Consider the following 54,695-nt stretch of genomic DNA (forward strand, 5'->3'; position numbering starts at 1 on the left):
CGACCTCGCCGACGAACTCGCCGCGTTCGACGAGGCGCTGTCGCTCAAGGAACGGCTCGACGCGGTCGCGGGCACCATGGCCTGCCACGGCTCGGTCCGCGCCGGCCGCATCCTCTCGGTCCCCGAGATGAACGCGCTCCTCCGCGAGATGGAGATCACCCCCCATTCGGGCCAATGCAACCACGGCCGCCCCACCTGGGTAAAGCTCGCGCACGGCGACATCGAGAAACTGTTCGGCCGCAAGTAAACCGTGCGGCGTGGGGGTGGGCGCCGTCTCCCGCAGCCCCCCACACTCCCGTTCGTGATTATCGTAAATACAAGAGCTTTGACCAACGATGGTGTTCGACAGGCACTGCTCACGGTACCCCCCCCCCAGCAGAACCGCCTGCCGAACGCATCGGCATGTAATAAAGCAGGCTGCTCAGGACTATTATTAAGTTTGATCCGAGGATCGACAATTAACTATTGATACTACGATTTATGGAAAATACGCCTTTCAGGTGTACTTCAAGGCTTATGCGGACATGGATAAAGCGCATAATGCATAACATAGGTTATGTTTTAGGATCGACTTCTTTGTGCTTCTGCATATTCTGATTCGACGAGATACTTCAACACCTTCGTGTCAGGAGTGCTATCTACTGCGAGCGTCGTCCATGGCCATTGCGAACGTTGTTCGCAACAGGTTAACTTGGCAGGTGGATTAAGCTGACACTTACACCTTCGCACAATTGCAGACATTCGAAGCTTAGCGGGGTTGGAAGCAAAGGAGCGTTCATGCCGACGGCAAAACATCCGGCAATTACCGTGACGCGTATGCTTCCGCTCGCGGCATCGCTGCTGTCTGGCACTCTATTGGGTCGAGCGGCAATGCTCGCGTTAGTTTCGCCGATGGCGATGGACGGTGGACAGTCTGTCGGCGCGTGGGCGCTGGTATTGTTCTTGCTCGCTCAGCCTATCATGCTCGTCGCTGCTATGACGGCGGGCTTTCTCTGCTATCGCCGACTGACAAAATGGCGCTTCGTCACTGCGCTCGCACTGCCGGCTTTGCACCTTCTCGGCATGAGGATTCTCATGCTCGCTTTATAGGCTGAAAGTCGAGTTTCCACCAAGTTGAGCCGTTGACACCGGCTGCCCGGTGCCCGGCGATAACGCCCTCACATCCGCGTCACAAAAAAAAAAGCCCCCACCGTCAGGTGAGGGCTCGTGACGTCAGGCGAAGTCTTACTTCTCGCCATTGTCCTTGACGCCCACGGTGGGCACGTCGACCGTTTCGGTCTCGGTCTTGACCTTGGGGACCTCGACTTCGGTCTTCTTCGTGCCGACGACGACCGCCTTCGAGTCGAGATCGACATTCGGCATGTCGCCGCCCTTGACGGAGACCTCCGGAAGCGAACCTTCCTTCACGTTGGCGCTCCAGAACCCGGTCGCAAAGAGGACACCGACGATGGCCGCAATGACGACAAGGACGATGACGATCGTCTTGCCTGCGCCGCTCTTCTGACGAATTGGCTCGCCACCCCGATAATCTGACATTTAACTCTCCCTGTACTTACAACAGGTTCGAACACTCTCGACGCAGTCTTGTTCCGTTTGCGTCATGACGTCGGAATCGCCGGTGCGCGGTACGCGGATCTTAACGCGTCTTAAGGGCGGAGCGTCGGGTGGACGTCGCCGGCGCGCTTCCCAAAAAAAAGGGGGCCCGTCGCGAACGACGAGCCCCCCGATACGCCCCGGTTCGATCAGAACCGCACGGTCGCCCCGACCGCGAGGTTGCGGCCCAGCGCGTCGTAGCGCGCGGGGATCGTGTTGCTGCGCGCCAGGCTGATGTCGTAGGAATTCGCCAGGATCGGCGGCGTCTTGTCGAGCAGGTTGTTCGCGATCAGCCGGAGCGAGAAATCGCGCGACACGGCGAAGGTCAGCGCCAGGTCGAAATAATTCACCGGCGCGATCCTGTAGAAGGTCGTCCGCGCGCGGTCGGGCGTGCCGCCGATCGCCGGATCGCCCGAATTGTCCGCACTCGTCAGCGACCCGACATAGCGCCAGTTGAACGAGGTGCTGAAGATGCCGTCGCTCGTCGTATAGGTCGTCCGCAGCCCGTGCGACCATTTCGGCAGCAGCTGGCCGCAGCCATTGCCATAATAGCCCGCACAATTGCGCTTGGGCTGGAGCGGCGAGTCCTGCCCGCCGGCAAAGGTGGTCAGCGAGCCGTTGAAGTTCCAGTCGATCTTGCCGGCCCCGCCGAGACCCAGCGTATACTGGCTCTGGAAGTCCCAGCCGCGCGCGATCGAGAAGTAATAATTGGTCGTGCCCGCGCGGATGAAGCCGCTGGTCGGGTTGTTCGCGGCGGCGGCGTAGAGGATGCCGGTGCCGGGCTGGCGGACGATCCCCGAGCAGAAGAACGGGTCGCCGTTCGAACGCTGGCAGCCATCGGTGTAGTAGCTGTCGTCGTTATAGCCGAGCGAGTTGTTGATCTTGATCCGGTAGCGATCGACCGAGAAGACCAGCCCGCGCAGGAAGCTCGGCTTCACGACCAGGCCATAGGTCTGGGTATAGGCGGTTTCCGGATCCGCGGTGAACCCGCCCGATCGCACCGTGCACTGGTCGTTGGGGCACAGCAGGGTCGCGCTGCCATAGAGTGCGTCGGACAGCCCGGTCGCCGCGCACACCTCGCGCGAGGCGATCGGCGTGGTCGTGGTGATCGTCCGGCCGGGATTGGCCGGGTCCGCGATCTGGCGCGGCACGGGGGCGCAAAAGTCGTTCTGCGATCCGCCCTGCCGGCTATAGTTGATCGCGGTCGCCTGGCGGATCTCGAACACCGTCGGTGCACGCTGCGCCTTGTTGAACGATGCGCGGAACGTCAGGTCGCTGACCGGGGCATAGGTGCCCTCCAGCTTCCACGTGTTGAAGGTCTTGGGATTGCTGCTGTATTTCGACACACGATAGCCGCCCGTGACCTGCAGCAGATGCGCGAAGCGGCGCTCCTCGATCAGCGGCGCCTGGACCTCGATGTTCGATTCCCACACGTCCTGGCTCAGGTTGAAATCCTCGCCACCATTCTGCTCGCGGTAGATCGCATCCGCGGACGAGGCATAGCTGTCCTTGCGATATTCGCCGCCCAGCGCGATCGCGACGCCCTGGTTCGCAAAGGGCGAGGTGACCCCGTATTTGCCGAGGTCGCCGGTCACCGACGACACGATGTCCCACAATTTGGCGACGCCGGTCGAGGTGCCGCTGCGGGCGGTGAACAGGTAATCGGCCAGCGGTCCGCCGAGCGTGCCCGCGCTGAACGCGTTGAACGGGACACACGCCGGGTCGACCCCCGACACGGTCGCCGCGCAGGTCGGCGTGCCGTTGACGCTGACGACGTTGAGCGAGCGGTTTACCCGGTCGAAATCGGCGAAATTGCCGAAGGTGATGTCCTGCTGGTTGCGCGAGAACACGCCGCCCAGATCATAGGTCCACGCGTCGCCGACGGTGCCGCGGATCCCCGCGGTCGCGCGGATCCCCTTGTTCAGATAGACGTCGGGCGAGAAGGGCAGGTCGTTGAAGCGATAGCGCACGTCGAGCGGCGCGAGCGCCGACGTCCCCGCCTGCGCACCGCAGATCGTGCTGGCCTGCGACGTCGACAGGAACGGGTTGTTGCAGTTCACCTGGTACGGCGTGTCGCCATAGTTGGTGTAGCTGTAGACGCGCGTCGGATAGGGGTTCACCGACCTGTCGCGGAACCAGATCCCCGAACCATAGAGCTCGAGCTCGGGCGCGATCTTCGCGCTGACGAAGCCGCCGGCGGTATAGCGTTCGAATTCGCGCTGGTAGGAATAGCCGTCATAGGGGTTGGCCGCGTTGCCCGCGCCCGCGCCATACGGCACGAAGCTGCGCGTGCCGGCGGGATCGTTGACATAGCCGACGCCGCTGTTCGCCCCGCTGCGCGGCGAGATATAGCCGCTCGGCGAATAGGTCGACAGCGAGCAGGACAGCGGGCCGTCCTTGCCGGTCTGGACCAGCTGGCATGCCGAGCTCGACCGCGCGTCATAGGGGACGTCATTGGCCTGGCGGTAATTGACGAAGCCCGACACGCGCAGCGCGCCGTCGAACAGCTTGGTGCCCGCGGTCAGCGTGACGTCGGACCGGCCGCCGTCATTCGTCAGCCCGCGCGGCGCCTCGAACGCGTTCGCGCGCGCCAGCGGCGACACGATCGTGTCCTTGTTCTCGTGATTGTAGAAGCTGTAATTGCCGTCGAGCTGGATCCCCTCGAAATCCTTCTTCAGGATGAAGTTCACCACGCCCGCGACCGCGTCCGATCCATAGACCGACGACGCGCCGCCGGTCAGCACGTCGACGCGTTCGAGCAGCGAGGGCGGGATGATGCCGACGTCCTGGCCATTCTGCGTGCCCAGCCGCTTGCCGTCGACCAGCACCAGCGTCCGCTCGAAGCCGAGGCTGCGCAGCTTGATCCGCTGGCGGCCGTCCGAATCCTGATAGGTCTGCTGGCTGTCGGGCGACACCTGCGGCAGGCGGTTGAGCACGTCCTCGACGGTGATCGCCGCCTGTGCGCGGATGTCCTGCGCGGTGACCGAGGTGATCGGCGCGGCCGATGTCATGTTGGGCCGCTGGATCCGCGATCCGGTGACGACGATCATGTCGTCGGACACGGTCTTGGCCGTATCGCCCGCGGCGAACGCGGTCTGCGCATCGGCCTCGACCTTGGCCTGGGCCGGCGTCGCCGGGCTGTCCGTCGCGGTCTGCGCCACAGCGGGGATCGCCGTCAGCAACAGCGATCCGGCAAGTGCAATATAGGACGTGGTATGTCTGAAGTTCATGAAGGCCCCCTTGTCCGGCTGCGCGATCGCGCTTGGTCCGGTTCCGGGGACATGAATTCTCCATTATGACTTATATGACAATACCCAAATATGACCTCTTCATACGAATGTTGCGAGGATGTTCAGAATAGGCACTATTTCGGTTATCGAAAGCCGTCGCCGTTCACCGTGGCGTCGCCCATTGCTAGACCGCCCGCCAACGAATCGTCGCGGGTGGCATTTCGGCGGATTGTGAGAGGGCCGTACCGCTACCGGTACGGCGGGCGGGCTAGCGTTTGGCGTTCCGCTTGCACGCAAAGGACCGGCGCAGCGCGTCGCGGACCACGAAGATGGGCGCGGCCTTGGCCTTCTTGCCCTTGGTGCGCAGATATTTGCGCGTCGTCGCCACCGCGTCGATCGTCGACCCCTTGGTCGCCGAGGGGCAAATCTCGCGCGCCATCGACAGCGTGTCGAACGCGCCGAGGATATAGCCCGTGCAGAAGCTCGGCGCCGGGTCTGCATCCTTGCCGCGGCACTGCGCGATCAGCTCCTCGGTCTTCAGCGCGCTCACCACCACGGGGCGGTCGGCGCGAGCGGGGGTGCGGGGAGTGGGGGCAGCGGCCACCGCGGCGAGCCAGAGCAGGATCATGTCGGTTCGCTTTCCGCACCAGGGGTCGCCGCGACCGGCGTCGGCTTCAGATAGGGCAGCAGCCGCGCCCGCGGAAACACGTCGTCGAGCGTCCGGCTCTCGGGCAGGATATACACAACGCCGCCCTTGCGGCGGAACAGCGGGCTCAGCTGGCCGGTATAGAATTTGCTGCCGACATTGATGCAGCCAAAGCTGATCCGGTTGTCCTCCGGGCTCGGCGACACCAGCCGCTCGACCCGGCGTTCCTTCTTGTGCGTCGTGATCACCGCATGGATCGCGACCGAATTGGCATAGTCGACCCACAGCACAGACTGGCGTCCGAACGCGCGCCCGAACTTCGTGACGAACCGGCCCGCGGGGGTGGTCCGCTCGGCGGGCCCGATCTCGGCCAGATCCTTCGCGCCGACGCCGGGCGACGAATCGTCACCGATCCCGACGCCGAGCAGCACCGGCGTCTGCCCGAGATACGCGCCCTTCGCATCGAACAGCAGCAGCGACGCCGCCTGCTTGTCGATCACCGCATAGGGCAGACCGGCATTGTCCTTCGCCGCCGCGACCCAGGCGACGATCTGGTCCGCGGCCGGCGACAGCAGCGGCAGCGCGAGCGGCACGACCGGGGCGGCCACCGCCACCCCGCGCCGCGGCTTCGCGCGCGTCTTGCCAGCGGCCTTGGCACTAGACTTGCCACCCGTCTTGGCAGCGACCTTGGCGCCGGCAGCGGCCGCCAGCGGCACCGGCGCGGCGACGAGCGCCAGCGCCAGGCCGGCAAGCGCCGCCGCCCGGTACCGTCCTGGTAACGGCCCTCTCACGCGCAAGATCCTCTCACGATGGCGATCCTGCGCGGCGAAAGCCGTCCCGGGTATTGGCATGGAGCAGGGTCAGGCTCAGCCGCGCGGCTTGCGCTGGCGCTGCTGCATCTGCTGCTGCATCTTCTGCTCCATGCCGTCGACGCGACCGTTGATCTGGTCGATCCGCTGGCCGTTCTGCTGCGCCTGGCCGGCTGCGGCCTGGGCCTGGGTCAGCGCCTCGCCCGACGTGCCCTCGACGGTCCGCAGGCGGCCGTCCATGCCGTCGATGCGCGTGTTGACGGTCGCGATCTGCTCGCGGACAAAGCCCTTGGTGGCGCAACCGCCCAGCCCGATCGACCCGATCAGCAGGAGGGCAACCGTCGGATATTTCTGGAGACTCGTACGCATTTTCTTAACCTTTCCAAAAACTGGAACCTGCACTCAGCGATCACAATCGCGTGCTGACAATCGATTTTGGCCAGAATGTGCGTCTTCTGCGGTGGAGCAGGGGGTGCGGCAAACGCCGACGCTGCGCGATGCCGCGCGGTTCATCTGCCCGCAACCTTTCGCCGGCCTTGGGCATTATCGCCGCGTCCCATCTCAAAGAGTTCGCCGGCCATGAAACAGATCCTCCCCGTCATCTTCGCGCTCGTGCCCCTCGCCGCGATGGTCGGTGCCTGCGTCACCTGCCCCTGAGCCGCTGACGTTCCTGCCGCAGACATGAAAAAGGCCCGCCCGGATCGCTCCGGACGGGCCTTTTTCGATTTGGCCAGGAAAGGCGAGGGGGTTAGCCCTGTGCCTCTTCCTCCTGGTCGCGCGGGGCTTCGGCGGTGGCGCCGGGCTCTGCGTTCGGATCGTAATCCTCGACGAAGCCAGCCTCGTCACGCTCGAACATCGACAACATGACGTCGACGCCCTGAGCCTGCATCTCGGCTTCTTCCGGCGACCGGGCGACGTTGACCTTGACGGACACCGACACCTCGGGGTGGAGTGCAACCTTGACGGTGTACACGCCGATCGCCTTGATCGGCTTGTCGAGCACGATCGCCGACTTGCCGACCTTGTGACCATCGGCCACTAGCGCGTCGACCAGATCGCGGACTGCGACCGAGCCGTAGAGCTGACCGGTGTTCGACGCCTGACGGATCAGGGTCACGCTCGCGTCGGTGAAGGTCTTCGCTTCGGTCTCGGCATCGGCACGGCGCGATGCGTTGTCCGACTCGATCCGCGCACGGTTCGCTTCGAAAACCTTGCGGTTGGCTTCGTTCGAACGAAGCGCCTTCTTGTTCGGGAGAAGGAAGTTACGGGCATAGCCGTCCTTGACCTTCACCACGTCGCCGATGGCGCCGAGCTTTTCGACGCGCTCAAGCAGAATGACGTCCATGGGGGCGCTCCTTACTTAACGATGTAGGGCAGCAGGCCCAGATGACGCGCACGCTTGATGGCCTGGGCCAGTTCGCGCTGCTTCTTTGCGGCCACCGAAGTGATACGCGACGGGACGATCTTGCCACGCTCGGACACGAAGCCCTGCAGCAACCGGACGTCCTTATAGTCAATCCGGGGAGCGTCTTTGGCAGAGAACGGGCAGCTCTTGCGGCGGCGGAAGAATGGACGTGCCATGATTATTCAGCTCCCTCTTCGCGGTCACGACGGGGACCACGGTCCGGACGATCGCCGCGGTCAGGACGGCCTTCACGGCCACCTTCGCGGTCGCCACGACGCTCACGGTCGCGGTCCGACTTGCGCATCATCACGGTCGGGCCCTCTTCGAGCGTGTCGACCTTGACCGTCATGTAACGGATGATGTCTTCGTTGATCTGCGTCTGGCGCTCCAGCTCTGCGATCACGTTGCCCGGGGCATCGATCTCGAGCATCACATAGTGCGCCTTGCGGTTCTTGGCGATCTTGTACGCCAGCGAACGCAGGCCCCAGTTCTCGGTCTTTACGACCCGACCTTCGTTGTCGTTCACGATCTTGGTGGCGATTTCCGCCAGAGCGTCCACCTGCGCCTGTGCCAGATCCTGGCGCGCAAGGAACACGTGCTCGTAAAGAGCCATGTCTTGTCCTTCGTCTTGGCCGATCGCTGATACACGCCCCATGCGTGCACCCCTCCGGCTGTCGTCTAGAATGCAAACCGGGGCAAGGGACGCGAATCCCTCACCCCGGTTGCGATGGCCCTTACCCGATTATCGGGGAAAGGCAAGGTTGATTACGACCCTGGCGGCGCGATTACCGGAACGCGCCACCGCGCACCTGGACCACATTGCCGCGGCCGTTGACCAGCAGCGCGTCACGACCCGAACGGACCCACTGGCTGCCACGCGGCGGGGCGGCGAGGCGATAGTTGCGGTAGGTCGTGATCACCCGGTAGTTCTGCGCATAGCGGCGGTCGAACCGCTGGCCGGTGCGGAAATTGCGATACTGGTTCGGGCGGACGGTGGTCCGCTTGGTGACGACGGTGCGGCCATTATTGTTCTGGCGCACGGTGGTCACTTCGCGGCGCTGCTGCGCCTCGGCCGGAGCGGCGGCCAGCAGCGGGCTGGCGACGAGGGTGGCGGCAAGCGCGCTGAGGATGAACTTTTTCATGATACTCTCCCGTTGAAACACGGCGCCGATGCTGCGGCGTCCTCCATAATCTGGGGGCCGCTTGTCGCAGGCGCTTGTCGCAGGGGTCGCGAATTGGTCGCATTTTGTCGCAAACCCGGCGGGTCCGTTCAGGTTCGCGCGGTTGCAACTCGGGCCACACCTTTCTAGTCCGCCCGCTTCAAAGAGGAGAGGTCATGCGCGCGTTCATCTTCCCCGGCCAGGGGAGCCAGTCTGTCGGCATGGGCAAGGCGCTCGCCGACGCCAGCGCCACCGCGCGCGAGGTCTTCGCCGAAGTCGACGAGGCGCTCGGCCAGAATCTGTTCCGGCTGATGAGCGAGGGGCCCGCCGACGACCTCCTCCTCACCGAGAATGCGCAGCCCGCGATCATGGCGAACGCGATCGCCACGCTGCGCGTCGCCGAGAAGGAGGGCGGCCTGCGCCTTGCCGACAAGGCCGATTATGTCGCCGGGCACAGCCTCGGCGAATATACCGCGCTGTGCGCCGCGGGTGCGCTCGACCTGTCGACCACCGCTCGGCTGCTGAAGCTGCGCGGCCGGGCGATGCAGGCGGCGGTGCCGGTGGGCGAGGGCGCGATGGCCGCGCTGCTCGGCACCGATCTCGAAAAGGCGCAGCTGATCGCGGGCGCCGCGGTCGATTCGATCCTCGCCGAGGGCGGGGCCGAACTCATCTGCACCGTCGCCAACGACAATGACCCGTCGCAGGTCGTGATCTCGGGCCACCGCCTCGCGATCGAGAAGGCGATCGCGCTCGCCAAGGATCTCGGCGCCAAGCGCGCGGTCCTGCTCCCGGTCTCCGCGCCGTTCCACTGCCCGCTGATGCAACCCGCCGCCGAAGCGATGGAAGCCGCGCTCCTCGACGCCGACCTCCGCGCGCCGCTGGTCCCCGTCTTCGCCAATGTCGACGCGGTCGCCGTCGCCAACCCCGGCGCGATCCGCCACCTGCTCGTCCAGCAGGTCACCGGCATGGTCCGCTGGCGCGAATCGGTCCTAGCGATGCACGCAGCCGGCGTCGGCCACTTCGTCGAATTCGGCGGCAAGGTCCTCGCCCCCATGGTAAAACGCACCGCCCCCGACGCCGAAACCACCAGCGTCATCACGATGGACGACATCGAGGATTTCGTGAAGAAGATGTGATCACGCGGAGACGCGGAGCCGCGGAGAGAAGATTTGAGAGAGATCGACCAGATCAGCGGCGATGTGCTCGATCTCTCCGTTCGGATTCACCGTGCTCTGGGTCCGGGTCTTCTCGAAAGCGTCTACGAACTCGTGCTGGCGGGTAAGCTCGCCAGTCTGGGTTACCAAGTGGCGCGGCAGCGACCGGTAGACATCGAATTCGACGGGACCCACTTCGAAGCGGCCTTTCGCATCGACCTTCTCGTCGACGAGCGCCTCTTGGTGGAAATCAAATCGGTAGAGCAACTGAACGCAGTCCACGGCAAGCAATTGCTCACCTATCTACGCCTCACCAAACAGCCCGTCGGGCTGCTTATCAACTTCGGTGGCGCGACGCTCAAGGAAGGGGTGCGACGGATCGTCAATGACCATCGCCCCTCCGCGTCTCCGCGTGAACCAAATTATTGGAGACTAGAATGTTCGACCTCACAGGCATGACCGCCCTCGTCACCGGCGCATCGGGCGGGATCGGGTCCGAGATCGCCCGAGCCCTCGCCGCACAGGGCGCGCGCCTCGCCATATCCGGCTCCAACGCCGCCAAGCTCGACGCCTTCCTCGCCACCCTCGGCGGCGATCACGTTGCGCTGCCCTGCGACCTGTCCGACCCCGCCGCGGTCGACGCGCTCGTCCCCCAGGCGGTCGAGAAGCTCGGCAAGATCGACATCCTCGTCAACAATGCCGGCGTCACCCGCGACAATCTCGCGATGCGGATGAAGGACGACGAGTGGGACAGCGTCATCCGCGTCAATCTCGAAGCCGCGTTCCGCCTGATGCGCGCCGCCGCCAAGCCGATGATGAAGGCGCGTTTCGGCCGGATGATCTCGGTCACCTCGATCGTCGGCGTCACCGGCAATCCCGGCCAGGCGAACTATGCCGCGTCGAAGGCGGGGCTGATCGGCATGTCGAAGTCGATGGCGCAGGAGCTCGCCAGCCGCGGCATCACCGTCAACTGCGTCGCCCCCGGCTTCATCACCTCGCCGATGACCGACGCGCTTCCCGACGCACAGAAGACCGCGCTGACGACGAAGATTCCGGCCGGCCGGCTGGGCGAGGGTGCGGACATCGGCGCCGCGATCGTCTATCTCGCCAGCCGCGAGGCGGGCTATGTCACCGGGCAGACGCTGCACGTGAACGGCGGGATGGCGATGATCTGACGTCACGGATCTGTGGCATGAGCCGGGCTAACACCCGGTTTTCGCCCGCAATCGCGCAAAGCGACCCGGCAAGGCGATGAACTGACCCTTGCCACGAAACGGACCCCGTTCTACGGGCGTTCAGGAACTGGTAAAAACCCCCAAAGATAGAGGGAACGAACATGAGCGAGACCGCAGACCGCGTGAAGAAGATCGTCGTCGAGCATCTCGGCGTCGAAGCCGACAAGGTGACCGAAGATGCGAGCTTCATCGACGATCTGGGTGCCGACAGCCTCGACATCGTCGAGCTGGTCATGGCGTTCGAAGAAGAATTCGGCGTCGAGATCCCTGACGACGCGGCTGAGAAGATCGCGACCGTCAAGGACGCGATCACCTATATCGACGAGCACAAGGCCTGATCAGGGCTTGAGGTCCGATCCGTCGGGCTTGCCCTGGTGGCTATGATCTGAGCGGCTCCCCGTCCTTGGGCTAAGAGGGCGGGGAGCCGTTTCGTTTTGGAAGCATGTGGAGTTTGAGGTCATGCGGCGTGTCGTCGTAACCGGGCTAGGCCTGGTCACCCCCCTGGGGGCCGATGTTGAAACGGCTTGGGCGAACATTCTCGCCGGCAAGTCGGGGGCGGGCCCGATCACCCGGTTCGATGCGTCGGACCAGGTCTGTCGCATCGCCTGCGAGGTGAAGCCCGCAGACCATGAATATGGCTTCGATCCCGCCAAGCGCGTCGACCACAAGGTCCAGCGCCAGGTCGATCCCTTCATCATCTACGGCATCGACGCCGCGGGCCAGGCGCTCGAAGACGCCGGCCTGACCGAGATGACGGTCGAGGAAAGCTGGCGCGCGGGCGTGTCGATCGGCTCGGGCATCGGCGGCCTGCCGGGCATCGAGAGCGAATCGATCGTCCTCCACACCAAGGGGCCGCGCCGCGTCTCGCCGCACTTCGTCCACGGCCGTCTGATCAACCTGATCTCGGGTCAGGTCTCGATCAAATATGGTCTGCGCGGGCCGAACCATGCGGTCGTCACTGCCTGCTCGACCGGCGCGCATGCGATCGGCGACGCCGCGCGGATGATCGCGATGGACGATGCCGACGTCATGCTCGCGGGCGGCGCGGAGGGCACCGTCTGCCCGCTCGGCATCGCCGGCTTCGCGCAGGCGCGCGCGCTGTCGACCAACTTCAACGATTCGCCCGAAAAGGCCTCGCGTCCCTATGACAAGGACCGCGACGGCTTCGTGATGGGCGAGGGCGCGGGCGTGCTCGTGCTCGAGGAATATGAACACGCCAAGGCGCGCGGCGCGAAGATCTATGCCGAGGTGATCGGCTATGGCCTGTCGGGCGACGCCTATCACGTCACCGCACCGCATCCCGAAGGCGACGGTGCGTTCCGTTCGATGCAGATGGCGATCAGGAAGTCGGGCCTCCAGCTCGAGGACATCGACTACATCAACGCGCACGGCACCTCGACGCCGATGGGCGACGAGCTTGAACTTGGCGCGGTCCGCCGGCTGTTCGGCGATGCGATCTCGGGCCTGTCGATGTCGTCGACCAAGTCGGCGATCGGGCATTTGCTCGGCGGCGCCGGCGCGGTCGAGAGCATCTTCTGCATCCTCGCGCTGCGCGACCAGATCGTGCCGCCGACGCTCAACCTCGACAATCCGAGCGACAGCTGCATCGGCGTCGACCTGGTGCCGCACGTCGCCAAGAAGCGCGAAGTCCGCGCGGTGCTGAACAACTCGTTCGGCTTCGGCGGCACCAACGCCTCGCTGGTGATGACGCTGGTCAAGTAACCTGTTCCCCGGCGAAGGCCGGGGTCCAGTTGGGTGAATGGTGCTTTTATCGGAGGGCCTGCCCAACTGGGCCCCGGCCTCCGCCGGGGAACTTTAATGCGCAAGGTCGGCTGTTTCGGAGTGATCCTCGCCCTCGTGGCGGTCGTCGCGCTGTTCCTCGTCGTCCAGGGCTGGGGCGGCGCCGGCCCGGCCGCGCGCACGCTCACCGTCCAGGTCGCGCAAGGGTCGAGCCTCGCCGCCGCCGCGACCGAACTCGAAAAGGCCGGCGCGATCCGCTCCGCCAGCCGCTTCCGGCTCTACACGCGCATCTTCGGCTCGGGCGATCCGATCAAGGCGGGCGAATACCGCATCCCCGCACAGGCCAGCCCGTCCGACATCCTCAAGCTGATGCAGGGCGGCAAGGTCGTCCAGCGGCTGGTCGCGGTCCCCGAAGGCTATCCCTCGGTCCTCGTCCACGACGCGCTGATGAAGGCCGACGGCCTGACCGGCACCGTGCCCGTCCCCGCCGAAGGCTCGATCCTGCCCGACAGCTATGCGTTCGAACGCGGCGACACGCGCGCCAAAGTCGTCGCGCAGATGCAGTCGGCGTTGACGGCCTATCTCGCCAAGGCCTGGGCGGCGCGCAAGCCGGGCATCGCGGTGGCGACCCCCGAACAGGCGATCATCCTCGCCTCGATCGTCGAGAAGGAAACCGGCAAGCCGTCCGAGCGTCGCATGGTCGCCGCGGTCTATGGCAACCGTCTGCGCGTCGGCATGCCGCTCCAGGCGGATCCGACCGTCATCTACCCGATCACCAAGGGGCGCCCGCTCGGCCGCCGCATCCTGCGCTCCGAACTGCAGGCGAAGAACGGCTACAACACCTATGCCAGCCCCGGCCTGCCGCTGGGCCCGATCGCCAATCCCGGCCGCGCCTCGATCGACGCGGTGCTCGACCCGGCGCAGACCCAGGCGCTGTATTTCGTCGCGGACGGCACCGGCGGCCATGTGTTCGCCGACACGCTCGACCAGCACAACGCCAACGTCCGCAAATGGTACGCGATCCGCAAGGCCCGCGGCGAGATGTAACCCGATCGTCACCCCGGCTTCTGCCGGGGTGACGATCCGCACGCTTACCCCCGCAGCGCGTTGGCCGCGCGCGCCTTCATTTCGATCTCGGCCATCGTGCCGCCGGTCACCCAGCTGCCGCCGACGCACAGCACCGGCTTGAACGCCAGCCACTCGGGCGCCGACGCCTCGGTGATCCCGCCGGTCGGGCAGAACCGCGCCTGATAGAACGGCGCCGCCAGCGCCTTTAGCGCCTTCAGTCCACCGCTCGCCTCCGCCGGGAAGAACTTGAAATGCGTGAGGCCGAGGTCGAGCCCGGTCATGATGTCCGCCGCATTGGCGATGCCCGGCAGGAACGGCACGCCGCTCTCGATGATCGGCGTCGCGAGCCGCTCGGTCAGGCCGGGCGAGACGATGAACTCGGCGCCCGCGTCCATCACCTCGGCGAACTGGCGCGTGTTGACGACGGTGCCCGCACCGACGATCGCGCCCTCGACCTTCTTCATCTCGGCGATCGCCTCGAGCGCGGCACCGGTGCGCAGCGTCACCTCGAGCACGCGCAGGCCGCCCGCGACCAGTGCCTCGGCGAGCGGACGGGCGAGCGCCGCGTCCTCGATCACCAGCACCGGGATGACGGCGCTGGTCTGCATGATGTCTGCGATGGTCGCGGTCATTGCGTGTGTTCCTGTGCGAAGGCCGCCGCGGCACCGAACAGGCCGGGCTGGGGATGGGTGATCAGCTTGACGGGCATCGCCGCCATCATCGTCTGGAACCGGCCCTTGGCGACGAAGCGCTGGTCGAAGCCCGAGCGGACCAGGCGGTCCTTGATCCGGAAGCCGAGCCCGCCCGCGATTACCACCGCCTTGGCGCCCTGCGCGAGCGCGAGATCGCCCGCGACCGCGCCAAGCGCGAGGCAGAAGCGGTCGAGCGCTGCGAGCGCGATCGAATCGGTGCCGTCGATCGCCTCGGTCCAGATCGTCCGGTCGTCGCGGCTGGGCACCGAACGCCCCTCCATCTCGGCCAGCGTCTCGTAGATCGCGACGATCCCCGGCCCGGCGACGACGCGCTCGGCGGAGACGCGCGTGAAGGTCTTGCGCAGCCGCTTGAGCAGCGCATCCTCGATCCCGTCGAGCGGCGCGAAGTCCATGTGACCGCCCTCGGTCTCCAGCACCTGGTACCGGTCGCGGTTGCGCAGCAGCTGCGCGACGCCCAAGCCGGTGCCCGGCCCGCAGATCGTCGTGATCCCCTCGGACGGCAGCGGCGTGTCGGGGCCGCATAGATGGATGAAGTCGCTGTCGGGGACCTGCGCGACGGCATGGCCGACCGCGCCGAAATCATTGACGACGACCCACTGGTCCGCGTTCAGCCGCTCGGTGATCAGCGACTTGCGGATGATCCACGGATTGTTGGTCAGCCGGATCACGTCGTTGGCGACCGGCGAGGCGACCGCGATGCCCAGCGCGCGGGGCAGGGGCCGTCCCAGCCCCGCCTCGAACGCCTGATAGGCGGTCTGCAGCGACGCGTGGTCGGCGGTCTTCATCGTCACCGGCTCGCCCAGCTTGACGACGCGGCCATTCTCGACCTCGGCAATCGCAAAGCGCGCATGCGTCCCGCCGATATCTGCCGCTACGATTTCCATTGGTCTCTCCCGATCCTTGATCTCTTATCGCCGTTCGTCCTGGGCGACGTCGAAGGACATCGCCCGGAACGAACGGTTCGCGCGGGCTCTAGAGCCCCGCGCCCGCCAGCATCGCCGACGCGCCCTTTTCGGCCTCGTCGGCCAGCCCGCGGAACATGCCGAACAGCTCGCGACCCATGCCGCTGACCGCGGGTGGCAGCGTCACCATCTCGCGCGTCGCCCACACATCCGCATCGACCAGCGCCTCGAGCGTGCCGTTGACTGCATCGACGCGGATCATGTCGCCGTCGCGGATCAGCCCGATCGCGCCGTCGAGCAGCGCTTCGGGCGAGCAATGGATCGCGCACGGCACCTTGCCGCTCGCGCCCGACATGCGGCCATCGGTGACCAGCGCCACCTTGAACCCGCGATTCTGCAGCACGCCCAGCGGCGGGGTCAGCTTGTGCAGCTCGGGCATGCCGTTGGCGCGCGGTCCCTGGAAGCGGACGACGACGACGACGTCCTTTTCCAGCTCGCCGCGCTTGAACGCCTCGATCACGTCGAGCTGGTCGTCGAACACCATGGCGGGCGCCTCGACGATCCAGCGATCGCGCTCGACCGCGGACACCTTGATGCAGGCGCGGCCGATATTGCCCGCGAGGATCCGCATGCCGCCATCCGCCGAGAACGGCGCGGTGGCCGGACGCAGGATCGTCTCGTCACCGCTGTCGGGCGTGTCGCGCCATTCGAGCGCACCGTCCGCGACCACCGCGGTCTTGGCATAGGCCGACAGGTCCTGCCCGCCGATCGTCATGATGTCGCCGTGGAGCAGCCCTTCGCCCAGCAGTTCGCGGATCACATAGGGCATGCCGCCCGCCGCCTCGAACGCGTTCACGTCCGCCGAACCGTTGGGATAGACGCGCGCGATCAGCGGTACCGCCGCCGACAGGCGATCGAAATCCTCCCAGTCGATCACGATCCCCGCCGCACGCGCGATCGCGGGGACGTGGAGCAGATGGTTGGTCGACCCGCCCGTCGCGAGCAGGCCGACCGCCGCATTCACGATCGCGCGCTCGTCGACGCAGCGGCCGAGCGGCCGGTAATCGTCGCCGCGCGCGCCGATCTTCGCGAGCCGGTGAACCGCCGCGCGCGTCAGTTCCTGGCGCAGTTTGGTGCCCGGATTGACGAACGCCGCGCCCGGCATGTGGAGGCCCATGACCTCCATCATCATCTGGTTGGTGTTGGCGGTGCCGTAGAAGGTGCAGGTGCCCTTCGAATGATAGGCGCCGATCTCCGCCTCGAGCAGTTCGTCGCGGCCGACCAGTCCTTCGGCGAACTTCTCGCGCACCGCGGCCTTGGCCTTGTTGGGCAGCCCGGTCGGCATCGGCCCGCCCGGGATCAGCACCATCGGCAGATGCCCGAAGCGCAGCGCGCCCATCAGCAGTCCCGGCACGATCTTGTCGCAGATGCCGAGCAGCGCCGCGCCCTCGAACGTGCCGTGGCTCAGCGCGATCGCCGTGCTCAGCGCGATCGTGTCGCGGCTGAACAGCGACAGCTCCATCCCCGGATAGCCCTGCGTCACGCCGTCGCACATCGCCGGCACGCCGCCCGCGACCTGCGCGGTGGCACCGGCCTCGCGCGCCCAGACCTTCATCAGTTCGGGATAGCGGTAATAGACCGCATGCGCCGACAGCATGTCGTTATACGCCGTCACGATGCCGATGTTCATGCCGGCATCGGCCTTCATCGCATCGCGGTCCTCCTCGGTCCCCGCATAGGCGTGCGCGAGGTTCGCGCAGCCCAGCGACGGCCGGCGCACCTGCGCCTCGCCCTCGCGGTCGATCAGCGCAAGATAGGCGGCGCGGCTGTCGCGCGACCGTTCGATGATCCGGTCGGTGACCGCGGAGACGACGGCGTTCAGCATCTCAGGCGGCCCAGTGGATGTCGACGGGCAGCTCGACCTCGGCCAGCACGCGCCCGATCGGATATTTGGACGACGGACCCTGCTCGATCGCCTGTTCAAGCAGCGTCTTCTTCTCCTCGCCGGTGATCATGATCATCAGCGCCTTGGATGAAGCGATCGCCGCCGCGGACAGGGTGACGCGCGCGACCGGTGCCTCGGGGGGCAGCGGCTCGGGCATCACGCCCACCGCGCGGCGTTCCTTGGGACCGCTCAGCGCCTCGTCGAAATCGGGGCCGGGGAAGATCGACGCGGTATGGCCGTCGGTACCCATGCCCAGCAGGCAGAAGTCGAGCGGCCAGTGCAGGTCCTGCATCAGCGCATCCGCCGAACGACCCGCCGCCTTGTAGTCGGAGATCGCATCGGGAACGATCGGCTTCACCCGCGCACCCTTGGGCAGGAAGATCTTGGCGAGCGCGGTGACGTTCGACATCGGATCGCCCAGCTTCACGATCCGCTCGTCGCCGGGGATGATCGTGACCTTCTTCCAGTCGAGCTTGGCCTGGGCGAGCTTTTCATACGCCGCCATCGGCGTCTTGCCGCCCGCCAGCGCGATCACCGCCGAGCCGCGCGCGTCCAGCGCGCTCTCGATGACGAACTGGATGTCGCCGGCAACCGCGGCTGCGAGCTCCTCGGTGTCCTCGTAATCCCACCATTCGATCTCGGTCATTCGATCTTTCCTTGAAAACGCATTTTCCGTTCGTCCTGAGCGAAGTCGAAGGACATTGCCACAAAACGGGCGGCCCTTCGACGTCGCTCGGGGCGAACGCACGCGGGGTAGTATGTCCCCTGAAACTCAGTCGTCCTGCCAGGTCACGCCGTCGCGCTCGGTCAGCGCGATCGCGGCGGACGGGCCCCAGCTGCCCGACGGATAGCTTTTGGGCTTCATTCCGTTCGCTTTCCAGCCCTCGCGGATCGCATCGATCCAGGTCCACTGCGCCTCGACCTCGTCACGCCGCACGAACAGCGTCTGGTCGCCCTCGATCAGGTCGAGCAGCAGCCGCTCATAGGCGATCCGCCGGCGCGTACCCGCAAACTCGGCGTCGAGGCTGAGGTTCAGCGGCACCTCGCGCAGCCGCACGCCCTCGCGGTCGAGACCCGGTTCCTTCGCCATCACCAGCAGCTGGACATGCTCTTCGGGCTGCAGGCGGATGATCAGCATGTTGGGCTGGAGCAGCCCGCCGCGGCCCGCGAACATCGAATGCGGCACCGCCTTGAACTGGATCGCGATCTCGCTGCCGCGTGCCGCCATCCGCTTGCCGGTGCGCAGGTAGAAGGGCACGCCCTGCCAGCGCCAGTTGTCGACATGCGCCTTGATCGCGACGAACGTCTCGGTGGTCGACGTCTGGCCGAGTTCCTCCGAATAGCTCTTCACGAACTTCCCGTTGACCGCGCCCTCGGCATATTGCCCGGTCACGGTGACGTGCGGCGCCTCTTCGGGCTTGATCAGCCGGAGCGAGCGGAACACCTTCGACTTCTCGTCGCGCACGTCGGTGCCCTCGAACCGCGCGGGCGGCTCCATCGCGATCAGTGCGAGCAGTTGCAGGATATGGTTCTGCACCATGTCGCGCAGCGCGCCCGCGCTCTCGTAATAGCCCGCGCGTTCCTCCAGCCCGACCGTCTCGGAGATCGTGATCTGGACGTTGTCGATCCCTTGCGCATTCCACACCGGCTCGAAGAACGAGTTGCCGAAGCGCAGCGCGAGGATGTTCTGGACGGTTTCCTTGCCCAGATAATGATCGATCCGGTAGGTCCGGTTCTCGGGAAACGCCTTGGCGACCGCGTCGTTGATCTCGCGGCTTGTCGGCAGGTCGTAGCCCAGCGGCTTCTCGAGCCCGACGCGGACCGTCTCGCCCGCCAGCCCGACCTTGTGCAGCCCCTCGATCGCCGATTCGAACAGCGACGGCGCGGTCGACAGATAGATGGCGAGCCCGCCGGAAATATCGCCGATCTTGTCCGCCAGCGGCTGGAAGCTCGCCGGATCGGACAGGTCGGTCGGCTGGTAATGCACGCGCTCGAGGAACGCGTCGATCGTCCCCGCATCCTTGCGATCGTCCTTCAGATACTCGTCGAGCGCGGCTCTCGCGAAGGTGCGATACGCCGCGTCGTCGTGATCGTGACGCGCCGCGCCGGTGATCGTCAGCCCCTCGGGCAGCAGCCCGTCGGCGTGCAGGCCATAGAGCGAGGGCAACAGCATCCGCTGCGCAAGATCGCCGGTGGCGCCGAACAGGAGCAGCTTGGCTACGGGATTACGGTGCATGAGAGCTCCTGGGTCAGTCGGTCTTACGAAACCAGACCGGCGACCGGGTCGACCCCGGCCATGATGTTGAGGTTCTGGACCGCGGCACCGCCGGCGCCCTTGCCCAGATTGTCGAGTGTTGCGACCAGCCGCGCATGACCGGTCGCATCGTTGCCGCAGACGCGCAACGTCAACCGGTCGGTTCCGGCATTTTCCTCGATCGCGATCGCCGCCGCATCGCCCGCCGCCACGGTCACGAGCGCCGCGCCGTCATAGGCTTGCCGCAGCACCTCCTCGACCGCCGCCAGCGTCGGCCGGCCGGGCAGGGCATGAAGGTGCAACGGCACCTCGACGACCATCCCGCGATAGGCGTTGGCGACCGCGGGCGCGAAGATCGGCGCATGCGTCAGCCCGGCATGCTGCGTCATCTCGGCGATGTGCTTGTGCGCGAGGCCCAGCGCATAGGCGCGGAACGCGGTCGGGGTGGCGCCGGCCCCCTCGAACTCGGCGATCATCGCCTTGCCGCCGCCCGAATAGCCCGACGTCGCGTTGACGCTGAGCGGATGGCCCGCCGGCAGCAGCCCCGCCGCGACCAGCGGCGCGACGAGCGCGAGGAAGCCGGTCGGATAGCAGCCGGGGTTGGACACGCGCGTCGCCGCGGCGATCCGCGCCGCCTGGCCCGGCAGCTCGGCGAACCCATAGGTCCAGCCCGGCGCGACGCGGTGTGCGCTCGACGCGTCGATCACCCGCGTGCGGTCATTGTCGATCAGCGCGACCGCTTCGCGCGCGGCATCGTCGGGCAGGCAGAGGATGACGAAATCGGCATCGTTGAGCGCCGCGCGCCGTGCCGCGGGATCCTTGCGGTTCGCCTCGTCGAGCAAGGCGATATGGATGTCGGACCGCCCGGCGAGCCGGTCGCGGATCTCGAGCCCGGTGGTGCCCGCCGCACCGTCGATGAACACCGTCGCGGTCATGCCGCCACCGCCTTGCCGTCCGGCAGGTCGAGCGCGTCGATCTCGACATAGCCGACCAGGCCATGCGGCTGCGCGACGCCCCAGGCGGACGATCCGGCGATCTCGAGCACTTCGATCGTGTCGCCGACCGCCAGCGCGGTGACCGGCTCGCTCGCCGTGTCACGGCCCGCGCGCAGCGTCGCGGTGCGCGCGACCAGCCGGATCATCGGCACCGCATAATGCGGCGCGAAGACATGCTCGGCGAGGCGGATGTCGGCAATGTCGCGGCGGACCGCGTGCGTGCGCAGGTCGAGATCGACCGAACGCCCCGTCAGCGCGAAACTCTGGCGACGCGAGTCGGCAGAATCACGCGGCTGAATGACGCCGTCAGGCTGTCGCGGCGCGGGGCGCGGCGTCGTTATCGCCGATGAACTGCCCGAATTCTTCAAGAAAATCTGCCCCTTCACTCGTCCGCGCGACGAAGATGTTGCGCTTGTCGCTATCGTCGCGTTGCCGGCGCAGATAGCCGAGGGCACCCAATCTGTTCAAGGCGCGCGTGACGACCGGCTTCGATACGTTCAGTGCACGCGCCAGACCGCGCACCGTATGCGGGCCGGGTTTGAGATAGACGAGCAGCAAAAGCGCCATCTGGCGATTGGTCAGATCCGGTTCACCCGAACGGACATAATCGACCAGAGCCGTCATCCACGTCGATAGAGTATTGACTGCCATTGATGCCACAGCGTTGATCCGCCATCTGAATTTCAGGGTCGACGTCCCGTTAAGGAACGTCATTACGCTGTCACAACGCCCGCCCGCACGGCTTGTTTCCGTGTGTTTCGGTGTCGTGTGCGATATCCGGAGCCCGGGATGCGGTTGATCGTTGCCGCCGGCTCGCCTATGTGCGCGGCTTCGTAAAAGTTCCGGGGTTTTCCGCGCAATGTTCGCCTTCCTGCTTGTCATCCACGCGATCATCGCGGCCGCCCTCGTCACCGTGATCCTCATGCAGCGGTCGGAAGGCGGCGGTCTGGGCATGGGCGGCAGTCCCTCGGGGCTGATGTCGGCCCGCGGCGCCGCCGATTTTCTGACGCGCGCAACCGGCGTGCTCGGGACGATGTTCGTGCTGTTCTCGATCCTGCTCGCGATCCTCGCGGCGAATCACCGCAGCACCGACATCGACACGTCGCTCGCCCGCACGCCCGCCGCCGCCGCCACCGCGGTTCCGACCGCGGAGCCCAAGGGCGATGCGGCACCGTTCGCCGGTGGTGCAGAGAATGCCGGCGCCGCCGCACCGGCCCCTGCCGACAATGGCGCGGTCCCGCTCGCCCGCTAAACACTCCATTCGCCGACAAAAGCGCCCTGCGTGATCCGCGGGCGCTTGTCGTTCGTCCCCAACACACGCTACGAGACTCTTCCCATGGCTCGGTACATTTTCATCACCGGGGGCGTGGTATCGTCGCTCGGTAAAGGTCTCATGGCGGCATCGCTTGCCGCCCTCCTCCAGGCACGCGGCTACAGCGTCAGGATCCGGAAGTTCGATCCGTATCTGAACGTCGATCCCGGCACGATGTCGCCCTATCAGCACGGCGAGGTCTATGTGACCGACGACGGGGCCGAGACCGATCTCGACCTCGGTCACTATGAACGCTTCACCGGCGTGCCCTCGCGCCAGTCGGACAACGTCACCTCCGGCCGCATCTATCAGCAGATCATCGCGCGCGAACGCCGCGGCGACTATCTCGGCGCGACGGTGCAGGTCATCCCGCACGTCACCGACGCGATCAAGGCGTTCGCGCGCGCCGAGACCGACGATGTCGACTTCGTGCTCTGCGAGATCGGCGGCACCGTCGGCGACATCGAATCGCTCCCCTTCATCGAGGCGATTCGCCAGCTGAAGAACGAGGAAGGGCGCGGCAAGGCGATCAGCATCCACGTCACGCTCGTCCCCTATATCGCCGCCGCGGGCGAGCTGAAGACCAAGCCGACCCAGCATTCGGTCCGCGAACTCGCCGCACTCGGCGTCCAGCCCGACGTGCTCGTCTGCCGCTGCGAACACCCGCTGCCGCCGTCGGAGCGCGCGAAGATCGCGCTGTTCTGCAACGTCCCCGCCAGCGCGGTCATCCCCGCGCTCGACGCGAAGAGCATCTATGCGGTGCCGCTCCAGTATCACGGCGAGGGCCTCGATATCGAGGTGCTTCGCGCGTTCGGGATCGAACCCGCCGCCGCGCCGGACCTGTCGCGCTGGACCGAGATCATGGACCGGCTGACCAATCCGCAGGGCGAGGTCACGATCGGCGTGGTCGGCAAATATGTCGGCCTGCAGGACGCCTACAAGTCGCTCAACGAGGCGCTGGTCCACGGCGGCATCGCCAACCGCGTCAAGGTCAACGTCCGCTGGATCGATGCCGAGCTGTTCGAGAACGCCGAGAGCGACATCGCCGGCCAGCTCGAGCCCTGCGACGCGATCCTCGTCCCCGGTGCGTTCGGCGAACGCGGCGCGGAGGGCAAGATCGCCTCGGTCAAGTTCGCGCGCGAACGCAAGATCCCCTATTTCGGGATCTGCTTCGGGATGCAGATGGCCTGCGTCGAGGGCGCGCGCGGTCTCGGCGGCGTCCCCGACGCCTCGTCGACCGAATTCGGTCCGACCGACAAGCCGGTGGTCGGCATGATCACCGAATGGATGGGTCGCGAGGGGCTCGAGACGCGCGCGGCCGAGGGTGATCTCGGCGGCACGATGCGGCTCGGCGCCTATGACGCCAAGCTCGACGGCAACAGCGTCGTCGCGGCGATCTATGGCGGCACCGACATCTCGGAACGCCATCGTCACCGCTACGAGGTGAATACGGGCTACAAGGACGTGCTCGAACAGGGAGGCCTGGTCTTCTCGGGCATGTCGCCCGACGGCACGCTGCCCGAGATCGTCGAGCGTCCCGACCATCCCTGGTTCGTCGGCGTCCAGTTCCACCCCGAACTGAAGAGCAAACCCTTCGACCCGCACCCCCTGTTCGCCAGCTTCATCGAAGCCGCGGTCAAACAGAGCCGCCTCGTCTGACTCGACCGGGCGCCCTCACAGGCGCCCGCAAGGGCGAAATATCGATCACGCGAAGGCGCAAAGGCGCAAAGGGACCCAAACCCAAGCGCCGCCCTCATAAGATCCCAAAATCTTTGCGCCTCCGCGCCTCCGCGCCTCCGCGCCTCCGCGCGAACAAATTCTTCCAACTCCGAACCCCAGGCACAAAAAAGGCGCCCGGACCCAAAGGATCCGGACGCCCCACAGCGCTCACTAAAAATCAGGCAGCCTGATCGACAGCAACCGTATCGACCGCAGCCAGCGGCGCGCCGGTCTTGATCGCGATGCTCTTCGGCTTCATCGCCTCGGGCACCTCGCGGACCAGGTCGATCACCAGCAGCCCGTCGTTCAGCCGCGCATCCTCCACCAGCACGAAATCCGCCAGCTCGAACCGCCGCTCGAACGAGCGGTTGGCGATGCCGACATGGAGCAGCTGGCCCTCGGGCGCGCGCTCCTCCTTCTTGCCCGCGACCAGCAGCAGGTTCTGCTGCGAGGTGATCGCGATGTCGTCGCGCGAGAAGCCGGCGATCGCCAGCGTGATGCGGTAACGGTCCTGCGCGATCCGCTCGAGGTTGAACGGCGGGTAATTGTCGGACGTCGCGCCGCGCGCGTTCGTCTCGATCATGTCGAACAGCCGGTCGAACCCGACGGTCGAACGGCGATAGGGGGTAAGGTCGAGTCGCATGGTCAAATCCTCGTCTTGAGCAATCCAACATCAGCCCTGGCTCGCCTGTGCGCGGCCTGGGCACACGGCCCATCAGGCGCCGTGCGGCAGTGATCTGGTCACCCCGTAAAAACCTTCAAGATCACCCCGCCAAGATTTTTTCCGCGCCCCCGATAGCGCAGCTTTGCCCCCGCAAAGACGTTCCCGATTGAACTCCCACCAAATCAATGGGCTTTTAGCGCCAAGGTTCAAGGGAGACGATCATGGCCCATATTTTCGCGATGCTGGTCGCCGCACAGGCGGCCGCATCACGGCTGCCGGCACCCGCCGATCAGGCCGCGCCCGCACAGGACGCACAGCGCGACACAGGCCGGCTCGGCGCGGCACAGCAGGGCGGGGGAGACATCGTCGTCACCGCGCGCCGCCGCGCGGAGACGATCCAGAGCGTGCCGATCGCGATGTCGGTGATCGGCGGCCAGGCGATCGCCGACACCGGCGCGTACAACGTCAACCGCATCACGCAGCTTCAGCCGACGCTGCAATTCTACTCGACCAACCCGCGCAACTCCGCCGCCAACATCCGCGGGCTCGGCGCGCCGTTCGGCCTCACCAATGACGGCATCGAACAGGGGGTCGGCATCTATGTCGACCAGGTCTATTACAGCCGCATCGCATCGGCGACGTTCGACTTCACCGACACCGAACGGATCGAGATCCTGCGCGGGCCGCAGGGCACGCTCTACGGCAAGAACACCACCGCGGGTGCGATCAACATCTACACGCGCAAGCCCAGCTTCACGCCCGAGGCGCGGATCGAGCTCACCACCGGCAATCTCCGCTTCGTCCAGGCCAAGGCGTCGGTGTCGGGCCCGCTGGTCGACGACCGGCTCGCGATCCGCCTGTCCTCGTCGATCACCCGGCGCGACGGCACGATCCGCAATCTCCGCACCGGCAAGGACGTCAACGCGCAGGACAATCAGAGCCTGCGCGGCCAGCTCTTCTGGCACGCAACCGGCAATCTCGATCTCACGCTGTCGGGCGACTATAATCACCAGAACCCCGATTGTTGCGCGCAGATCTTCGCACGCGTCGGCACCACGCAGCGGCCCGTGTCGCGGCAATATGACGCGCTCGCCGCCGCACTCAACTACACCCCGCCGTCGCGCGACGCGTTCGACCGCGTGACCGATCTCGACACCCCGCTGCGCGCGCGGCAGGAACTCGGCGGCGCCGCGCTGCTCGCCGAATGGGATCTCGGACCCGTGTCGCTGACCTCGGTGTCGGCATGGCGCATCTGGGACTGGAAGCCGTCGAACGACCGCGACTTCATCGGCCTGCCGATCACCTCGGTCTCCGCCAACCCGTCGCAGCAGGAACAGGTCAGCCAGGAGGTCCGCCTCTCGTCGAACGGCCGCAACACGGTCGATTACGTCGCCGGGCTGTTCTACTTCCACCAGACGATCGACACGCAGGGGTTGCAGGTCCAGGGCGCCGCCGCCAGCCGCTACCTGCTCAACCCGACCAGCGCGAACGCGTCCAACCCCGTAGTGCTCGACGGCCTGACCGCGACCAACACGATCGGCTTCAAGAACACGTCCGCGGCCGGATTCGGCAAGGTGACCTGGCACATCGCCGACACCCTCTCCTTCGCCCCCGGTCTCCGCGTCAATTACGACAAGAAGACCGGCTCCTACGTCTCGGTCGTGACGACAGGGACGGGGGCGGGGGCTGTACTCAACTGCTCGACGACCGCGCAGGCGGCCAGCTCGGTCACGCGCGACCGGTGCAGCACGCTCGCACCCCAAATCTACACCCCCGCCTTTGACGACTGGAACGTGTCGGGCGACGCGACGCTCGCCTATGACGTCGCCCAGGACATCCACGCCTATGCGACCTATGCACGCAGCTACAAATCGGGCGGCATCAACCTGTCGGGGCTCCCGCTCGACGGCGCGAACAACCCGATCCTCGCCTCGGCGACGGTCAAGCCCGAGACGGTCAACCATTACGAACTAGGCCTCAAGACCCAGTTTCTCGACCGCCGCGTGACGCTCAACCTCGCGGGCTTCTGGACCGAGATCAACGATTACCAGGCGACCGTCACCAACGGCCAGCTTGGGGTTCTGCGCGGCTATCTGGCGAATGCGGGCAAGGTGCGGACGCGCGGGTTCGAATTCGACTCGGCGTTCCGCCCGACGTCGCGCTTCAACCTCTACGTCAACGGCGCCTATACCGACGCGAAATATGTCCGCTTCGTCGATGCGCCATGCCCGCCCGAGCTGTCGGGCGGCACCACCGCGACCGCAGGCCAGACGCCCAGCCCGGCAGGGACCCCGGGCGGGGTCAGCCCCGCCAACTGCGACATTTCGGGCCAGCGCCTGCCGGGCATCTCGAAATGGGCGTTCTCCTACGGCGCCGAATACGACCTGCCCGCACGGATCGGCGGTCTCGATGGCCAGGTGTATCTGGGCTATGACGGCAGCTACCGCTCGACCTTCTCGTCCAACCCGTCCGCCTCGGCCTATACCGACATCAAGGGCTATGCGCTCGGCAATGTCCGGCTGGGCTTCCGCGGCGAGGACCGGCTGAACGTCTTCGGCTGGGTCCGCAACGTCTTCGCCAAGGATTATTACGAATTGCTCGCGCTGCAATCGGGCAGCACGGGGCTGGTCGTCGGCCAGCCGGGCGATCCGCGCACCTACGGCGTCACGATCTCGCGCTCGTTCTGATACGGTTCACAAACGCTGCTCTACTCTATCTGCTATAAAGAGAGATCCGGGCGAAGGGTGAGAATTGGAAGCTCCCACTCTTCGTCCGGTGCCTGTTGCACTTCGGGGGTTCCGGGAACGGCGAATAGTGTATTCGTTGTGAGGAAAATGTCCCGGACAAGCAAACGCCCGGACCGTTTCCGATCCGGGCGCCTGCGTGACGATCGCTCGTCAGCCCCCATTTTGTCGCTTCCGCTCTGCACCTTCGGTGCGGCGTCAAAGCATTCCCCGAACCACGGCCGTTGCCTGTGTCTCAGCGAGGTTTTTGCTAAGTAATTGCGTGGTGTTTGTCACCCTGTTTGCGGGGCGCGCCACACGATTGGCAGGGGGCTGTGTCGAATCCGCAACAGACCAATCCAGACGCGGCCATGGTTGCCTCGCGCGGGGCCGCGTCCTAGAGCCAATGGACATCTCTTCTAACGATCGAACCCCCGCACCCATGATCCTGTCACGCTATGAACGGATGATCGCCCGGCGCTATCTGCTGCCGGGCAAGGGCGAGGCGTTCATCTTCCTCGTCGCCTCGATCAGCCTCGTCGCCGTCATGCTCGGCGTCGCCGCGCTCGTCATCGTGATGAGCGTGATGAACGGCTTCCGCGCCGAGCTGTTCGACAAGATCGTCGGGCTCAACGGCCATGCGGTGGTCCAGCCGCTCGGCGGCCGGATGCCCGACTGGCGCGAGATCGTCGCACAGGCGCGCGCCACCCCCGGCGTGACCAGCGCGGTGCCGCTGATCGAACAGCCGCTCGCCGCCACCTATAACGGCCGCGCGGAGGCGGTGCTGGTCCGCGGCATGCGCGTCGACGACATCCGCCGCAACTCGACGATCCAGGACAAGGTGCTGATGGGGTCGCTCCAGTCGATCACGCAAGGGTCCGGCCGGATCGCGATCGGCTCGCGGCTCGCCGAGTCGCTCGGCGCGCAGGTCGGATCGGACATCTCGCTGTTCAGCCCGCAGGGGCAGACCACGCCGTTCGGCACCGTGCCGCGCATCGTCAGCTACAAGGTCGGCGCGATCTTCGAGATCGGCGTCTACGACTATGACAAGGCGTACATCATCATGCCGATCGAGGATGCGCAGACGCTCCTCCTGATGGGCGACGCCGCGGGCATGGTCGAGCTGAAGACCGTCGATGCGGACAAGGTCGGCGAGATCCTGAGGCCGCTCGCCGAGAAGATCGGCGGTCGCGCAGTCATCCAGGACTGGCGGACGATGAACGCACAGCTGTTCGAGGCCTTGGCGGTCGAGCGTGTCGCGATGTTCACCGTGCTGTCGATCATCATCCTCGTCGCGGTGTTCAACATCCTGTCGTCGCTGATCATGCTGGTCCGCGCCAAGACGCGCGACATCGCGATCCTGCGGACGATGGGCGCGACGCGCGGCGGGCTGATGCGGATCTTCATCGTCGTCGGCACGACGATCGGCGCACTCGGCACGCTCGCCGGGCTCGGGCTCGGCTTCGTCTTCCTGTTCTACCGGCAGGGGGTGGTGAACTTCGTCCAGCTCGTGACGGGGCAGAATCTCTGGGATCCCTCGATCCGCTATCTGACCGAACTCCCGTCGAAGACCGATCCGGTCGAGATCATCGTGATCGCGCTGATGGCGCTGATCTTCAGCTTCCTCGCCACGCTCTATCCGGCCTGGAAGGCGGCGAGTACCGACCCCGTGCAGGTGCTGCGTTATGAATAATGGCCTTCCGATCGAGCGGCGCAGCGCGCAGGCGTACGACTATGTCCTGCAGACCAGCGGTCTGACCAAAAGCTTCACGCAGGGCGGCGCGACGATCGACGTGCTGCGCGGCATCGACCTCGGAATCGCACCGGGCGAGATCGTCGCGCTGCTCGGCCCCTCGGGCTCGGGCAAGTCGACGCTGCTCCAGGCCGTCGGCCTGCTCGAGGGCGGGTTCCAGGGATCGATCAAGATCGCCGGTACCGAGGCGTCGAAGCTCAACGCGCATGAGCGCACCGTGGTGCGCCGCGACAGCCTCGGCTTCGTCTATCAGTTCCATCACCTCCTCCCCGATTTCAACGCGACCGAGAATGTCGTCCTGCCACAGCTCGTCCACGGCGCGACGCGCGCACAGGCGGATGCGCGCGCGGCCGAACTCCTGACCCAGCTCGGGCTCGGCCACCGCCTCACGCACCGCCCCAGCCAGCTCTCGGGCGGCGAGCAGCAGCGTGTCGCGGTCGCGCGCGCGCTCGCCAACAAGCCCGCGCTCGTGCTGGCGGACGAGCCGACCGGCAATCTCGACGAGCATACCGCCGACATCGTCTTTGCCGAATTCGTCCGGCTGGTCCGCGAACAGGGCACCGCGGCGCTGGTCGCGACCCACAACGAGCGGCTCGCCGCGCGGATGGACCGCGTGTTCCGGCTGCACGAGGGCCGGCTGGCTTGAGCTGGGACGCGACACCGACGCTCGTCGGGCGTCACGTCACGCTCCGCCCGCTGGTCGCGGAGGACAAGGACGCGCTCGTTGCCGCTGCTTCGGCGGACGGCCTGTGGGACCTGTTCTACGCCAATGTCGCGCTGATGAAGGCGCCCGACCGCTGGCTCGCGGCGGCGTTCGAGCAGCAGGACTTTGGCCGCGCGCGGGTCTTTGCGGTGGTGGTGGACGGCATCGTCCGCGGCAGCACCCGCTTCATGCGGATGAGCGCGGCGAACCGGCGGCTCGAGATCGGCGGCACCTTCTACGCCACCGCGGTCCAGCGCACCGGCGTCAATACCGAGGCGAAGCGGATGCTGCTCGCCCACGCCTTCGACACGCTCGGCTGCGAATGCGTCCAGATCCGCACCGACAGCCTCAACAAGCGCTCACAGGCCGCGATCGAGCGGCTCGGCGCCAAGCGCGACGGGGTGCTGCGCGGGCATCAGGTGATGGCCGACGGCCGCTTGCGCGACACCATCGTCTACAGCATCTTGTCGCACGAATGGCCGGGCGTCCGTCAGAACCTGACCTATCTGCTCGCCCGACACGAGGACCGCGCATGACCATCACCGACTTCACCGTGAAGGCCGCCAACGGCACCCCCGCGTCGCTCGCGGCCTATGCCGGCAAGGTGCTGCTGATCGTCAACACCGCCTCCAAATGCGGCTTCACCCCGCAATATGAGGGGCTCGAGGCGCTCCACCGCGACTATGCCGATCGCGGGTTCGAGGTTCTCGCCTTCCCCTGCAACCAGTTCGGCGCGCAGGAACCCGGCGACGCGGCGGAGATCGCGAACTTCTGCACGCTCACCTACGACGTGACCTTCCCCGTCTTTGCGAAAGTCGACGTCAACGGCGGCGAGGCGGACCCGCTGTTCGACCGCCTGAAATCCGACGCCCCCGGCGTGCTCGGCTCGAAGGCGATCAAATGGAACTTCACCAAGTTCCTGATCGACCGCGCGGGGAAAGTGGTCGACCGCTACGCCCCCACCACCAAACCCGCCGACCTCCGCACCGACATCGAAAAACTGCTCTAACGCCCCCTTACTACCACCCCGGCGAAGGCCGGGGCCCAGTTGGAAAGGCCACAGTAACGAAGCGCAGACCTCAGTCAGCAACGTCTCCCACCTGGCCCCCGGCCTCCGCCGGGGTGGTCATTGTAGGCACCACCCGCACCAAAAGACTGTTCCCCCGCAAAGGCAGGGACCCAGCCCGGCGCGTCCCGCCCCCTTCCGAACCACCCCGGCGAAGGCCGGGGCTCAGTTGGAAAGGTCGCAGTAACGAAGCGCAGACCTCAGTTGGCAACGTCCCCCACCCGGGCCCCGGCCTCCGCCGGGGTGGTAACTGTCGGCAGCACCCGCACCACAAGACTGTTCCCCCGCGAAGGCGGGGGCCCAGACTGGCCTCCCGCCTTCGCGGAAGAACAGCCTCGAACCAAAAACCAAACCCCCCACCTCAACTCATCCCGTCCCAACCCGCACCTCCCGCCATCGCGTCTGGTCGAATCACGCCGCAACGCCTACCTCTCGCCAATGCATTCCGGTTACGTCCCGCTCCGCGTCTTCTCCTGCTACACCATGCTCGACGGCGCGATCGATCCCAAGGCGATCGCCAAGCAGGCGCGCGCGCTCGGCTTCCCCGCCGCCGCGCTGACCGACCGCAACGGCCTCTACGCCGCGATGGCCTATTCGGACGCCGCCAAGAAGGACGGTGTCCAGCCGGTCATCGGCGTGATGCTCGGCCTCAGCCGCCCCGACATGCCCGACGGCATCGCCACCCCGTTCGACTGGATCGCGCTCTACGCCCAGAACGCGAAGGGCTATGACAATCTCTGCGCGCTCGTCTCGATGGCGCATCTCGATCGCCCGATCGAGATGCCCGCGCATGTCGATTTCGCAGCGCTCGAGCGCCATGCCGACGGGCTGATCGCGCTGACCGCAGGCGGCGAGGGCGGTGTCGCCCGGCTGTTCGCGGAGGGCCAGTCCGCCCGCGCCCGCGCCTATCTCGACCGCCTCCAGCACCTGTTCGGCGACCGTCTCTACATCGAGCTCTCACGCCGCGGCGACGCGACCGAGATCGCCGCCGAGGACGCGCTGATCGACATCGCCTATGAGCGCAACCTGCCGCTCGTCGCGACCAACCCGTGCTGCTTCACCGAAAGCGCGTTCGGCGACGCGCACGACGCCATGCTCTGCATCGCGCACTCGACCTATGTCGAGACCGAGGACCGCATCCGCAGCTGCCCCGAAGCGTGGATGAAGCCCGCGCCGGTGATGCACGAGATGTTCGCCGACCTGCCCGAGGCGATCGCCAACACGCTGGTCGTCGCGCAGCGCTGCGCGGTGATGGCGCCCTACCGCAAGCCGATCCTCCCCAGCCTCGCCGGCGATATCGAAGGCGAGGCGAAACTGCTCCGCGACGACGCCGAGGCCGGGCTCGAAAAGCGTCTGGCACGCATCACCGAGCTCCACGGAGAGGCCGAGGACGGCTGGCGCGACGTCTATCGCGCGCGCCTCGCCTTCGAGGTCGACGTCATCGTCCAGATGGGCTTTCCCGGCTATTTCCTGATCGTCGCCGACTTCATCAAATGGGCGAAGGACCACGACATTCCGGTCGGTCCGGGCCGTGGCTCGGGCGCAGGCTCGGTCGTCGCCTGGGCGCTGACGATCACCGATCTCGATCCGATCAAGCTGGGGCTGCTGTTCGAGCGCTTCCTGAACCCGGAACGCGTGTCGATGCCCGATTTCGACATCGACTTCTGCGAAACCCGCCGCGGCGAGGTGATCCGCTACGTCCAGGAGAAATACGGCCGCGATCAGGTCGCGCAGATCATCACCTTCGGTAAGCTGAAGGCGCGCGCGGTGCTGAAGGATACCGGCCGCGTGCTGCAGATGAGCTATGGCCAGATCGACCGGCTGGCAAAGCTCGTCCCCAACCACCCGACCGATCCCTGGACGCTCGAGCGCGCGCTGAACGGCGTCGGCGAGCTCGCCAAGGAATATGCCAACGACAATGGCGTGCGAAAGCTGCTCGATCTGGCGATGAAGCTGGAGGGGTTGCCGCGCCACTCGTCGACGCATGCCGCCGGCGTGGTGATCGGCGACCGCCCGCTCGCGCAGCTCGTCCCCCTCTACCGCGATCCGCGCTCGGACATGCCCGTCACGCAGTTCGACATGAAATATGTCGAGGGTGCGGGCCTCGTGAAGTTCGACTTTCTCGGGCTCAAGACGCTCTCGGTGCTCCAGAAGGGCGTCCAGCTGCTCGCCAAGCGCGGGATCAAGGTCGATCTCGACGCGCTCGAATGGGATGACGCCGGCGTCTACGCGCTGCTCCAGAAGGGCGACACGGTCGGCGTGTTCCAGCTCGAATCGGAGGGCATGCGCCGCACGCTGTCCGCGGTCCGCCCGTCCAATTTCGGCGACATCATCGCGCTCGTGTCGCTGTATCGACCGGGCCCGATGGACAATATCCCGTCCTTCGGCCGCCGCAAGAACGGCACCGAGACGATCGAATATCCGCACCCCGCGCTCGAATCGATCCTGTCGGAGACCTACGGGATCTTCGTCTACCAGGAACAGGTCATGCAGGCCGCGCAGATCCTCGCGGGCTTCTCGCTCGGCGGCGCCGATCTGCTGCGCCGCGCGATGGGCAAGAAGATCAAGGCCGAGATGGACGCGCAGCGCGCGATCTTCGTCGAGGGCTGCGCCAAGGTGAACAATATCCCGAAGGCCAAGGCCAACGAGCTGTTCGACTTGATCGACAAGTTCGCCGGCTATGGCTTCAACAAGAGCCACGCCGCCGCCTATGCGCTGCTCGCCTACCAGACCGCGTGGCTGAAGGCGCATCACCCGCACGAATTCTTCGCCGCGTCGATGTGCTACGACCTGCACCAGACCGACAAGCTCGCGATCTTCACCGACGACATGCGCCGCCTCGGCATCGCCACGCTGCCGCCCTGCATCAACGCGAGCCAGGCCGAGTTCGACGTCGAGGTGAAGGACGGCGAACCCGCGGTCCGCTATGCGCTCGGCGCGCTCAAGTCGGTCGGCGAAGGCGCGATGGAGAAGCTCATCGTCGAGCGCGTCCAGAACGGCCCGTTCGCCGGGCTCGACGATCTCGCCAAGCGCGTCGACCCGCGCCTGCTCAACAAGCGCCAGCTCGAAACGCTCGCCGCCGCGGGCGCGTTTGACGGGTTCGAGCCCAACCGCGCCGGCATCCACGCCACCGCCGAGACGATCCTCGCGATCGCCGCACGCACCCACGCCGCCAAGACCAGCGGGCAGGGCGGTCTGTTCGGCGATGCAGAACCCGCGGGCGACGCGATCAAGCTGCCCCCCTCGGTGCGCTGGACGCTCAGCCAGCGGATGGACCAGGAGAAGGAGGCGTTCGGCTTCTACTTCTCCGCGCACCCGGTCGACCGCCACCGCCACATCGCCAACAGCCACGGCGCACGCGCCTATACCGCCTTGTCGGAGCTCAACATTCCCGACGACGGCAGCCGCGCCGGCGCGACGATGGCGGTGCTGGTCGAGGATGCGCGCTATCGCACCTCCGCGCGCGGCAAGCGCTTCATGATGGCGCAATGCTCGGACGCCAGCGGCCAGTTCATGGCGACCTGTTTCGACGATCAGGTCTCGAAGGATCTCGAGGACGCCGCCAAGGCGGGCGGTTGCGGCCTCATCACCGTCGAGCTCGACCGCAAACCCGGCGAGGACACGCCGCGCGTCAGCATCAAGCGGATCCAGCCGTTCGAGGGGCTCGCCAACATCGCGCGCTTCCAGGTCGTCGTGACCATTTCGGACATGGCCGCCTTCGCCGGGCTCGCCGCTTTGCTCGCCGATCACCGCGGCGCGCGCGGCGAGGTGCGCGTCCGCGCGATGCTTCCCGACGGCGAGGTCAGCATCCTGCTCGGCCGCGATTTCCTGCTCGACGGCGAGCTTGCAGAGCACATCGAGTCGTTGCACGGTGTCACCAAGGTGGAGCTCAAGACCTCGGAAACGCGGCTGGCTCTCGTCGGATAATTGCTTGGGAGAGCGAGAATGCTGGGTGGAATGCAGGACTTCGAGCTTCGCGTCCCCCGGTTGATCGACCATGCCGCGCGCGAACATGGCCGCCGCGAGATCGTCAGCTACTGGGCGGACGGCCGCGAGACCCGCACCGACTGGTCCGGCATCGCACGCGACGCGAAGAAACTTGCCCAAGCGCTTGAGAAGCTTGGTGTCTGTCCGGGTGACCGCGTCGCGACGCTCGCGATGAACCATGCACACCACCTGATCGCCTGGTATGGCACGATCGGGATGGGCGGGGTGATTCACACGATCAACCCGCGGCTGTTCGACGAACAGCTCGTCTATATCGCCAACCACGCCGAAGACCGCGTGATGCTCTACGACAAGGCGTTCCAGCCGATCGTCGACCGGCTGCGCGGGCAATGGTCGAGCATCCGCCACTATGTCTGTTTCGACGATCTCGGCCCCGACGGCTTTTGCGCGCTGCTCGACGAGCAGGACGGCGACTATGCCTGGGTCGAGGGGCCGGAGCGCGATCCGTGCATGCTCTGCTACACCAGCGGCACCACCGGCAATCCCAAGGGCGTGCTCTACACGCACCGCTCGACGTTGATCCACGCGATGGCGGAGGTCGCGCCCTGGGTGTTCGATCTGTCCCCCAGCGCGGTCGTGCTGCCGGTCGTGCCGATGTTCCACGCCGCCGCCTGGGGGCTGCCCTTCGCCTGCGCGCTGTCGGGGGCGAAGGTGGTCTATTCGGCAATCAACGATCCGGGCGTGCTGTGCCGGCTGATGAACCAGGAGCATGTGACGCATTCGGCGGGCGTGCCGACCGTCTGGCTCGCGCTGTTCGGCCATATCGATGCGACTGGCGAGGCGCCCGAGCATCTGAAGCTGGTGACGATCGGCGGCGCCGCGGCCCCGCGCGCGATGATCGACCGGATCATGACCATGGGCGCGTCGGTCAAGCATCTCTGGGGCATGACCGAGACCTCGCCGATCGGCACCGCGGGCTTCGCGCCGCCGCACTGGGACATGATGACGCATGACGAGAAGCTCGATCTCGTCACCAAGCAGGGCAGCGTCCCCTTCGGCATCGAACTGCGCATCGTCGACGATCAGGGGCAGGTGCTGCCGCGCGACGGCTCGATCGCCGGCTCGCTCCAGGTCCGCGGCCCCTGGGTGGTACAGCGCTATTTCGGCGCAGACACCGACGCGGTCGACGCGGAGGGCTGGTTCGACACCGGCGACGTCGCGATGCTCCACACCGACGGCACGATGCAGATCACCGACCGGTCGAAGGACGTCATCAAGTCGGGCGGCGAATGGATCAGCTCGGTCGATCTCGAAAACGCCGCGATCGGCTGCCCCGGCGTCGCGGAGGCCGCGGCGATCGGCATCCACCACCCCAAATGGGACGAGCGCCCGCTGCTGATCGTCGTCCGCAAGCCCGGCAGCACCGTCACCGACACCGCGATCCGCGATCACCTGGCGCAGCACGTCGCCAAATGGTGGCTCCCCGACGCGATCGTCTTCGTCGACGAACTGCCCCACACCGCAACGGGCAAACTCCTGAAGACCGCACTGCGCGAACGGTTCAGAGACTTCACCCTCGCCGACGCCTGACGCCCCTTAAACCTTCCGCGGCGTCCGCTTGGCCTTGCGGACCCGCGGCTCGACCAGCATGTCCGCCGCCGCCTTGATCTCCTGCCGCAGTTCGTCGCGTTTCTCGTGGATCGACGCGATCACCGGCCCCATCGCGACGCCCAGGTCGACCAGCACCGCCTCCGCCAGCTGCAGCGAGCTCTCCAGCGTCTCCGGCACCGCATCGGTCACGCCTGCGCGGTACAGCTCGGCGGCATGCGCGGTATCGCGCGCACGCGCGACGATCGGCAAATTGGGTGCCAGCAGCCGCACCCGCCGCGCCAGCCGCACCGTCAGCACCGGGTCGTCCATCGTCAGGATCAGCGCCTTGGCGGTATCGAGCTTCAGCCGGTCGACCAGCTCGGGCCGCGCGACGTCGCCGAACAGCACCGGATGCCCCTGCGCCCGCGCGGCCTCGACCGAATCGATATCCGCCTCGACCGCGACATAGCGCTGGCCGTGCACCGCGAGCATGTCCGCGACCATCCGCCCGACCCGGCCGAAGCCGATCACCACCGTCCCCGGACCCTCCTCGTCGATCTCGATATCGCCCGCATCCGCGGTCGACCGGCTTTCCAGCTGACGCGACACGGTGCGGCCGAGCTTGGCGAGCAGCGGCGTGATCGTCAGCCCGATCGCGGTCACCGTCTGCCAGAAGCTCGCGGTCGACGGCAGGATCAGCTGCGCCTGTGCCGCGGTCGCCAGCACGATCAGCGTCGTCTCGGACGGGCTGCCCATCAGCAGCCCGGTCTCCGCCGCCACCCCGCGCCGCGAATTGGCGACGCGCAGGAACAGGAACGTCACGACCGCCTTGGTCGCCACCACCCCGGTCACCGCGAGCAGCAGCGACGGCCAGTTCTGCGCGATCAGCCGCAGGTCCAGGCTCATCCCCACCGTGATCAGGAACACGCCCAGCGCCAGCCCCTTGAACGGCGCGGTGATCACCTCGACCTCGCTGTGATATTCGGTCTCCGCGATCAGCAGCCCGGCGAGCAGCGCGCCGACGATCGGCGACAGCCCCGCCGCGGTCGTCGCCACGCTCGCGACGATCACCACCAGCAGCGACGCCGCCAGGAACAGCTCGGGGCTCTTGGTCCGCGCCGCCTGCCCGAACAGCCGCGGCAGGATCAGCCGCCCGCCGACATACATCGCCACCACCGTGGCCGCGCCGCGCAAGGCGACGCCCGCCAGGTTGCTCCACCCGTCCGCGGTCGCGGTCGGGGCGAGCGCCCCCAGCACGAAGATCAGCGGCACCAGCGCCAGATCCTCGAACAGCAGCATCGCAAACGCGCCGCGCCCGACCGCGCCGGTCGTCCCGACCAGCGGCAGCACCAGCGCGGTCGACGACAGCGCCAGCGCAAAGCCCAGCCCGATCGCGCCCGCCCAGCCTTGCCCGATGAAATGCAGCGCGACCGCGATGATCATCGCCGACCCGATCAGCTCGGCAGCTCCGGTCCCGAACACCAGCCGCTTCATCGACCAGAGCCGTCGGAACGACAATTCGAGCCCGATCGAGAACAGCAGAAGGATAATCCCGAACTCGGCGAACGGCTCGATCGCCTCGGGGTTGGAGATCGTCAGGTAATAGAGCCACGGCACCGCCCCGGTGAGCGACCCCAGCCCGGCCGGCCCGACCAGCAGCCCGACCAGGATGAACCCGATCACCGGACTGACCCGGAACCGCGCAAACGCCGGGATCACCAGCCCCGCCGCCCCGAGAATGACGAGCGTGTCGCTGAAACCCTGATTGTCGAGCCGTAATGCCATCCCCCGACCTTAGGCGACGCCTCCCCGATTCGTCAGGGAATAATACCGCCCCACCGCCGCGCGGTTCGTGCGCCTGCGAGCGGCAGCGCGGGGGGGGGCGGGGCGAGCCGCGCTTGGCTGGGCCGAGGTGGGCCGAGCCGAGCCAAGCCAAGCCAAGCCAAGCCAAGCCAAGCCAAGCCAAGCCAAGCCAAGCCGGGCAGCGCAATGCCGGGCATCGAACACCGACATCCACCTCCACTCGTCATCCTGACGAAAGTCAGGACCCAGAGCCAAGCAGCGCACCGCCCGTAACCCTGGATCCTGACTTCCGTCAGGATGACGGCGGTGGCGGGCGCAGGGCGGGAGGGACGCGGGGCGCGGCGGGGGCGCGGCGCGGAGCAGGCAGCGATTGACCAGCGCAAACCGAAGCTGCGCAAAGCCAAGCCCCGCTACTCGGCAACCACTCACGCCCCACCCCCCAACCGTCATCCTGACGAAAGTCAGGATCCATAGCCAAGCAGCGCGGCGCCCGTAACCCTGGGTCCTGACTTCCATCAGGATGACGGCGGAGAGGGCCAGGACCGGGGAGCAAAGGTCGGGGAGTCGGAGAGCCGGGGGGGCCTTGGACGCCGGGCCGACCGAGCCTCGCAGAGCCGCGAGCGCGCGGCGTCATGGAAGGCCGCCACCACGCAACCCGCACCCAAAAAAATAGGCCCCTCCCGTTTCCGGGAGGGGCCGTCCGTCACGCCCAGTTGGCCATTTCGGCTTCGAGGTTCGAGCGGACCTGCTCGAAGAACTGCTCGGTCGTCATCCAGGGCTGGTCCGGCCCGATCAGGATCGCGAGATCCTTGGTCATGTGGCCGTTCTCGACCGTCTGGACGCAGACGCGCTCGAGCGTCTCGGCGAACTTCGTCACGTCGGGCGTGTCGTCGAACTTGCCGCGATACTTGAGGCCACCGGTCCAGGCGAAGATCGACGCGATCGGGTTGGTCGAGGTCGCCTTGCCCTGCTCGTGCATACGGAAGTGACGCGTGACCGTGCCGTGCGCGGCTTCGGCCTCGACGGTCTTGCCGTCCGGGGTCAGCAGGATCGAGGTCATGAGGCCCAGCGAGCCAAAGCCCTGCGCGACCTGGTCCGACTGGACGTCGCCGTCATAGTTCTTGCACGCCCACACGAACTCGCCGTTCCACTTCAGCGCCGATGCGACCATGTCGTCGATCAGGCGATGCTCGTAGACGATGCCCGCTTCCTTGAACTTGTCCTTGAATTCGCTCTCGAAAACCTCGGCGAAGAGGTCCTTGAAGCGGCCGTCATAGGCCTTCAGGATCGTGTTCTTGGTCGACAGGTACACCGGCCATTTCAGGTTCAGGCCGTAATGCATCGAGGCGCGCGCGAAATCGCGGATCGAGTCGTCGAGATTGTACATCGCCATCGCGACGCCCGCCGACGGGAACTGGAACACTTCGCGGTCGATCGTCGCGCCGTCATCGCCTTCGAACACCAGGCGCAGCTTGCCGGGGCCTGGGACGAGGAAATCGGTCGCGCGATACTGGTCGCCGAACGCATGGCGGCCGACGACGATCGGGTGGGTCCAGCCCGGGATCAGGCGGGGGACGTTCTTGATCACGATCGGCTCGCGGAAGATCGTCCCGCCCAGGATGTTGCGGATCGTGCCGTTGGGCGACTTCCACATCTTCTTCAGGCCGAATTCGGTCACGCGCTGCTCGTCGGGCGTGATCGTCGCGCACTTGACCGCGACGCCGTGCTTCTGCGTGGCGAGCGCGCTGTCGATCGTCACCTGGTCGTCGGTCGCGTCGCGATGCTCGACGCCGAGATCGTAATAATCGAGCTGGATGTCGAGATACGGCTTGATCAGGCGCTCGCGGATCCATTCCCAGATGATCCGGGTCATCTCGTCGCCGTCGATCTCCACGATCGGATTCTTAACCTTGATCTTCGCCATATATCGTCCTTCGGGGGAGGGGGTTGGGGGAGCGTCTAGGGGAGCCGGCCCCGCCGATCAACCGTCGGGCGCGCCCCGATCGACTGCCGAATGTCGCGCGAAGCAACCTCGAGCAACCTCGCGCAACCCACGGTCCTGTCGGGAAAAGGCTGTTCATCGTTGTATCGCGCGTCCGGCACGGATAGACCCGCACGCTATGGCATCGCTCGACAAGCCGCCCGTCACGACCTCCACGGTCAAATGGCGATTTCCCGCAGTCCATCCGGAAGGCTATAAATACGTCGCCATCGCGACCGGCATCACATTGCTGCTGACGATGCTCAGCCATGTGCTGTTCTGGCCGATGGTCGGCGTCGTGATCTGGGTCGCGACCTTCTTCCGCGACCCCGTCCGCACCACGCCGCAGGGCGAGGGGCTGATCGTCGCCCCCGCCGACGGGCTGATCACGATGATCCAGCGCGTCCCTATCCCGCGCGAACTCGCCGGCGAGAACGGTCTGGGCGATGCACCGCTGGTGCGCGTGTCGATCTTCATGTCGGTGTTCGACGTGCACATCAACCGCACCCCGATCGCGGGCACGATCCGTCAGGTCGTCTATATCTCGGGCAAGTTCCTCAACGCCGATCTCGACAAGGCGTCCGAGGAAAACGAGCGTCAGCATTTCGTGGTCGAGGATCGCAACGGCATGCGGATCGGCTTCACCCAGATCGCCGGGCTCGTCGCGCGGCGCATTCTGGGCTTCGTCAAGGCGGGCGACATGGTCGCGGTCGGCCAGCGGATCGGGCTCATCCGATTCGGCAGCCGCGTCGACGTCTATCTTCCCGATCATGTCGTTCCCCAGGTCTGTCTCGGCCAGCGCAGCATCGCCGGCGAGACCGTGCTCGGCCGTGTCGGCGGCGTGCCCGTCGGCGGCATTGCCCAGTGATCGATGGTCCTGCGATCGATGGTCCTTCGAATGATCGACCAGAGCATGATGGTCCTTTGAATGAGGGTCCGGTGAACGATCGGGACGGGACGCCTTACGGATCCGCCAGCCGCGCCGACGAGTCGCAGGCGGCGGGCCGCGCGATGCGGGCGCGCCGGCCGCGTCGCGGTCTGCCGCTCCGCGCGGTGGCGCCGAATGCGGTCACCGCGCTCGCCCTGTGCTCGGGCCTCAGCGGCGTCCGGTTCGCGATCGGCGGGCAATGGGAAAGCGCGGTCGCGATGATCATGGTCGCCGGCGTGCTCGACGGGCTCGACGGCCGGATCGCGCGCATGCTCCACGGCGAGAGCCGGTTCGGCGCGGAACTCGATTCGCTGTCCGATGCGATCTCCTTCGGCGTCGCGCCTGCACTGATCGTCTATCTCTGGTCGCTCGCCGCACTGCCGCGGATGGGCTGGATCTGCGCACTGATCTTCGCGGTGTTCTGCGCGCTCCGCCTCGCGCGCTTCAACGCCAAGATCGACGAGAGCCATCAGCCGCACAAATCCGCGGGCTTCCTGACCGGTGTGCCCGCGCCCGCCGGGGCAGGGCTCGCGCTCATGCCGATGTTCTTCTGGTTCTGGACCGACGAACCGTTCTTCGCCTCGCCCTATATCGTCGCACCCTGGATCGCGTTCGTCGCGCTGCTGATGGTGTCGAGTATCGCGACCTGGTCGTGGAGTTCGCTCAAGCTGCGTCGCAACGTCCGGTTCGAGGCGATCGCGCTCGTCGTCCTGCTCGGTGCCGCGCTCGTCAGCGCCCCGTGGCACACGCTCAGCCTCATCTGCCTTCTCTATATCGTGTCGATGCCGTTCAGCATCGCCAGCTATGCCAGGGTCCGCCGCCAGCGCGCCGGCGTCCGTAGCAGCGAAACGTCCGCCAAACCGGGTCTCTGATCCGGCCGATCGAGCCCCGGGCATGCTGGCCCGGGGCGGGCGATCCCCAGGCGCACCCCGGGTAATCCACAAGCCGACCACGTCCGCGGATCAGCACGGCGCCTGTCGATCAGGCGCCCCGGTCACACCGCCAAAGTTCAGGCGGCGGCATTCCAGCGCTGTGACGGCTGCGGCATGCCGGTCGAAGACCAGCGGCGGACCGCGATGCGGCGCTCGGCGCGCGCGAGCGTCTGCAGCGGGGCGAAGGCCGGCTCGACATTGCCCGACGCCAGGCTGACGATGCGCGACCATTGCGGTGCGATCGACGACAGGATCACCGCGGTCGCGACTGCGAACGACCCCGAGAACACCATGAAGCTCACTATCATCATCCCGCTCATCTTCCCGCTCGCCTTCCCTGCAAATGCGAACATTGTGTTAAGGTTCGCAACACCCGGTCGAAAACATCGTTCCGTTCGTCGCATTTGGATCACCGCCGTTCCGGGGTGATTCTGCGCCGAGTCGAACCTCTGTTCTGTTCTGGCCCCGTTATGTTCTTATTGCGTTCTTTTGTCAAGTCGGTGGTAAGCCGTTGCATTTGGCGCGGTCCCCGGCTAAGGGCCGCGCCTCTAACCCCGCATGGGAGGCATCATAGCCCGGTGCGTTTCGGTCATTCGGCCGGCACGTCATCCGCTTCCCAGAGGCACAACCGGAAGGACATATCCTATGGCGGCACCAGTCGTCTCGATGCAGCAGCTCATTGAAACGGGCGCACATTTTGGTCACCAGACGCATCGCTGGAACCCCAAGATGAAGCCTTACATCTTCGGTGACCGCAACGGCGTCCACATCCTCGACCTCTCGCAGACCGTGCCGCTCTTCGCGCGCGCGCTCGAATTCGTCTCGTCGGCCGTCGCCGGCGGTGGCAAGGTCCTGTTCGTCGGCACCAAGCGCCAGGCGCAGGAGCCCGTCGCCGACGCCGCACGTCGCGCAGGTCAGCACTTTGTCAACCATCGCTGGCTGGGCGGCATGCTTACCAACTGGAAGACCATCTCGGGTTCGATCAAGCGTCTGAAGACGCTCGAGGAAATGCTGTCGGGTGACACCGTCGGCCTGACCAAGAAGGAAGTCCTCCAGCTCACCCGCGAGAAGGACAAGCTCGAGCTTTCGCTCGGCGGCATCCGCGACATGGGCGGCATTCCTGACGTGATGTTCGTGATCGACGCGAACAAGGAAGAGTTGGCGATCAAGGAAGCCAACACGCTGGGTATTCCCGTCGTCGCGATCCTCGATTCGAACGTCTCGCCGGACGGCATCGCCTTCCCGGTTCCCGCGAACGACGACGCCGCGCGCGCCATCCGCCTCTACTGCGAAGCCATTGCAATCGCAGCGACTCGTGGTGGCCAGGAGCAGCAGCGCCGGACCGGTGCCGACATCGGCGCAATGGTCGAGCCGCCGAAGGAAGAGGCGATCGCCGAGCCGACCGTCGAGCCGACCGCCGACACGACGCAGGTTGCGGCGAATGCCGAGACCGCCGCAGAGTTCGCGGCCGAGGGTGAGCGCCAGATCGACGCATAAGCGTCGTCGCCGAACCGTCATGCGGGCGGGGTAGGGCATCTGGCCTTACCTCGCCCGCAACTACATTCAGACTAAAGAGGATTTACGGACATGGCTGATATCACGGCAGCAATGGTCAAGGATCTGCGCGAAAAGAGCGGCGCGGGCATGATGGACTGCAAGAAGGCGCTCAGCGAGAACGCCGGCGACATGGAGCAGGCGATGGACTGGCTGCGGACCAAGGGTCTCGCCGCCGCCGCCAAGAAGTCCAGCCGCACCGCGGCCGAGGGTCTGGTCGGCGTCGCCGTTTCGGGCACCAAGGGTGCTGCGGTCGAGGTCAACTCGGAAACCGACTTCGTCGCAAAGAACGATCAGTTCCAGTCGTTTGTCCGTGACGTGACGCAGATCGCGCTCGCCACCGGCGGCGACATCGAATCGCTCAAGACGCAGCCGATGCCATCGGGCAAGACCGTCGAGGAGGTTCTCACGAACAACGTCGCGACGATCGGCGAGAACCAGTCGCTGCGCCGTTCGCGCACGCTCGAAGTCAGCAAGGGTGCGGTCGTTCCGTACATCCACAACGCGGCATCGCCGGGCCTCGGCAAGATCGGCGTGCTCGTCGCGCTCGAATCGGAGGCGTCTGACGAAGTGCTCCAGACGCTCGGCAAGCAGCTTGCGATGCACATCGCAGCGGCGTTCCCGAAGGCGCTGAACGAAGCGGATCTCGACGAAGCCGAGATCGAGCGTGAGCGCGCGATCGCGACCGAAAAGGCCGCCGAATCGGGCAAGCCTGCCGATATCATTGCCAAGATGGTCGAAGGCGGCATCGCCAAGTACCGCAAGGAGCATGCTCTGGTCAGCCAGCTGTTCGTGATGGACGGCAAGACCAAGATCTCCGACGTCGTCGCCAAGGCCGGCAAGGACGCGGGCGCCGAGATCAAGCTGGTGGACTATGTCCGCTTCCAGCTCGGCGAAGGCATCGAGAAGGAGCAGTCCGACTTCGCCGCCGAAGTCGCTGCCGCTTCGGGCGTCCCCCAGGCGTAACCCCACTCTCCCTCTCCCGTCCGGGGAGAGGGAAGGGGCCCACGGCCACTCGGCCGTGGGAAGGGTGAGGGGAGTGGCGAGGTCTCGAACCTCACGCCCCTCATCCGGCCCTGCCGGGCCACTGTCTCCCCGAGGGGGGAGGATTACGGAGTAGCCATATACTACGCCGTCATCCCCGCGCAGGCGGGGATCCAGACCCTAGGCGGTCGGTGTCGCTCGCGACGCCAGCCCCTCCATCTCCGCGGAAATGACGGCATTTCCCCTCGCGCGCCCTCCTGCGGTCGACGATTTTCCGTCTCCTGACCGCTCAGAGTCCACACAGGCACGTCGCAGCGCTTCACATCCCCGGCCTCGCCGCCTAAGGTCCGCGCCGCCCCGCCAATCACAATTCGAGATTTATGACGCCTCCGCGCTTCAAACGCATTTTGCTCAAACTGTCGGGCGAAGTCCTGATGGGACCCGCCGGTCTTTCGATCGATCCCACCGTCACCGCACGTGTCGCCGGCGAGATCGCCGACGTCCGCGCCAAGGGCTATGAGATCTGCATCGTCGTCGGGGGTGGCAACATCTTCCGTGGCCTCGCCGCCGCCGCCAAGGGCTTCGAGCGCGCGACCGCCGATTACATGGGCATGCTCGCGACCGTGATGAACGCGCTCGCGGTGCAGAACGCGCTCGAGCAGATCGGCATCGACACGCGCGTTCAGTCGGCGATCCCGATGGCGAGCGTCTGCGAACCCTTCATCCGGCGTCGCGCCGAACGGCACCTCGAAAAGGGCCGCGTCGTGATCTTCGCCGCGGGTGTCGGCAGCCCCTATTTCACCACCGATTCGGGCGCCGCGCTGCGTGCTGCCGAGATGAAGTGCGACGCGCTGTTCAAGGGCACGTCGGTCGACGGCGTCTACAGCGCCGATCCGAAAAAGGACCCGGACGCAACGCGCTACGAGACGATCTCGTACAGCACGGTGCTGTCCGAGGACCTCAAGGTCATGGACGCGAGCGCGATCGCTCTGTGCCGCGACAATGATATCCCAATCGTCGTCTTCAACATCCGCGAACCCGGCAATCTTGCCGCGGTGCTGGCGGGTGATGGCGTGTCGACGATCGTCCAGAACGAGCAGGAGAGTTAAGATGGCAGCGTATGACAAGAGCGACCTGGAACGCCGCATGGCGGGTGCCGTCGAAGCGCTGAAGCATGATCTGGCCGGGCTTCGCACCGGCCGCGCGTCGACCGCGCTGCTCGATCCGGTGATGGTCACGGTCTACGGCTCGTCGATGCCGCTCAACCAGGTCGCGACCGTGTCGGCGCCCGAGCCGCGGATGCTGTCGGTGCAGGTCTGGGACAAGTCGAATGTCGGCCCGACCGACAAGGCGATCCGCTCAGCGGGGCTGGGTCTCAACCCGATCGTCGACGGTCAGACGCTGCGTCTGCCGATTCCCGATCTGACCGAGGAGCGTCGCAAGGAACTCGCTAAGCTCGCCGGCCAATATGCTGAAAAGGCCCGCATTGCAGTCCGTAACGTCCGCCGCGACGGGATGGACTCGCTGAAGGTCGACGAGAAGAAGGGCGTGTTCGGCGAGGACGAGCGCAAGCGTCACGAAGTCGAGGTGCAGAAGCTCACCGACAGCACGATCGCCGATCTCGATGCGACCGCGGGCGCCAAGGAAAAGGAAATCCTGGGCAAGTGAGGCCGCTTGGCGCTGCTTCGGCCGGAGCCTCCCAGGCTGCGTCGCTCGTCGCCGTTCCTGGGGGCGGCGCGGTGCCGCGTCATGTCGCGATCATCATGGACGGGAATGGGCGGTGGGCGAAGAAGCGCTTCCTCCCCCGCTTTGCCGGCCACAAGGCGGGCGTCGATGCGGTGCGAAACGTCACCCGCGCGGCGCGCGCCATGGGGATCGAGGCGCTTACGCTCTATGCGTTCTCGTCCGAAAACTGGCGCCGTCCTGCGGAAGAGGTCAGCGATCTCATGGGGTTGCTGCGGCATTTCATCCGCAGCGATCTCGACGAGCTGACCCGCGAGAATGTCCGTCTGCGCGTCATCGGCGACTATCGTGCCTTTTCGCCCGATCTGGTCGCGATGGTCGATGATGCGATCGCGCGGACCGCGGCCAACACCGGTCCGCTACTCGCGATCGCACTCAACTACGGCGCCCATGCCGAACTCGTGCTCGCCGCCCGCCGCCTGGCGGAACGCGCGCGCGACGGGGTGCTGGATCCGGCGAGCATCGACGCGGCGATGGTCGAGGGCGAACTCGACACGCGCGATCTTCCCCCGCTCGACCTGATGATCCGCACCTCGGGCGAACAACGCCTGTCGAATTTTCTGTTGTGGCAGGCTGCTTATGCCGAACTGCTGTTCGTCGACACGCTCTGGCCCGATTTCGACGGCGACGCGCTCGCCGAGGCCGTTGCGGCCTTTGGCGTGCGGCAACGCCGCTACGGTGGGCTGTGACGCTTACCGATCCCGAACGGGCCCCCGATCAGGCGCTTCGCACACCGTCCAACCTCAAGCTCCGGATGATCGCGAGCGTCGGCATGATCGTCGTCGCGAGCATCGCCCTGACGCTGGGCGGCATTGCCTTCTGGCTGTTGGGCGTGGTGGCCGCGCTGTTCATGATGGCCGAATGGGCGATGCTGCAGGGGGCCGACGCGAAAACCAGGCGCATGACGCAGTTCGCGTTGTCCGTGCCGCTCGCGCTGATGGCGCCGGCCTCGCTGATCCTCGTCGTGCACGATTTCTTCACGCTGGGCCTGCTTGCCGGGGCGGCGTTCTTCGTCGTCATCACCACGCGTAAGCCTCCGCTGGCGCTCGGAATCATCTATTGCGGGCTGCCCGTGCTCGCGCTGATGATCATCCGGCGTCAGGAGGACGGCGTGCTTCTGACCCTCTGGGCGCTGTCGCTGGTCTGGGCGTGCGATATCGGCGCGTTCTTCACCGGGCGGTCGCTCGGCGGACCCAAGCTTGCACCCGTGATCAGTCCGAACAAGACTTGGTCGGGCCTGATTGGCGGCGTGGCGCTCGCGGGCATCGTCGCCGCGATCCTCCACGTCGAATATGCGCTGCCGTTCCACCTTGCGCTCGCCACGCCGTTTCTCGCGGCGCTGGCGCAGATGGGGGACCTGTACGAAAGCTGGTTGAAGCGCGTCGCAGGCGTCAAGGACAGCGGCAATACGCTGCCCGGTCATGGCGGCGTGATGGACCGTCTCGACGGGCTTGTCCCGGTCGCCCCGGTCGCGGCGTTACTCATCATGTTGCCGAGCTTATACTCATGAAAAGCGTCACGATTCTCGGTGCGACCGGGTCGGTCGGTACGTCGACGCTCGATCTCGTCGAACGCGAGCCCGATCGTTTTCGCGTCGTCGCGCTGACCGCAAATTGTGACGTCGCGCGGCTCGCCGCGGCCGCGATCCGGACCCGCGCCGAATTCGCGGTGGTTGCCGACGAGCAGTGCCTGCCAGAGTTGCAAGCGGCACTGGCGGGAACGGGTGTCCGCGCCGGCGGCGGCCCTGACGCGATCGCCGAGGCAGCCGCATCGGGCGCCGACTGGACGATGGGCGCGATCGTCGGCTGTGCGGGCCTCAAGCCCGTCCTGTCGGCCATCGAGCAGGGCGGCACGGTCGTCATCGCGAACAAGGAACCGCTGGTCTCCGCGGGCGACGTCATCTTGCGCGCAGCTGCGCGGTCCGGCGCGACCCTGCTCCCGGCGGATTCCGAGCATAACGCGATTTTCCAATGCTTTGATGCAGCGCGGCCCGAAGGCGTGCGGCGGATCATTCTGACGTGCAGCGGCGGGCCCTTCCGCGACTGGACGACCGATCAGATGCGCGGCGTGACGCTCGAACAGGCGGTCAAGCATCCTAACTGGTCGATGGGCGCGAAGATATCGGTCGATTCGGCGACGATGATGAACAAGGGGCTCGAACTGATCGAGGCCGCCCGGCTGTTCCCGATCGCTCCCGACCGGATCGAGATCGTCATCCATGCGCAGTCGGTGATCCACAGCCTGGTCGACTATGTCGATGGCTCGGTTCTCGCGCAGCTCGGCCCGCCCGACATGCGCACGCCGATCGCGCATACCCTGGCCTGGCCCGACCGGATGGCGACACCGATGGCGCCGCTCGATCTCGTTGGCATCGGCCGACTCGATTTCGCAGCGCCCGATCCGGTCCGGTTTCCCGCATTGCGGCTGGCGCGCGAAGCACTGGACGCGGGCGGGGCGCGCCCGGCGATTCTCAACGCGGCGAACGAGGTGGCGGTCGAAGCCTTTCTCAACCGCCGGATCCGCTTCCTCGAAATTGCCGCAATCGTGGAGGATACGCTGATACGCTACGATCCGGCCGCACCGGATAGCGTCGATGCCGTTCTGGCCATCGACGCCGAGGCGCGGCGCCTTGCGAGCGAGCGTGTGAAGGATTGCGTGGTTTGATCGAAACGCCCGGTATCCTGCTGACGATCCTGTCCTTCATGCTCGTCATCGGACCGCTCGTGTTCGTTCACGAGATGGGCCATTATCTCGCTGGACGGATATTCGGGATCAAGGCCGACGCCTTTGCGATCGGGTTCGGACGCGAGATCGCCGGCTTTACCGATCGACGCGGCACCCGCTGGAAATTCGGCTGGCTTCCGCTTGGTGGGTATGTGAAATTCGCTGGGGACATGACCCCGGCAAGCGAGCCCTCCGCCGAATGGCTCGCCTTGCCTGCCGAGGAACGTCAGCGGACATTCCAGTCGAAACCGGTTTGGCAGCGCGCGATTGTCGTTGCCGCAGGTCCGGTGGTCAATTTCGTCGTCGCAATCGTCATCCTCGCCGGATTCGCGCTCGCTTATGGCGACGTCCGGATGCCGCCGGTGATCGGGGCGACCGTTCCGGGCAGTGCGGCGGCACTCGCCGGTCTGCAACAGGGCGACCGGGTCACTGCGCTGGGCGGGCGTTCGGTCGAAACCTTCGACGACATGGCACGCTATGCCCGCATCCGTGCGGGAGAACGCACCCGCATTGATGTACTGCGTGATGGACGACTGGTATCGCGCGATGTCGTGATCGGTACCGAGCTACAGCGCGACCGGTTCGGGAATGAATATCGGATCGGCCGGCTCGGGATCGCCGGTGGCAAACCCATCGTCGTTCGCGTCGGTTTGCTCGAAGCACCGGCCGTCGCGGTGAAGCGGACGGGCGAGATCGTCTCGATGATGGTCGAGACGCTGGGCCAGGTGATTTCAGGCCGTCGCTCCGTCAAGGAGCTTGGCGGACCGCTCAGTATCGCCAAGGTCTCGGGCGAGCAGATGTCGCTCGGCCTCGATGCCTATGTCTTTCTGATTGCGCTGGTGTCCATCAATCTGGGGTTCATCAACCTGCTGCCAGTGCCGATGCTTGATGGCGGACATTTGCTATTTTATGCGATAGAGGCAGTCCGGCGAAAGCCCGTCGGTCCCGACGTTCAGGAATGGGCGTATCGCGGCGGTCTTGCGGCGATCCTCGCACTGATGCTTCTCGTGACCTTCAACGATCTCGGCAATTTCGGGTTGTGGAAGAATCTGGCCGGCTTGATCGGCTGACGCGGTTAGGGCAGGGCGGGCGCGCCCTTGCGTATGCAAGTTTCTTGGGGTGGGTTTGGTGACAGCAATCAACGGTTACACTTTGGCGCGTAAGGGCGCCCTGCTCCTGGCAGGTACGATGCTGTCCGGCGTGCCGGTCTGGGCACAGGTCGCTCCTGCGGGGGCCGCGCCCGCGGCTCAGGCACGATCCGGTCCGCCGCGTGCACGAGCGGCTGCCCCTGCATCTGCTCCTACAACGCCCGTAGCGGCGCCTGTATCCCAGACCCTGATCAAGACTTTGCGTGTCGAAGGCTCGCAGCGCATCGAGCCCGAGACCGTGTTGAGCTACACCAAGCTCCGCGTCGGCATCCCGTACACGGCCGAAACGCTCGACCAGGCGCTCAAGGACCTGCAGGCGAGCGACCTGTTCGCGGATTACTCGATCGCCGGGGTTGAGGACGGCAATATCGTGCTGCGCATCCGCGAGAATCCGATCATCAACCGCGTGATCCTCGAGGGCAACAAGGCGCTCAAGGCGGACAAGATCACGAAAGAGATCAAGCTCGCGCCGCGGCAGATCTTCACGCGCACCGCGGTCCGCCAGGACATCGCGCGGATCATCGAGCTCTATCGCCGGCAGGGCCGCTTCGCCGCGGTCGTCGATCCCAAGATGGTCAATCTCGACCAGAACCGCGTCGATGTCGTGTTCGAGATCAGCGAAGGGCCGAAGTCCAAGGTCCGCCAGATCAACATCCTCGGCAACGAGGTGTTCTCGGACGACAAGATCCGCGGCCAGATGGCGACCAAGCAGGCGCGGTTGTTCCGCCTCCTGTCCTCGGCGACCAGCTATGATCAGGATCGCCTGAGCTACGACCAGCAGAAGCTGCGCCAGTTCTACCTGACCGAGGGCTATGCCGATTTCCGCGTCACGTCCGCGGTCGCCGAGCTGACGCCGGACAAGAAGGACTTCATCATCACCTACGTGGTGGAGGAGGGGAAGCGCTACAAGTTCGGTGACGTCACCGTCGACAGCCAGATCCGCGACTTCGACAACAAGAAGCTCGCCTCGACGCTGCCGCTCAAGAAGGGCGAGTGGTATAACGCGAAGCTCGTCGAGGATTCGGTCGACAATTTGAGCCAGACCGCGGGCCTCTTTGGCTATGCGTTCACCGAGGTGAACCCGGAGTTCCAGAAGGACGTCGATACCCTGACCATGGGTATCAACTTCAACATCGCCGAAGCCAAGCGCACCTATGTCGAGCGGGTCGAGATCAACGGCAATTCGCAGACGCAGGACAAGGTCGTGCGTCGCGAGATCCGTCTTGCCGAGGGCGACGCGTTCAACAGCTTCCAGGTGAAGCGCTCGCAGGATCGCATCAACTCGCTCGGCTATTTCCAGGACAAGATGGAAATCAAGCAGACGCCAGGCTCCGCGCCTGACCGCGTCATCCTTGAAACCAATCTGGAAGAGCGCTCGACGGGCGAATTGCAGCTGTCGGCGGGCTATTCGAGCCTCGAGCGGTTCATCATCCAGGCGAACATCACGCAGCGCAATTTCCGCGGCAAGGGCCAGGAACTGCGCGCCGGCGTGAACTATTCGAGCTATTCCAAGTCGATCGAGCTTGGCTTCACCGAGCCGTATCTATTCGACAAGAACATCGCGCTCGGCGGCGACATATTCCGGCGTGATTACAATTCGTTCAACTATGTCGGCAACGATCGCCAGACGACCTATTCACAGGTCTCGACGGGTTTCCAGATCCGTGCCGGTGTGCCGCTGACCGAGTTCTGGTCGCTGTCGGGCCGCTACGGCCTGTCCTATGACGAGGTCGGCCTCGACCAGGCGTCCTATTTCACCAACGGCGTCTGCGACCCGCTCAAGGCCGGGCGCTACCTCTGTGAGGCACTCGGCAATCGCTGGACGTCGTCGATCGGCTATTCGCTGATCTACGATACGCTGAACAGCCGTTTGCGCCCGACCGCCGGGCAGCGCTTCTCGTTCAGCCAGGACTTTGCCGGTCTGGGCGGCGACGTGAAGTATATCCGTACGCGCGCCGAGGGATCCAAATTCTGGAACCTCGGCAGCGGCTTTATCGGTTCGATCATCGCCGAGGGCGGCTATATCCACTCGCTCGAGAAGAGCCGTGGCGAGGGTGTCGACCGCGTCCGCATCACCGACCGCTTCTATCTGGGCGAGCCGCAGTTCCGCGGCTTTGACATTCGCGGCGTCGGTCCGCGGGTCCTGCGCCAGCAATATGTCACTGCGGCCGATGGCACGCAGACGGTAGTGACCGATCGCAACCAGATCGTCGACGACGCGCTCGGCGGCCGGGCTTATTATCTGGCTCGTGCCGAAATCGAGATTCCGCTGGGCTCTGGCGCGCGCGAACTGGGGCTTCGCCCGACCATCTACGCGCAGATCGGCAGCCTGTTCGGCATCACCAAGCCATTGCCGACCGCGGTCTTCCCAACGTCGGTCGACGCGGCCGGCAATGTCACCGTGTTGCCGATCAACACGCCGCTGTTCGACAGCGCAGGCCGCCAGCTCTATTTCAACACCTACACGCCGACCGGCGCGACCGAAACGGCGCAGCGGGCGACGACGTGTCAGACGGGCTATTCCGATACGCTCGGCGGCGCCTGCGCGGGTGCCGAGGCCAATGTCATTGCGACCAGCGCGATTGCGCCGTTCAAGGAGACCTTCCTTGGCAATTCGCCGCGGCCCCGTCTGTCGGTGGGTATCGGCGTGAACTGGAATTCGCCGTTCGGCCCGCTGCGTATCGATCTTGCCAAGGCGATCCTGACGCAGCCGGGTGATGACCCCAAGCTTATTACTTTCAACGTAGGGACACAGTTCTGATGACGACGTTCAAGACGCTTCTCCTCGCCGCAGCCGTGCTCGCACCGGCGGCGATCGTCGCACCGGCGCAGGCCCAGGTTTCGGGTATCGCGGTCGCCGACCCGCAGGGCGCGATCGCAGGCTCCAAGGCCTGGACCACCGCGCGTGGCCAGATCGAGACGACCTACAAGGCACAGCTCGACCAGGCCGAGACCCGCCGCCAGGCAATCGCCCGCGAACTCCAGCCGCTCGTGACCGCCTTCCAGACCGCACAGCGCGCGCCGACCCCGAATGCGGCGTCGCTCCAGAGCCAGGCTCAGGCGATCCAGGCACGCGAGACCGCGGCAAACCAGGAACTGGCCCGTCTGACCCAGCCGGCACAGCGCGCCCAGCAATATGTCATCGAACAGATCCAGGCGAAGCTCGGCGATGCGGTTAGCAATGCGGTCCGCGCCAAGAACGTGACCTTGCTGCTTCGTCCGGATGCCGCATTGTTCGCACAGCCGGCTGCCGATATCACGGCGTCGATCACGGCCGAGCTCGATCGTCTCGTCCCGACGGTCGGCATCACGCCGCCTGCCGGCTGGCAGCCGAACCAGCAGGGTGGGGCAGCCGCACCTGCCGCAGCGGCACCCGCCCGCGCGACGCCTGCGCGCACGACGCCGCAGGGCCGCTGAGAACTTCGTCGGTGAGCACGGATAACGTGAACGTCGACGTGGCTGACGCCGCGCCCGGTCGATCGAGCGGACCGCTCGATATCGGCCGGGTGATGGCGGCATTGCCTCACCGCTATCCGATGTTGCTGGTTGATCGTGTCGTGGATCTCGTCCCCGACACTTCGATCAGCGCCATCAAGGCGGTGTCGATGAACGAGCAGTTCTTTCAGGGGCATTTCCCCGGCAGGCCGATCATGCCCGGCGTGCTGATCGTCGAGGCGATGGCGCAAGCCGCCGGCATATTGGCGGTCGAATCGCTCGGTCTCGCGGGTTCGGGAAAGCTTGTCTATTTCATGGCGATCGACGGTGCGAAGTTTCGCAAGCCGGTCGAGCCAGGGGTTCTCCTTCAGCTCGACGTGACGTTCGTGCAGAAGCGTGCAAGCGTCTGCAAATTTGCAGGGCGCGCCCTGGTTGACGGTCAGCTGGTCGCAGAAGCGAATTTCACCGCGATGATCGCCGATCCGCCTAAGGCGTAATTGCCGAAACGGGGGGCTCGCTTGCATCACGGCGCCGCTGTGTGTACGGGCCCGCCGTGCTTTAGGCTGGTCGGAACCAGCCGTTTATACCGGAGACATACGATGAAGGCCGATACGCATCCCGACTATCACATGATCACGATCCAGATGACCGATGGTACCAAGTACCAGACCCGGTCGACCTGGGGTAAGGAAGGCGATGTGATGACGCTCGAAATCGATCCGCTCGCGCATCCGGCGTGGACCGGCGGTCGTGGCACCATGCTCGACACTGGTGGCCAGGTCGCCCGCTTCAACAAGCGCTTCGGTGGCGGTCTCACGCTCCGCAAGTAATTCCTTTCCGACCGATGTCGGATGGGCGGAAGATAAAGCCGGCGTACGTAATCAGCGTGCGTCGGCTTCTTCGTTTTTCGTTTGGCGTCCGAATAAGACGAAGCGGTCTCTACCTCGGTACCGGGCCGCGGAGTTGCACAACCCGGCCCATCAGGAGGGGCAGGAGCCGGGGATAGGGCGGTCTAAGAGCCTTGCAGCCTCGAGGGCGCAAAAATTGCCATAAAAGTGAAATTTGCGTTTGACGGGATTGGGGATGGGCCCTAGAGGGGTGTCACCGCAGCGAACGGCCACACGGTCTGGTTGCTG

At 66.0% G+C, this 54,695-nt stretch carries 52 protein-coding genes (1 of these 52 only partly in view); 31 read left to right on the forward strand and 21 right to left on the reverse strand.

Going from position 1 to position 54,695, the window contains the following annotated elements; genetic code table 11:
• Nucleotides 1–247: the 3' portion of a DNA mismatch repair endonuclease MutL gene (mutL, locus tag C8J24_RS12375; protein WP_107932621.1), read on the forward strand. 1,568 nt of this gene lie to the left of the window's left edge; only the last 247 of its 1,815 coding nucleotides appear in the window; the start codon falls outside the window, past its left edge; the stop codon is at nt 245–247.
• A 530-nt stretch (nt 248–777) separates the two neighbouring features.
• Nucleotides 778–1,089: a hypothetical protein gene (locus C8J24_RS12380; protein ID WP_146163682.1), complete on the forward strand. Its 312-nt coding sequence runs from the start codon at nt 778–780 to the stop codon at nt 1,087–1,089.
• A 135-nt stretch (nt 1,090–1,224) separates the two neighbouring features.
• Here the strand turns inward: C8J24_RS12380 and C8J24_RS12385 are convergent, their stop codons facing one another.
• The 9 genes from C8J24_RS12385 to C8J24_RS12430 all read right to left on the reverse strand — a co-directional run bounded on the left by C8J24_RS12385 (nt 1,225) and on the right by C8J24_RS12430 (nt 8,825).
• Nucleotides 1,225–1,536 carry a hypothetical protein gene (locus C8J24_RS12385; protein ID WP_031440198.1) on the reverse strand — a complete coding sequence of 104 codons (312 nt, stop codon included), beginning with the start codon at nt 1,534–1,536 and terminating at the stop codon, nt 1,225–1,227.
• A 206-nt stretch (nt 1,537–1,742) separates the two neighbouring features.
• Nucleotides 1,743–4,823 (reverse strand): TonB-dependent receptor domain-containing protein, encoded by a 3,081-nt coding sequence (locus C8J24_RS12390; protein WP_107932623.1) that lies wholly within the window; start codon nt 4,821–4,823, stop codon nt 1,743–1,745.
• Between the two features lie 268 nt (nt 4,824–5,091).
• Nucleotides 5,092–5,451, reverse strand: coding sequence for a Rap1a/Tai family immunity protein (locus C8J24_RS12395; RefSeq protein ID WP_107932625.1), 360 nt, complete (start codon nt 5,449–5,451; stop codon nt 5,092–5,094).
• Complete coding sequence (locus C8J24_RS12400) at nt 5,448–6,260, reverse strand: hypothetical protein (protein WP_107932892.1); 813 nt, start codon at nt 6,258–6,260, stop codon at nt 5,448–5,450. Before C8J24_RS12400 ends, C8J24_RS12395 begins: the two co-directional genes overlap by 4 nt.
• 75 nt (nt 6,261–6,335) lie before the next feature.
• The gene (locus tag C8J24_RS12405) at nt 6,336–6,647 is read right to left on the reverse strand and encodes a hypothetical protein (protein WP_031393980.1); all 312 of its coding nucleotides are present in this window, start codon (nt 6,645–6,647) and stop codon (nt 6,336–6,338) included.
• A 379-nt stretch (nt 6,648–7,026) separates the two neighbouring features.
• Nucleotides 7,027–7,623, reverse strand: coding sequence for a 50S ribosomal protein L9 (rplI, locus tag C8J24_RS12415; RefSeq protein WP_107932629.1), 597 nt, complete (start codon nt 7,621–7,623; stop codon nt 7,027–7,029).
• Between the two features lie 11 nt (nt 7,624–7,634).
• A complete protein-coding gene (gene rpsR, locus C8J24_RS12420; RefSeq protein ID WP_031393978.1) occupies nt 7,635–7,859 on the reverse strand; it encodes a 30S ribosomal protein S18 in 225 nt (74 codons plus the stop codon).
• A 2-nt stretch (nt 7,860–7,861) separates the two neighbouring features.
• Complete coding sequence (rpsF, locus tag C8J24_RS12425) at nt 7,862–8,296, reverse strand: 30S ribosomal protein S6 (protein ID WP_031393977.1); 435 nt, start codon at nt 8,294–8,296, stop codon at nt 7,862–7,864.
• A gap of 172 nt (nt 8,297–8,468) precedes the next feature.
• Nucleotides 8,469–8,825, reverse strand: a complete 357-nt coding sequence (locus tag C8J24_RS12430; protein ID WP_031393976.1) for an RcnB family protein — start codon at nt 8,823–8,825, stop codon at nt 8,469–8,471.
• Between the two features lie 194 nt (nt 8,826–9,019).
• Here C8J24_RS12430 and fabD point away from each other — a divergent pair, with 194 nt between their 5' ends.
• The 6 genes from fabD (at nt 9,020) to mltG (ending at nt 14,019) form a co-directional block, all read left to right on the forward strand.
• A complete protein-coding gene (fabD, locus tag C8J24_RS12435; RefSeq protein ID WP_107932631.1) occupies nt 9,020–9,979 on the forward strand; it encodes an ACP S-malonyltransferase in 960 nt (319 codons plus the stop codon).
• Nucleotides 9,980–10,012: 33 nt separating this feature from the next.
• A complete protein-coding gene (locus C8J24_RS12440; RefSeq protein ID WP_107932633.1) occupies nt 10,013–10,456 on the forward strand; it encodes a GxxExxY protein in 444 nt (147 codons plus the stop codon).
• Nucleotides 10,435–11,172 (forward strand): 3-oxoacyl-[acyl-carrier-protein] reductase, encoded by a 738-nt coding sequence (fabG, locus tag C8J24_RS12445; protein ID WP_031440821.1) that lies wholly within the window; start codon nt 10,435–10,437, stop codon nt 11,170–11,172. The genes C8J24_RS12440 and fabG overlap by 22 nt, the downstream gene beginning before the upstream one ends.
• Before the next feature lie 161 nt (nt 11,173–11,333).
• Nucleotides 11,334–11,570, forward strand: coding sequence for an acyl carrier protein (locus tag C8J24_RS12450; RefSeq protein WP_031393971.1), 237 nt, complete (start codon nt 11,334–11,336; stop codon nt 11,568–11,570).
• 121 nt (nt 11,571–11,691) lie between these two features.
• A complete protein-coding gene (gene fabF, locus C8J24_RS12455) occupies nt 11,692–12,954 on the forward strand; it encodes a beta-ketoacyl-ACP synthase II (RefSeq protein ID WP_107932635.1) in 1,263 nt (420 codons plus the stop codon).
• A 96-nt stretch (nt 12,955–13,050) separates the two neighbouring features.
• The gene (gene mltG / locus C8J24_RS12460) at nt 13,051–14,019 is read left to right on the forward strand and encodes an endolytic transglycosylase MltG (protein ID WP_107932637.1); all 969 of its coding nucleotides are present in this window, start codon (nt 13,051–13,053) and stop codon (nt 14,017–14,019) included.
• Nucleotides 14,020–14,063: 44 nt separating this feature from the next.
• Here mltG and eda read toward each other — a convergent pair whose 3' ends face one another.
• The 8 genes from eda to C8J24_RS12500 form a co-directional block, all read right to left on the reverse strand.
• A complete protein-coding gene (gene eda, locus C8J24_RS12465) occupies nt 14,064–14,672 on the reverse strand; it encodes a bifunctional 4-hydroxy-2-oxoglutarate aldolase/2-dehydro-3-deoxy-phosphogluconate aldolase (RefSeq protein ID WP_031440818.1) in 609 nt (202 codons plus the stop codon).
• Entirely contained in the window at nt 14,669–15,637 is a 969-nt protein-coding gene (gene glk / locus C8J24_RS12470) for a glucokinase (RefSeq protein ID WP_056681283.1), read from the reverse strand. The genes eda and glk overlap by 4 nt, the downstream gene beginning before the upstream one ends.
• Nucleotides 15,638–15,725: 88 nt before the next feature.
• On the reverse strand, nt 15,726–17,540 hold the full coding sequence (edd, locus tag C8J24_RS12475) for a phosphogluconate dehydratase (RefSeq protein WP_107932639.1): 1,815 nt from the start codon (nt 17,538–17,540) through the stop codon (nt 15,726–15,728).
• Between the two features lies 1 nt (nt 17,541).
• Entirely contained in the window at nt 17,542–18,246 is a 705-nt protein-coding gene (pgl, locus tag C8J24_RS12480) for a 6-phosphogluconolactonase (RefSeq protein WP_031396120.1), read from the reverse strand.
• 126 nt (nt 18,247–18,372) lie between these two features.
• Nucleotides 18,373–19,836 (reverse strand): glucose-6-phosphate dehydrogenase, encoded by a 1,464-nt coding sequence (zwf, locus tag C8J24_RS12485; protein WP_037528659.1) that lies wholly within the window; start codon nt 19,834–19,836, stop codon nt 18,373–18,375.
• A 23-nt stretch (nt 19,837–19,859) separates the two neighbouring features.
• Entirely contained in the window at nt 19,860–20,789 is a 930-nt protein-coding gene (argC, locus tag C8J24_RS12490) for an N-acetyl-gamma-glutamyl-phosphate reductase (RefSeq protein WP_107932641.1), read from the reverse strand.
• Nucleotides 20,786–21,217, reverse strand: a complete 432-nt coding sequence (locus C8J24_RS12495; RefSeq protein WP_236559043.1) for a hypothetical protein — start codon at nt 21,215–21,217, stop codon at nt 20,786–20,788. Before C8J24_RS12495 ends, argC begins: the two co-directional genes overlap by 4 nt.
• Nucleotides 21,156–21,473: a MarR family transcriptional regulator gene (locus C8J24_RS12500; protein WP_031395049.1), complete on the reverse strand. Its 318-nt coding sequence runs from the start codon at nt 21,471–21,473 to the stop codon at nt 21,156–21,158. Before C8J24_RS12500 ends, C8J24_RS12495 begins: the two co-directional genes overlap by 62 nt.
• 235 nt (nt 21,474–21,708) lie before the next feature.
• On the opposite strand from C8J24_RS12500, the gene secG reads away from it, so the two are divergent.
• Both secG and C8J24_RS12510 read left to right on the forward strand, forming a co-directional pair.
• Nucleotides 21,709–22,101, forward strand: coding sequence for a preprotein translocase subunit SecG (secG, locus tag C8J24_RS12505; RefSeq protein ID WP_031395050.1), 393 nt, complete (start codon nt 21,709–21,711; stop codon nt 22,099–22,101).
• A gap of 84 nt (nt 22,102–22,185) precedes the next feature.
• On the forward strand, nt 22,186–23,820 hold the full coding sequence (locus tag C8J24_RS12510) for a CTP synthase (RefSeq protein WP_031395051.1): 1,635 nt from the start codon (nt 22,186–22,188) through the stop codon (nt 23,818–23,820).
• A gap of 238 nt (nt 23,821–24,058) precedes the next feature.
• On the opposite strand, the gene C8J24_RS12515 is transcribed toward C8J24_RS12510, so the two are convergent.
• Nucleotides 24,059–24,523 carry an Hsp20 family protein gene (locus C8J24_RS12515; RefSeq protein WP_107932643.1) on the reverse strand — a complete coding sequence of 155 codons (465 nt, stop codon included), beginning with the start codon at nt 24,521–24,523 and terminating at the stop codon, nt 24,059–24,061.
• Nucleotides 24,524–24,765: 242 nt separating this feature from the next.
• On the opposite strand from C8J24_RS12515, the gene C8J24_RS12520 reads away from it, so the two are divergent.
• From C8J24_RS12520 to C8J24_RS12550, 7 genes are all read left to right on the forward strand, one after another.
• Nucleotides 24,766–27,231 (forward strand): TonB-dependent receptor, encoded by a 2,466-nt coding sequence (locus C8J24_RS12520; RefSeq protein WP_107932645.1) that lies wholly within the window; start codon nt 24,766–24,768, stop codon nt 27,229–27,231.
• 478 nt (nt 27,232–27,709) lie between these two features.
• A complete protein-coding gene (locus C8J24_RS12525; RefSeq protein WP_031396032.1) occupies nt 27,710–28,960 on the forward strand; it encodes a lipoprotein-releasing ABC transporter permease subunit in 1,251 nt (416 codons plus the stop codon).
• The gene (locus C8J24_RS12530) at nt 28,953–29,666 is read left to right on the forward strand and encodes an ABC transporter ATP-binding protein (protein ID WP_042467156.1); all 714 of its coding nucleotides are present in this window, start codon (nt 28,953–28,955) and stop codon (nt 29,664–29,666) included. Before C8J24_RS12525 ends, C8J24_RS12530 begins: the two co-directional genes overlap by 8 nt.
• The gene (locus C8J24_RS12535) at nt 29,663–30,259 is read left to right on the forward strand and encodes a GNAT family N-acetyltransferase (RefSeq protein ID WP_107932647.1); all 597 of its coding nucleotides are present in this window, start codon (nt 29,663–29,665) and stop codon (nt 30,257–30,259) included. Before C8J24_RS12530 ends, C8J24_RS12535 begins: the two co-directional genes overlap by 4 nt.
• Nucleotides 30,256–30,732, forward strand: coding sequence for a glutathione peroxidase (locus C8J24_RS12540; RefSeq protein WP_107932649.1), 477 nt, complete (start codon nt 30,256–30,258; stop codon nt 30,730–30,732). The genes C8J24_RS12535 and C8J24_RS12540 overlap by 4 nt, the downstream gene beginning before the upstream one ends.
• 495 nt (nt 30,733–31,227) lie before the next feature.
• Complete coding sequence (gene dnaE / locus C8J24_RS12545; RefSeq protein WP_107932652.1) at nt 31,228–34,716, forward strand: DNA polymerase III subunit alpha; 3,489 nt, start codon at nt 31,228–31,230, stop codon at nt 34,714–34,716.
• 18 nt (nt 34,717–34,734) lie between these two features.
• The gene (locus C8J24_RS12550; RefSeq protein WP_107932654.1) at nt 34,735–36,327 is read left to right on the forward strand and encodes a long-chain fatty acid--CoA ligase; all 1,593 of its coding nucleotides are present in this window, start codon (nt 34,735–34,737) and stop codon (nt 36,325–36,327) included.
• A 6-nt stretch (nt 36,328–36,333) separates the two neighbouring features.
• On the opposite strand, the gene C8J24_RS12555 is transcribed toward C8J24_RS12550, so the two are convergent.
• Nucleotides 36,334–38,112 carry a cation:proton antiporter domain-containing protein gene (locus C8J24_RS12555; protein ID WP_107932657.1) on the reverse strand — a complete coding sequence of 593 codons (1,779 nt, stop codon included), beginning with the start codon at nt 38,110–38,112 and terminating at the stop codon, nt 36,334–36,336.
• Nucleotides 38,113–38,833: 721 nt separating this feature from the next.
• Nucleotides 38,834–40,054 carry an NADP-dependent isocitrate dehydrogenase gene (locus C8J24_RS12565; protein WP_031394019.1) on the reverse strand — a complete coding sequence of 407 codons (1,221 nt, stop codon included), beginning with the start codon at nt 40,052–40,054 and terminating at the stop codon, nt 38,834–38,836.
• Between the two features lie 196 nt (nt 40,055–40,250).
• Between C8J24_RS12565 and C8J24_RS12570 the strand changes: the two genes are divergently transcribed.
• Together C8J24_RS12570 and pssA are read left to right on the forward strand one after the other, a co-directional pair.
• Nucleotides 40,251–40,979 carry a phosphatidylserine decarboxylase gene (locus C8J24_RS12570; protein ID WP_031440639.1) on the forward strand — a complete coding sequence of 243 codons (729 nt, stop codon included), beginning with the start codon at nt 40,251–40,253 and terminating at the stop codon, nt 40,977–40,979.
• A 143-nt stretch (nt 40,980–41,122) separates the two neighbouring features.
• The gene (gene pssA / locus C8J24_RS12575; protein WP_107932896.1) at nt 41,123–41,911 is read left to right on the forward strand and encodes a CDP-diacylglycerol--serine O-phosphatidyltransferase; all 789 of its coding nucleotides are present in this window, start codon (nt 41,123–41,125) and stop codon (nt 41,909–41,911) included.
• Between the two features lie 137 nt (nt 41,912–42,048).
• Here the strand turns inward: pssA and C8J24_RS12580 are convergent, their stop codons facing one another.
• Nucleotides 42,049–42,282: a hypothetical protein gene (locus C8J24_RS12580; protein WP_197979521.1), complete on the reverse strand. Its 234-nt coding sequence runs from the start codon at nt 42,280–42,282 to the stop codon at nt 42,049–42,051.
• Between the two features lie 334 nt (nt 42,283–42,616).
• Here C8J24_RS12580 and rpsB point away from each other — a divergent pair, with 334 nt between their 5' ends.
• The 12 genes from rpsB to rpmE all read left to right on the forward strand — a co-directional run bounded on the left by rpsB (nt 42,617) and on the right by rpmE (nt 54,389).
• A complete protein-coding gene (gene rpsB, locus C8J24_RS12585) occupies nt 42,617–43,468 on the forward strand; it encodes a 30S ribosomal protein S2 (protein ID WP_031394210.1) in 852 nt (283 codons plus the stop codon).
• A gap of 90 nt (nt 43,469–43,558) precedes the next feature.
• Entirely contained in the window at nt 43,559–44,491 is a 933-nt protein-coding gene (gene tsf / locus C8J24_RS12590) for a translation elongation factor Ts (protein ID WP_056681317.1), read from the forward strand.
• Between the two features lie 398 nt (nt 44,492–44,889).
• Entirely contained in the window at nt 44,890–45,618 is a 729-nt protein-coding gene (gene pyrH, locus C8J24_RS12595) for a UMP kinase (protein ID WP_031394212.1), read from the forward strand.
• Between the two features lies 1 nt (nt 45,619).
• Nucleotides 45,620–46,177 carry a ribosome recycling factor gene (gene frr, locus C8J24_RS12600; protein WP_031394213.1) on the forward strand — a complete coding sequence of 186 codons (558 nt, stop codon included), beginning with the start codon at nt 45,620–45,622 and terminating at the stop codon, nt 46,175–46,177.
• 71 nt (nt 46,178–46,248) lie between these two features.
• Nucleotides 46,249–46,941 (forward strand): isoprenyl transferase, encoded by a 693-nt coding sequence (locus C8J24_RS12605; protein ID WP_277352410.1) that lies wholly within the window; start codon nt 46,249–46,251, stop codon nt 46,939–46,941.
• Between the two features lie 65 nt (nt 46,942–47,006).
• Nucleotides 47,007–47,762 carry a phosphatidate cytidylyltransferase gene (locus C8J24_RS12610; RefSeq protein ID WP_107932898.1) on the forward strand — a complete coding sequence of 252 codons (756 nt, stop codon included), beginning with the start codon at nt 47,007–47,009 and terminating at the stop codon, nt 47,760–47,762.
• On the forward strand, nt 47,759–48,916 hold the full coding sequence (locus C8J24_RS12615; protein ID WP_107932664.1) for a 1-deoxy-D-xylulose-5-phosphate reductoisomerase: 1,158 nt from the start codon (nt 47,759–47,761) through the stop codon (nt 48,914–48,916). Before C8J24_RS12610 ends, C8J24_RS12615 begins: the two co-directional genes overlap by 4 nt.
• Nucleotides 48,913–50,046 (forward strand): RIP metalloprotease RseP, encoded by a 1,134-nt coding sequence (rseP, locus tag C8J24_RS12620; RefSeq protein ID WP_107932666.1) that lies wholly within the window; start codon nt 48,913–48,915, stop codon nt 50,044–50,046. Before C8J24_RS12615 ends, rseP begins: the two co-directional genes overlap by 4 nt.
• A gap of 118 nt (nt 50,047–50,164) precedes the next feature.
• Nucleotides 50,165–52,885 (forward strand): outer membrane protein assembly factor BamA, encoded by a 2,721-nt coding sequence (gene bamA, locus C8J24_RS12625; protein ID WP_107932668.1) that lies wholly within the window; start codon nt 50,165–50,167, stop codon nt 52,883–52,885.
• Entirely contained in the window at nt 52,885–53,541 is a 657-nt protein-coding gene (locus tag C8J24_RS12630) for an OmpH/Skp family outer membrane protein (protein ID WP_107932670.1), read from the forward strand. The genes bamA and C8J24_RS12630 overlap by 1 nt, the downstream gene beginning before the upstream one ends.
• Nucleotides 53,542–53,579: 38 nt before the next feature.
• Nucleotides 53,580–54,056, forward strand: a complete 477-nt coding sequence (gene fabZ / locus C8J24_RS12635) for a 3-hydroxyacyl-ACP dehydratase FabZ (RefSeq protein ID WP_056681348.1) — start codon at nt 53,580–53,582, stop codon at nt 54,054–54,056.
• 102 nt (nt 54,057–54,158) lie between these two features.
• Complete coding sequence (rpmE, locus tag C8J24_RS12640; RefSeq protein ID WP_031393312.1) at nt 54,159–54,389, forward strand: 50S ribosomal protein L31; 231 nt, start codon at nt 54,159–54,161, stop codon at nt 54,387–54,389.
• The last annotated feature ends 306 nt before the right edge of the window (nt 54,390–54,695 follow it).

This window comes from Sphingomonas aerolata (assembly GCF_003046295.1).
Classification (GTDB): domain Bacteria; phylum Pseudomonadota; class Alphaproteobacteria; order Sphingomonadales; family Sphingomonadaceae; genus Sphingomonas; species Sphingomonas aerolata.

Bases quoted from the DNA above. Each gene is read 5' to 3' on its own strand.
- C8J24_RS12580 (WP_197979521.1), bottom strand. From the start codon at position 42,282: ATGATGATAGTGAGCTTCATGGTGTTCTCGGGGTCGTTCGCAGTCGCG.
- pgl (WP_031396120.1), bottom strand. From the start codon at position 18,246: ATGACCGAGATCGAATGGTGGGATTACGAGGACACCGAGGAGCTCGCA.
- fabF (WP_107932635.1), top strand. From the start codon at position 11,692: ATGCGGCGTGTCGTCGTAACCGGGCTAGGCCTGGTCACCCCCCTGGGG.
- rplI (WP_107932629.1), bottom strand. From the start codon at position 7,623: ATGGACGTCATTCTGCTTGAGCGCGTCGAAAAGCTCGGCGCCATCGGC.
- pyrH (WP_031394212.1), top strand. From the start codon at position 44,890: ATGACGCCTCCGCGCTTCAAACGCATTTTGCTCAAACTGTCGGGCGAA.
- C8J24_RS12405 (WP_031393980.1), bottom strand. From the start codon at position 6,647: ATGCGTACGAGTCTCCAGAAATATCCGACGGTTGCCCTCCTGCTGATC.
- frr (WP_031394213.1), top strand. From the start codon at position 45,620: ATGGCAGCGTATGACAAGAGCGACCTGGAACGCCGCATGGCGGGTGCC.
- bamA (WP_107932668.1), top strand. From the start codon at position 50,165: ATGCTGTCCGGCGTGCCGGTCTGGGCACAGGTCGCTCCTGCGGGGGCC.
- fabG (WP_031440821.1), top strand. From the start codon at position 10,435: ATGTTCGACCTCACAGGCATGACCGCCCTCGTCACCGGCGCATCGGGC.
- argC (WP_107932641.1), bottom strand. From the start codon at position 20,789: ATGACCGCGACGGTGTTCATCGACGGTGCGGCGGGCACCACCGGGCTC.
- C8J24_RS12390 (WP_107932623.1), bottom strand. From the start codon at position 4,823: ATGAACTTCAGACATACCACGTCCTATATTGCACTTGCCGGATCGCTG.
- C8J24_RS12525 (WP_031396032.1), top strand. From the start codon at position 27,710: ATGATCCTGTCACGCTATGAACGGATGATCGCCCGGCGCTATCTGCTG.
- C8J24_RS12430 (WP_031393976.1), bottom strand. From the start codon at position 8,825: ATGAAAAAGTTCATCCTCAGCGCGCTTGCCGCCACCCTCGTCGCCAGC.
- C8J24_RS12500 (WP_031395049.1), bottom strand. From the start codon at position 21,473: ATGACGGCTCTGGTCGATTATGTCCGTTCGGGTGAACCGGATCTGACC.
- glk (WP_056681283.1), bottom strand. From the start codon at position 15,637: ATGGAAATCGTAGCGGCAGATATCGGCGGGACGCATGCGCGCTTTGCG.
- C8J24_RS12385 (WP_031440198.1), bottom strand. From the start codon at position 1,536: ATGTCAGATTATCGGGGTGGCGAGCCAATTCGTCAGAAGAGCGGCGCA.
- rpsB (WP_031394210.1), top strand. From the start codon at position 42,617: ATGGCGGCACCAGTCGTCTCGATGCAGCAGCTCATTGAAACGGGCGCA.
- eda (WP_031440818.1), bottom strand. From the start codon at position 14,672: ATGACCGCGACCATCGCAGACATCATGCAGACCAGCGCCGTCATCCCG.
- rpsF (WP_031393977.1), bottom strand. From the start codon at position 8,296: ATGGCTCTTTACGAGCACGTGTTCCTTGCGCGCCAGGATCTGGCACAG.
- edd (WP_107932639.1), bottom strand. From the start codon at position 17,540: ATGCTGAACGCCGTCGTCTCCGCGGTCACCGACCGGATCATCGAACGG.
- C8J24_RS12540 (WP_107932649.1), top strand. From the start codon at position 30,256: ATGACCATCACCGACTTCACCGTGAAGGCCGCCAACGGCACCCCCGCG.
- tsf (WP_056681317.1), top strand. From the start codon at position 43,559: ATGGCTGATATCACGGCAGCAATGGTCAAGGATCTGCGCGAAAAGAGC.
- rpsR (WP_031393978.1), bottom strand. From the start codon at position 7,859: ATGGCACGTCCATTCTTCCGCCGCCGCAAGAGCTGCCCGTTCTCTGCC.
- C8J24_RS12570 (WP_031440639.1), top strand. From the start codon at position 40,251: ATGGCATCGCTCGACAAGCCGCCCGTCACGACCTCCACGGTCAAATGG.
- C8J24_RS12395 (WP_107932625.1), bottom strand. From the start codon at position 5,451: ATGATCCTGCTCTGGCTCGCCGCGGTGGCCGCTGCCCCCACTCCCCGC.
- C8J24_RS12510 (WP_031395051.1), top strand. From the start codon at position 22,186: ATGGCTCGGTACATTTTCATCACCGGGGGCGTGGTATCGTCGCTCGGT.
- secG (WP_031395050.1), top strand. From the start codon at position 21,709: ATGTTCGCCTTCCTGCTTGTCATCCACGCGATCATCGCGGCCGCCCTC.
- C8J24_RS12565 (WP_031394019.1), bottom strand. From the start codon at position 40,054: ATGGCGAAGATCAAGGTTAAGAATCCGATCGTGGAGATCGACGGCGAC.
- zwf (WP_037528659.1), bottom strand. From the start codon at position 19,836: ATGCACCGTAATCCCGTAGCCAAGCTGCTCCTGTTCGGCGCCACCGGC.
- C8J24_RS12555 (WP_107932657.1), bottom strand. From the start codon at position 38,112: ATGGCATTACGGCTCGACAATCAGGGTTTCAGCGACACGCTCGTCATT.
- C8J24_RS12630 (WP_107932670.1), top strand. From the start codon at position 52,885: ATGACGACGTTCAAGACGCTTCTCCTCGCCGCAGCCGTGCTCGCACCG.
- rpmE (WP_031393312.1), top strand. From the start codon at position 54,159: ATGAAGGCCGATACGCATCCCGACTATCACATGATCACGATCCAGATG.
- C8J24_RS12520 (WP_107932645.1), top strand. From the start codon at position 24,766: ATGGCCCATATTTTCGCGATGCTGGTCGCCGCACAGGCGGCCGCATCA.
- dnaE (WP_107932652.1), top strand. From the start codon at position 31,228: ATGCATTCCGGTTACGTCCCGCTCCGCGTCTTCTCCTGCTACACCATG.
- C8J24_RS12550 (WP_107932654.1), top strand. From the start codon at position 34,735: ATGCTGGGTGGAATGCAGGACTTCGAGCTTCGCGTCCCCCGGTTGATC.
- C8J24_RS12515 (WP_107932643.1), bottom strand. From the start codon at position 24,523: ATGCGACTCGACCTTACCCCCTATCGCCGTTCGACCGTCGGGTTCGAC.
- mltG (WP_107932637.1), top strand. From the start codon at position 13,051: ATGCGCAAGGTCGGCTGTTTCGGAGTGATCCTCGCCCTCGTGGCGGTC.
- C8J24_RS12610 (WP_107932898.1), top strand. From the start codon at position 47,007: ATGATCGCGAGCGTCGGCATGATCGTCGTCGCGAGCATCGCCCTGACG.
- C8J24_RS12530 (WP_042467156.1), top strand. From the start codon at position 28,953: ATGAATAATGGCCTTCCGATCGAGCGGCGCAGCGCGCAGGCGTACGAC.
- fabD (WP_107932631.1), top strand. From the start codon at position 9,020: ATGCGCGCGTTCATCTTCCCCGGCCAGGGGAGCCAGTCTGTCGGCATG.
- C8J24_RS12450 (WP_031393971.1), top strand. From the start codon at position 11,334: ATGAGCGAGACCGCAGACCGCGTGAAGAAGATCGTCGTCGAGCATCTC.
- pssA (WP_107932896.1), top strand. From the start codon at position 41,123: ATGCGGGCGCGCCGGCCGCGTCGCGGTCTGCCGCTCCGCGCGGTGGCG.
- C8J24_RS12380 (WP_146163682.1), top strand. From the start codon at position 778: ATGCCGACGGCAAAACATCCGGCAATTACCGTGACGCGTATGCTTCCG.
- C8J24_RS12615 (WP_107932664.1), top strand. From the start codon at position 47,759: ATGAAAAGCGTCACGATTCTCGGTGCGACCGGGTCGGTCGGTACGTCG.